This is a genomic window from Ignavibacterium sp. (assembly GCA_032027145.1).
Classification (GTDB): Bacteria; Bacteroidota; Ignavibacteria; order Ignavibacteriales; family Ignavibacteriaceae; genus IGN3.
Genome location: JAVSMP010000001.1, coordinates 1,903,159 through 1,960,829 on the forward strand (window position 1 = coordinate 1,903,159; position 57,671 = coordinate 1,960,829).

General features: G+C 33.6%; 60 protein-coding genes, 1 tRNA gene, 1 other RNA gene and 1 pseudogene (1 of these 63 running past the window's edge). 55 read left to right on the forward strand and 8 right to left on the reverse strand.

Going from position 1 to position 57,671, the window contains the following annotated elements; translation table 11 throughout:
* Positions 1-249 precede the first annotated feature (249 nt).
* From ROY99_07885 to ROY99_08015, 27 genes and pseudogenes are all read left to right on the forward strand, one after another.
* The gene (locus ROY99_07885) at positions 250-1,083 is read left to right on the forward strand and encodes an SDR family oxidoreductase (protein MDT3696301.1); all 834 of its coding nucleotides are present in this window, start codon (positions 250-252) and stop codon (positions 1,081-1,083) included.
* A gap of 23 nt (positions 1,084-1,106) precedes the next feature.
* Positions 1,107-1,427: a thioredoxin gene (trxA, locus tag ROY99_07890; protein ID MDT3696302.1), complete on the forward strand. Its 321-nt coding sequence runs from the start codon at positions 1,107-1,109 to the stop codon at positions 1,425-1,427.
* Positions 1,428-1,463: 36 nt separating this feature from the next.
* On the forward strand, positions 1,464-3,047 hold the full coding sequence (serA, locus tag ROY99_07895) for a phosphoglycerate dehydrogenase (protein ID MDT3696303.1): 1,584 nt from the start codon (positions 1,464-1,466) through the stop codon (positions 3,045-3,047).
* Between the two features lie 196 nt (positions 3,048-3,243).
* Entirely contained in the window at positions 3,244-5,055 is a 1,812-nt protein-coding gene (locus ROY99_07900) for a T9SS type A sorting domain-containing protein (GenBank protein ID MDT3696304.1), read from the forward strand.
* 124 nt (positions 5,056-5,179) lie between these two features.
* Complete coding sequence (locus tag ROY99_07905; protein ID MDT3696305.1) at positions 5,180-8,074, forward strand: carboxypeptidase-like regulatory domain-containing protein; 2,895 nt, start codon at positions 5,180-5,182, stop codon at positions 8,072-8,074.
* Between the two features lie 36 nt (positions 8,075-8,110).
* Positions 8,111-11,689 carry a hypothetical protein gene (locus tag ROY99_07910; GenBank protein MDT3696306.1) on the forward strand — a complete coding sequence of 1,193 codons (3,579 nt, stop codon included), beginning with the start codon at positions 8,111-8,113 and terminating at the stop codon, positions 11,687-11,689.
* A gap of 60 nt (positions 11,690-11,749) precedes the next feature.
* Positions 11,750-12,766 (forward strand): PorV/PorQ family protein, encoded by a 1,017-nt coding sequence (locus tag ROY99_07915; GenBank protein MDT3696307.1) that lies wholly within the window; start codon positions 11,750-11,752, stop codon positions 12,764-12,766.
* Positions 12,767-12,841: 75 nt separating this feature from the next.
* Positions 12,842-14,209: a GWxTD domain-containing protein gene (locus ROY99_07920; GenBank protein ID MDT3696308.1), complete on the forward strand. Its 1,368-nt coding sequence runs from the start codon at positions 12,842-12,844 to the stop codon at positions 14,207-14,209.
* A gap of 103 nt (positions 14,210-14,312) precedes the next feature.
* Entirely contained in the window at positions 14,313-15,182 is an 870-nt protein-coding gene (locus tag ROY99_07925) for a lysophospholipid acyltransferase family protein (protein ID MDT3696309.1), read from the forward strand.
* Positions 15,183-16,217 (forward strand): glycosyltransferase family 9 protein, encoded by a 1,035-nt coding sequence (locus tag ROY99_07930; protein ID MDT3696310.1) that lies wholly within the window; start codon positions 15,183-15,185, stop codon positions 16,215-16,217.
* Positions 16,204-16,839, forward strand: coding sequence for an L-threonylcarbamoyladenylate synthase (locus tag ROY99_07935; GenBank protein MDT3696311.1), 636 nt, complete (start codon positions 16,204-16,206; stop codon positions 16,837-16,839). The genes ROY99_07930 and ROY99_07935 overlap by 14 nt, the downstream gene beginning before the upstream one ends.
* Before the next feature lie 14 nt (positions 16,840-16,853).
* The gene (locus ROY99_07940; GenBank protein MDT3696312.1) at positions 16,854-17,669 is read left to right on the forward strand and encodes a M23 family metallopeptidase; all 816 of its coding nucleotides are present in this window, start codon (positions 16,854-16,856) and stop codon (positions 17,667-17,669) included.
* Positions 17,670-17,678: 9 nt separating this feature from the next.
* Entirely contained in the window at positions 17,679-18,056 is a 378-nt protein-coding gene (locus tag ROY99_07945; GenBank protein MDT3696313.1) for a polymer-forming cytoskeletal protein, read from the forward strand.
* Positions 18,057-18,058: 2 nt separating this feature from the next.
* A complete protein-coding gene (locus ROY99_07950) occupies positions 18,059-18,313 on the forward strand; it encodes an AtpZ/AtpI family protein (protein MDT3696314.1) in 255 nt (84 codons plus the stop codon).
* A gap of 378 nt (positions 18,314-18,691) precedes the next feature.
* A complete protein-coding gene (gene atpB, locus ROY99_07955; GenBank protein MDT3696315.1) occupies positions 18,692-19,534 on the forward strand; it encodes a F0F1 ATP synthase subunit A in 843 nt (280 codons plus the stop codon).
* Between the two features lie 41 nt (positions 19,535-19,575).
* Positions 19,576-19,794 (forward strand): ATP synthase F0 subunit C, encoded by a 219-nt coding sequence (locus ROY99_07960; protein MDT3696316.1) that lies wholly within the window; start codon positions 19,576-19,578, stop codon positions 19,792-19,794.
* Between the two features lie 57 nt (positions 19,795-19,851).
* A complete protein-coding gene (gene atpF, locus ROY99_07965) occupies positions 19,852-20,406 on the forward strand; it encodes a F0F1 ATP synthase subunit B (GenBank protein MDT3696317.1) in 555 nt (184 codons plus the stop codon).
* 2 nt (positions 20,407-20,408) lie between these two features.
* Positions 20,409-20,963 carry an ATP synthase F1 subunit delta gene (gene atpH / locus ROY99_07970; GenBank protein MDT3696318.1) on the forward strand — a complete coding sequence of 185 codons (555 nt, stop codon included), beginning with the start codon at positions 20,409-20,411 and terminating at the stop codon, positions 20,961-20,963.
* 29 nt (positions 20,964-20,992) lie between these two features.
* A complete protein-coding gene (gene atpA, locus ROY99_07975) occupies positions 20,993-22,534 on the forward strand; it encodes a F0F1 ATP synthase subunit alpha (protein ID MDT3696319.1) in 1,542 nt (513 codons plus the stop codon).
* Between the two features lie 15 nt (positions 22,535-22,549).
* A complete protein-coding gene (gene atpG / locus ROY99_07980; protein MDT3696320.1) occupies positions 22,550-23,428 on the forward strand; it encodes an ATP synthase F1 subunit gamma in 879 nt (292 codons plus the stop codon).
* Positions 23,429-23,457: 29 nt separating this feature from the next.
* On the forward strand, positions 23,458-24,780 hold the full coding sequence (ffh, locus tag ROY99_07985) for a signal recognition particle protein (protein MDT3696321.1): 1,323 nt from the start codon (positions 23,458-23,460) through the stop codon (positions 24,778-24,780).
* A 32-nt stretch (positions 24,781-24,812) separates the two neighbouring features.
* A pseudogene (rpsP, locus tag ROY99_07990) lies at positions 24,813-25,058 on the forward strand (30S ribosomal protein S16).
* A gap of 289 nt (positions 25,059-25,347) precedes the next feature.
* Positions 25,348-25,581 (forward strand): KH domain-containing protein, encoded by a 234-nt coding sequence (locus ROY99_07995; protein ID MDT3696322.1) that lies wholly within the window; start codon positions 25,348-25,350, stop codon positions 25,579-25,581.
* Between the two features lie 15 nt (positions 25,582-25,596).
* Positions 25,597-26,109, forward strand: coding sequence for a ribosome maturation factor RimM (gene rimM / locus ROY99_08000; GenBank protein ID MDT3696323.1), 513 nt, complete (start codon positions 25,597-25,599; stop codon positions 26,107-26,109).
* The gene (trmD, locus tag ROY99_08005; GenBank protein MDT3696324.1) at positions 26,099-26,785 is read left to right on the forward strand and encodes a tRNA (guanosine(37)-N1)-methyltransferase TrmD; all 687 of its coding nucleotides are present in this window, start codon (positions 26,099-26,101) and stop codon (positions 26,783-26,785) included. Before rimM ends, trmD begins: the two co-directional genes overlap by 11 nt.
* Entirely contained in the window at positions 26,782-27,126 is a 345-nt protein-coding gene (gene rplS, locus ROY99_08010; protein MDT3696325.1) for a 50S ribosomal protein L19, read from the forward strand. The genes trmD and rplS overlap by 4 nt, the downstream gene beginning before the upstream one ends.
* Positions 27,127-27,170: 44 nt before the next feature.
* Positions 27,171-27,926, forward strand: a complete 756-nt coding sequence (locus ROY99_08015) for a hypothetical protein (GenBank protein ID MDT3696326.1) — start codon at positions 27,171-27,173, stop codon at positions 27,924-27,926.
* Between the two features lies 1 nt (position 27,927).
* Here ROY99_08015 and ROY99_08020 read toward each other — a convergent pair whose 3' ends face one another.
* From ROY99_08020 to ROY99_08045, 6 genes are all read right to left on the reverse strand, one after another.
* Positions 27,928-29,067 (reverse strand): T9SS type A sorting domain-containing protein, encoded by a 1,140-nt coding sequence (locus ROY99_08020; GenBank protein MDT3696327.1) that lies wholly within the window; start codon positions 29,065-29,067, stop codon positions 27,928-27,930.
* Between the two features lie 258 nt (positions 29,068-29,325).
* A complete protein-coding gene (locus tag ROY99_08025; GenBank protein ID MDT3696328.1) occupies positions 29,326-30,528 on the reverse strand; it encodes a 3-phosphoglycerate dehydrogenase in 1,203 nt (400 codons plus the stop codon).
* Positions 30,529-30,644: 116 nt separating this feature from the next.
* Entirely contained in the window at positions 30,645-30,986 is a 342-nt protein-coding gene (locus tag ROY99_08030) for a hypothetical protein (protein ID MDT3696329.1), read from the reverse strand.
* Between the two features lie 83 nt (positions 30,987-31,069).
* Entirely contained in the window at positions 31,070-32,728 is a 1,659-nt protein-coding gene (hutU, locus tag ROY99_08035; GenBank protein ID MDT3696330.1) for a urocanate hydratase, read from the reverse strand.
* 4 nt (positions 32,729-32,732) lie between these two features.
* Complete coding sequence (locus ROY99_08040) at positions 32,733-33,068, reverse strand: hypothetical protein (GenBank protein ID MDT3696331.1); 336 nt, start codon at positions 33,066-33,068, stop codon at positions 32,733-32,735.
* A 1-nt stretch (position 33,069) separates the two neighbouring features.
* Complete coding sequence (locus ROY99_08045) at positions 33,070-34,167, reverse strand: adenosine deaminase (protein MDT3696332.1); 1,098 nt, start codon at positions 34,165-34,167, stop codon at positions 33,070-33,072.
* A gap of 172 nt (positions 34,168-34,339) precedes the next feature.
* Here ROY99_08045 and ROY99_08050 point away from each other — a divergent pair, with 172 nt between their 5' ends.
* The gene (locus ROY99_08050) at positions 34,340-35,482 is read left to right on the forward strand and encodes a tetratricopeptide repeat protein (protein MDT3696333.1); all 1,143 of its coding nucleotides are present in this window, start codon (positions 34,340-34,342) and stop codon (positions 35,480-35,482) included.
* 6 nt (positions 35,483-35,488) lie between these two features.
* The gene (locus tag ROY99_08055; protein ID MDT3696334.1) at positions 35,489-35,815 is read left to right on the forward strand and encodes a DUF3467 domain-containing protein; all 327 of its coding nucleotides are present in this window, start codon (positions 35,489-35,491) and stop codon (positions 35,813-35,815) included.
* Between the two features lie 85 nt (positions 35,816-35,900).
* Here the strand turns inward: ROY99_08055 and ROY99_08060 are convergent, their stop codons facing one another.
* The gene (locus ROY99_08060; GenBank protein MDT3696335.1) at positions 35,901-36,983 is read right to left on the reverse strand and encodes an LptF/LptG family permease; all 1,083 of its coding nucleotides are present in this window, start codon (positions 36,981-36,983) and stop codon (positions 35,901-35,903) included.
* Complete coding sequence (locus ROY99_08065) at positions 36,967-38,352, reverse strand: LptF/LptG family permease (GenBank protein ID MDT3696336.1); 1,386 nt, start codon at positions 38,350-38,352, stop codon at positions 36,967-36,969. Before ROY99_08065 ends, ROY99_08060 begins: the two co-directional genes overlap by 17 nt.
* 315 nt (positions 38,353-38,667) lie before the next feature.
* Between ROY99_08065 and ROY99_08070 the strand changes: the two genes are divergently transcribed.
* The 26 genes from ROY99_08070 to ROY99_08195 all read left to right on the forward strand — a co-directional run.
* A complete protein-coding gene (locus ROY99_08070) occupies positions 38,668-40,032 on the forward strand; it encodes a dipeptidase (protein MDT3696337.1) in 1,365 nt (454 codons plus the stop codon).
* 123 nt (positions 40,033-40,155) lie between these two features.
* A complete protein-coding gene (locus ROY99_08075; GenBank protein ID MDT3696338.1) occupies positions 40,156-41,031 on the forward strand; it encodes a hypothetical protein in 876 nt (291 codons plus the stop codon).
* A gap of 74 nt (positions 41,032-41,105) precedes the next feature.
* On the forward strand, positions 41,106-42,206 hold the full coding sequence (locus tag ROY99_08080) for a glycine cleavage T C-terminal barrel domain-containing protein (protein ID MDT3696339.1): 1,101 nt from the start codon (positions 41,106-41,108) through the stop codon (positions 42,204-42,206).
* A 3-nt stretch (positions 42,207-42,209) separates the two neighbouring features.
* Positions 42,210-42,758 carry a cob(I)yrinic acid a,c-diamide adenosyltransferase gene (locus ROY99_08085; protein ID MDT3696340.1) on the forward strand — a complete coding sequence of 183 codons (549 nt, stop codon included), beginning with the start codon at positions 42,210-42,212 and terminating at the stop codon, positions 42,756-42,758.
* Between the two features lie 43 nt (positions 42,759-42,801).
* Positions 42,802-43,162, forward strand: a transfer-messenger RNA (tmRNA) gene (gene ssrA, locus ROY99_08090).
* Positions 43,163-43,295: 133 nt separating this feature from the next.
* Positions 43,296-43,664 carry a DUF2752 domain-containing protein gene (locus tag ROY99_08095; GenBank protein ID MDT3696341.1) on the forward strand — a complete coding sequence of 123 codons (369 nt, stop codon included), beginning with the start codon at positions 43,296-43,298 and terminating at the stop codon, positions 43,662-43,664.
* A complete protein-coding gene (locus ROY99_08100) occupies positions 43,657-44,013 on the forward strand; it encodes a TM2 domain-containing protein (GenBank protein MDT3696342.1) in 357 nt (118 codons plus the stop codon). The genes ROY99_08095 and ROY99_08100 overlap by 8 nt, the downstream gene beginning before the upstream one ends.
* Positions 44,014-44,142: 129 nt before the next feature.
* Positions 44,143-45,009, forward strand: coding sequence for a diaminopimelate epimerase (gene dapF, locus ROY99_08105; GenBank protein MDT3696343.1), 867 nt, complete (start codon positions 44,143-44,145; stop codon positions 45,007-45,009).
* 14 nt (positions 45,010-45,023) lie between these two features.
* Positions 45,024-45,329, forward strand: a complete 306-nt coding sequence (locus ROY99_08110; GenBank protein MDT3696344.1) for a hypothetical protein — start codon at positions 45,024-45,026, stop codon at positions 45,327-45,329.
* Positions 45,330-45,551: 222 nt separating this feature from the next.
* Positions 45,552-46,151 (forward strand): tetratricopeptide repeat protein, encoded by a 600-nt coding sequence (locus ROY99_08115; protein ID MDT3696345.1) that lies wholly within the window; start codon positions 45,552-45,554, stop codon positions 46,149-46,151.
* Between the two features lie 182 nt (positions 46,152-46,333).
* Positions 46,334-47,380 carry a CehA/McbA family metallohydrolase gene (locus tag ROY99_08120; GenBank protein ID MDT3696346.1) on the forward strand — a complete coding sequence of 349 codons (1,047 nt, stop codon included), beginning with the start codon at positions 46,334-46,336 and terminating at the stop codon, positions 47,378-47,380.
* Between the two features lie 121 nt (positions 47,381-47,501).
* Positions 47,502-47,762 carry a glutaredoxin domain-containing protein gene (locus tag ROY99_08125; protein MDT3696347.1) on the forward strand — a complete coding sequence of 87 codons (261 nt, stop codon included), beginning with the start codon at positions 47,502-47,504 and terminating at the stop codon, positions 47,760-47,762.
* 1 nt (position 47,763) lies between these two features.
* A complete protein-coding gene (locus tag ROY99_08130) occupies positions 47,764-48,036 on the forward strand; it encodes a co-chaperone GroES (protein ID MDT3696348.1) in 273 nt (90 codons plus the stop codon).
* A 14-nt stretch (positions 48,037-48,050) separates the two neighbouring features.
* Positions 48,051-48,395, forward strand: a complete 345-nt coding sequence (locus tag ROY99_08135; GenBank protein MDT3696349.1) for a thioredoxin — start codon at positions 48,051-48,053, stop codon at positions 48,393-48,395.
* 156 nt (positions 48,396-48,551) lie between these two features.
* Positions 48,552-49,505 carry a thioredoxin-disulfide reductase gene (gene trxB / locus ROY99_08140; GenBank protein ID MDT3696350.1) on the forward strand — a complete coding sequence of 318 codons (954 nt, stop codon included), beginning with the start codon at positions 48,552-48,554 and terminating at the stop codon, positions 49,503-49,505.
* A 13-nt stretch (positions 49,506-49,518) separates the two neighbouring features.
* Positions 49,519-50,145, forward strand: a complete 627-nt coding sequence (locus ROY99_08145) for a class I SAM-dependent methyltransferase (GenBank protein MDT3696351.1) — start codon at positions 49,519-49,521, stop codon at positions 50,143-50,145.
* Positions 50,146-50,207: 62 nt separating this feature from the next.
* Positions 50,208-50,750, forward strand: a complete 543-nt coding sequence (locus tag ROY99_08150) for a class I SAM-dependent methyltransferase (protein ID MDT3696352.1) — start codon at positions 50,208-50,210, stop codon at positions 50,748-50,750.
* A 117-nt stretch (positions 50,751-50,867) separates the two neighbouring features.
* Positions 50,868-50,941: transfer RNA gene (locus ROY99_08155), tRNA-Arg, on the forward strand.
* 219 nt (positions 50,942-51,160) lie between these two features.
* On the forward strand, positions 51,161-51,847 hold the full coding sequence (locus tag ROY99_08160; protein ID MDT3696353.1) for a tetratricopeptide repeat protein: 687 nt from the start codon (positions 51,161-51,163) through the stop codon (positions 51,845-51,847).
* Positions 51,848-51,984: 137 nt separating this feature from the next.
* A complete protein-coding gene (gene efp / locus ROY99_08165; GenBank protein ID MDT3696354.1) occupies positions 51,985-52,548 on the forward strand; it encodes an elongation factor P in 564 nt (187 codons plus the stop codon).
* Between the two features lie 14 nt (positions 52,549-52,562).
* Positions 52,563-53,027 carry an acetyl-CoA carboxylase biotin carboxyl carrier protein gene (accB, locus tag ROY99_08170; GenBank protein ID MDT3696355.1) on the forward strand — a complete coding sequence of 155 codons (465 nt, stop codon included), beginning with the start codon at positions 52,563-52,565 and terminating at the stop codon, positions 53,025-53,027.
* Between the two features lie 19 nt (positions 53,028-53,046).
* A complete protein-coding gene (gene accC, locus ROY99_08175) occupies positions 53,047-54,387 on the forward strand; it encodes an acetyl-CoA carboxylase biotin carboxylase subunit (protein ID MDT3696356.1) in 1,341 nt (446 codons plus the stop codon).
* Between the two features lie 32 nt (positions 54,388-54,419).
* Entirely contained in the window at positions 54,420-54,800 is a 381-nt protein-coding gene (gene gcvH / locus ROY99_08180) for a glycine cleavage system protein GcvH (protein ID MDT3696357.1), read from the forward strand.
* A 69-nt stretch (positions 54,801-54,869) separates the two neighbouring features.
* Positions 54,870-56,411, forward strand: a complete 1,542-nt coding sequence (gene guaA / locus ROY99_08185; GenBank protein MDT3696358.1) for a glutamine-hydrolyzing GMP synthase — start codon at positions 54,870-54,872, stop codon at positions 56,409-56,411.
* Positions 56,412-57,134 (forward strand): CDC27 family protein, encoded by a 723-nt coding sequence (locus ROY99_08190; protein ID MDT3696359.1) that lies wholly within the window; start codon positions 56,412-56,414, stop codon positions 57,132-57,134.
* Between the two features lie 131 nt (positions 57,135-57,265).
* On the forward strand, positions 57,266-57,671 hold the beginning of the coding sequence (locus ROY99_08195; GenBank protein MDT3696360.1) for an ABC transporter substrate-binding protein. The gene runs 1,319 nt beyond the window's last position; only the first 406 of its 1,725 coding nucleotides appear in the window; it begins with the start codon at positions 57,266-57,268; its stop codon lies off the right edge, out of view.

Here is a 57,671-nt window from a genome sequence, read left to right on the forward strand (position 1 = left end):
TCATTCCAATGCTACAAAGGAAGGTCTTATTCAATACTTATAAACCAACGTGGATTTTCTGTCAGATTATTTTCCTAAACAGTTTTATTGTTAACAAGTCTCCTATTTTGTAAGTGAAAGATTAAAGATAATTCTCTTTATTTTAGGCATAAATGATTGAATTCCGATTTTCGTAAATGTTGTTTAGCTATATTCGATTTTGTATTATTGCCCTCACTATAATATAAAACTCATAGGAAGAATGATTAGATGAAAAAAAGTGACAAACAGGAACTTTATGCTTTAATACTTGGCGCATCTTCGGGCTTTGGAGAAGCAACAGCTATTAAATTAGCTAAAGATGGATTTAACATTCTTGGAGTTCATCTTGACCGGCAGGCAACTATGCACAATGTGGAAAGAATTATTAAAGAGATTGAATCTGCCGGAGTTGAGGCAAAGTTCTTTAATGCTAATGCCGCTGATGAAGTAAAGCGAAATGGAATTATTAATGAAATACAATCTTTACTTAACGGAAAACCATTAATAAAAGTTATTATGCATTCACTTGCATTTGGTACATTAAAACCATTCATTCCAGGTGATAATGAACAAGCTATTACAAAAGCTCAGTTGGAAATGACTCTTGATGTTATGGCGCACTCGCTTGTTTACTGGGTACAGGATGTAGTTTCAAAAAATTTACTGGCAAAGGGTGCTAGAATATTTGCAATGACAAGTTCCGGCGGGCATTCAATAATTCCGTTTTATGGTGCGGTATCGGCTGCAAAGGCTGCTCTTGAATCTCATATAAGACAATTAGCAGTGGAGCTTGGTGAAAAATATGGTGCTTCTGCTAACTCGATTATGGCTGGTGTTACAGATACACCGGCTCTGAGAAAAATACCAGGCAATGCTGAGCTTTTAAATATTGCGGAAAGAAAAAATCCGCATGGCAGATTAACAACTCCTGAAGATATTGCAAAAGTTATTTCACTTCTTTGCAAAGATGGCGGTGAATGGATATCAGGCGGATTAATACATGCTGATGGCGGAGAAGATATAGTTAATTATGTTGGGCAAAGGAAATCCAATCAAATTTAAAAATTACTTTATTAGGAAAAATTATGAAACCAATGGAATTTACAGATCAGAATTTTAATTCAGAAGTTTTACAATCCGATAAACCTGTGCTTGTTGATTTTTGGGCTGTATGGTGCGGACCCTGCAAACTGATTGCTCCCTTTGTAGAAGAACTTGCAGGTGAGTTTGAAGGAAAAGCAAAAGTTGGTAAACTTGATGTTGATAACAATCAGGAAACAGCAATTAAATACGGCGTTAGAAGCATACCGACAGTTTTGATATTTAAAGCTGGAAAAGTAGCAGATACAATTATTGGTGCTGTACCAAAAGTTCAACTTAAACAAAAATTGGAAGCAGTATTATAATATTTAACCTTAACTTTTTTTAAGAAACTCTCCCTGATGAAAAAAATTCTTATTTCAGATCAGGTTAACGAGAAAAGTGTAGCTTTGCTCGAATCAGCAGGATTTGAAGTTACATATAATACAAAATTAACCAGAGATGAATTATTAAAAATTATTCCGGATTTTAATGCACTAATAGTAAGAAGTGCTACCAAAGTTGATTCTGAGTTAATATCAGCAATGATCAATATGGAAGTAATTGGAAGAGCAGGAACCGGAGTAGATAATATAGATATAAATGCAGCCTCCCGAAAGGGAATCCTTGTTATGAACACTCCTGATGGAAATACAATATCTACAGCCGAGCATACCTTTGCAATGATATTATCACTGTGCAGAAATATCCCTCAAGCTGTAAGATCATTAGCTGAAGGAAATTGGGATAGAAAGAAATACAGCGGCACTGAGCTGCGCGGAAAAATATTAGCAGTGATCGGATTAGGCAAAATTGGTAAAGAAGTTGCAAAAAGAGCAAAAGCTTTTGGAATGAATGTTATTGGATTTGATCCGTTGATTTCCAGCGATAAAGCTAACGAATTAGGAGTTGAGATTTTTCCTCTTGATCAAATTTGGTCAAAGGCTGATTTTATTACTGTTCATGTTCCGATTAATGATTCAACAAAAAACCTGATTTCTAAAACTTCGTTTGAAAAATGTAAAAAAGGTGTAAAGATAATTAACTGTGCCCGCGGCGGAATTGTAAATGAACAGGATATTGTAGAAGCTATAGATAAAGGAATTGTTTCAGGAGCAGCATTTGATGTTTATAGCAAAGAACCACCTGAGTTTTCAAATGTTATTTTTAATCATCCTAAAATTATTTGCACACCGCATCTCGGCGCATCAACTGATGAAGCACAGGAGTTAGTAGCCATTCAAATTTCAGAACAGATTAGAGATTATTTTCAGAATAATAAAATAACAGCCGCAGTTAATATACGGGGCTTTGCAGAAAATATGGATAAGGATTCTCTTTCGTTCATCCATTTATGTGAGTCACTTGGTATTTTTACTTCTCAGCTTTTAACCGATCAGTTAAAAAGCATAGATATTAATTTATCCGGTAAATCACTTCATAAATATGATGCGGAATTATCAACAGCTTTCCAAAAAGGATTTTTAACAAACAGAGTAGATCAAATAGTTACATTTGTTAACGCACAATTACTTTTTGATGAAATGAATATTCCTGTTAATATTAAAAAAAGTGATGACAGCAGTATTTATAAAAATCTTGTTACTGCTGAGATCCATACTGATAAAGAGGTTAGAGTATTTGCTGCTACTTTATTTGGAGTTGACGAAATAAGAATTGTCAGAATTGATAACTATGATGTTGAATTGAACCCGACAGGTTTTATGTTATTATACATAAATGAAGATAGACCAGGTATGCTTGCTTCAGTAGGGAAAATTTTAGCTGATGCAAATATCAATATTGCAGGGCTTTCTCTTGGCAGAATTGAAAAAGGAAAACAGGCACTTACATTTATAAATATCGACAGCAGGATTCCGGAAAATATTATTCAAATTATAAAATCATTGGATGGCATTTTTGAGGTTTATCAAATATTCATTTGAATTTTTTGAAGATAGTTTGACTTGACAATAATTATAAATTGTGTTATCTCTTACAAAAAATAAAAAACCTTAATTTCTTGACAAAAATTGCAAATTACAGTAATTTTAGCCAGTGTTTAATGAGAACTAATATTTTTAGATATTTTAATTAATTTAATTCAACTAACCAATAACACACAAATTAAAGGAGATCATTATGATCAAACGACTTTCAGTTTTGTTTTTTGCTTTAGCTTTTATTTTTACAGCTAATGCACAAGTTGGACAAGAAAAAAGAATGGTGCTTGACCCAAATTATGATGCACCAGTTTCTCATTCAATGAAATTACAAAAGATTAATTCATTTGGCGAATTATTTATGCAATCAGATTATGATTATGCTGGTAATAATGCTATTCCTAAAATGCTTGATCTTGCTGATATTGATGGCACCGATAATTTAGATCCATTTTTTGTTGGAATGAGAAGAGATAATTCTGTTACACCTGCGGTAGCCAGATATATACCTTTTGGTTATAGTGCATTTGGTGCCCCAATTGATGTTTTTAGCGCATTTGACCCAACTAAATCATTAGGATGGGGAACAACACAATTATGCGTTGGCGGTCCTTTAGATGGCAAAGCTCTTGTTATGGCGCATTCAGGGGGAACATCCTGGCATACAATTATTGATCTTGTAAACCTAGAGCCAGTTCAACCTTTCCCAACTGTTACATTTGGAGGTAACTTCCCTGATTTCTATTATCAGGAAAATGGAACAATCTGGGCAATGGATACAAATGCAGATATTTTCGTATCAACTGATCAGGGTGGAAGTTTTACTTTAGTATCTTCAGTAGGTGAGGGTGATACTACATTTGCTCCATCTGATGGTCCTTCTGAAAATCCTCTTTATGGTGCTGCTGGTGGTAAATATATGGCTACAGTAGGCGGCTGGAAAACTTTCTATCAGGGTGAAGACGGTTTATACTTATATTACACAACTGATTTTGGAAGTAATTGGACTGGAAAAGTTTTAGGTTTAGATGGTTATTTCAGTGTTGCGAATAATGTTAATTTAGCACCTTTCTTTGAAAACTTTGGTCAATTGAATGCTAATATTGATGAAAGTGGTGTTGTTCACGTTGCTATTAATGGTTATGGTGCAGGAGTTAATGCTAACAGAGATACTATTAACGCTTTCCCACTCTTATACTGGAATAGTCGTGAAGAAGATTGGTTAGAAGTTTCTGTTCCTGCAGTTGCATTTGAACCAAGCAGTATAATGGTTGATAACAGACCAGGTAATGGAATAGGTCAGGCTTATCCAAACGTAAGTGTTACCGAAGATGGTCAGATTGTATTTGTTATATGGGCTGCTCCTGAATATACCGGAGCTGTTGGTTCAAGCCCAATAAATATTTATCCTGGTGATGGTGGACAGTACACTTGGCCAATTTTTTATACAGACTTACAATGGGTAGTTTCAACTGACGGCGGAGTAAGCTGGTCAACACCTGCAGTGCTTGGTGATGCCAATGTATCCGAAACTTATCCAAGTGTTGCAAGAAGACTTGAAGTGCTTTCAAATGGCGATGTAGTAGCACACTTTTTATACTTTATTGATGCTATTCCTGGTCAATCAGTATTTAATCCTCCATCAAGCGGTAATAACCCGCAAAACGGTAATGCTGCTGGTGATTGGATGTACCATAGTATAGTGGTTGCTCAATTGACAGATGTTAATGAGAACCCAACAATAGTAAACAACTTTAATTTAGAGCAGAACTATCCAAATCCGTTTAACCCAAGCACAACAATAAAATATTCTGTTGCTGAAAGAAGCAATGTAAATATTAAAGTTTATGATATGCTTGGTAAAGAAGTTGCAAACTTAGTTAATACAGTTAAAGAAGCTGGCTCATACGAAGTGAACTTTAACGCTTCTAACTTAGCATCCGGTATGTATGTTTATTCAATTACTGCTGGTAATTTTACTTCTTCTAAAAAAATGATGTTAATGAAGTAATATGGTTCTTTAATTTAAAAGCGGGTGGCTTCTTGTGATTTAATTACAAACCATCCGCTTTTTTTATTTGAAATAAATCGATGAGATGAAAATATCTAATCTCAAAAAAAATAGTGGAGAAGAGATGAAAAATTCGATTACAAAATTTTTTAGCATTGTGTTCGTTTCATTACTTTTTATCCCTTTTTTACAAGCACAGACCGGTGTAGGTAAATTAAGTGGAAAGGTAATTGATGCGGTTACTAAGGAGCCTTTAATCGGCGCAAATATAATTCTTATCGGAACTCAAACAGGTGCTGCTACTGATATCAACGGAGATTATTTTGTGTTAAATATTACTCCGGGTACCTATGATGTTAAAGCCAGTTATGTTGGTTATGCAGCTAAAACTATTGAGGGAGTAAGAGTTGTTGCAGGAATAACTTATGAATTAAATATTGAACTTTCTACTGATTTTACTTTGGATGATATTGTTGTTGTTGATAGGAAGTTCTTTGAAGAGAAATCAACAAATACTGTAAAGGTTATAGACTCAGATCAGATATCAAAGCTGCCGGTACGAGGAGTTACAAATATTGCCTCTTTGCAATCTGGTGTTGTTGTTTTGGAAGGCAGCGGCGGGCAATCTGGTAATGCTGCATTAAACGTACGAGGCGGCAGAAGCAATGAAGTACTATACATAATTGATGGTGTTCCGCAGAATAACCTTTATAGCGGCTCTTCAGCAGCACAAGTAAGTAATGTGGCTATTGAACAAATTTCTTTTCAGGTTGGCGGTTATGAAGCAAAATATGGGCAGGCACAATCTGGTATTGTGAATGTTACTACCAAGTCAGGACAATCTACATATACAGTATTAGCTGATTTGCTTACTTCATCTTTTACTGATAAATATGGATATAATTTGTATGCCGGTACCATTAGCGGACCGATTATCCCGGGAATATCTGAACATACAATATTTTTATCAGCTGAAAGAGGCTGGTATCAGAACGCAAATCCATCAGCTATTGGACTTTCATTTCCGTCTATAGGTAAAACATACGATGGATATCAGAATAATCCAGCAGGTGTGTGGAGATTATCAGGTAAGACAAATCACAGAATGGGTGATTTTTCATTAAATCTAAGCGGTTTGTATAATAGCAGAATCGCAAAGATAATAGATTACCGCAATCAAAAGAATAATTCGCAATTTAATCCTGAATTTGCAGAGCAAAATATTTCGTTAAATTCAAGATTATCACAAACAATTAGCAACACTACTTTCTGGAATTTGAATTTTGGTTATAAAGTTTATAATTACAAAAGATATCTTCCTGTATTGGAAGATAATCTTGAGATGTATGGCAATGCAGATTATTGGGAAAAGACTTTTGGTGTTTATTTAGCTGGTGATGGATTGAATCCTGCTAAACTCGGTCCTGACGGATTACCACTTCTAAATGCAGCTGGAAACAGAATTCAAATGTCGCTTGATGAAAATTCAGTTTTCAGACCTTATGGTTATTCCGGAAGCGGACTGTTTCAGAAAAGAGAAGATGGTGCATTCTTTATAGATGCTGATATTACAACACAAATTGATAATCATCTGATAGAGTTTGGCGCTGGATACTCTCAGCATACTGTAAGAGGATATGGTGTTTTTGCAGGTCAATACGCATCTCAGCCAAACACACTTACAGAAACTGAAAAATGGGAAGCATTGCAGCCTTTTGTGTATGGTTATGATGTTTCTGGAAAAAACAAAACTTCCACTGACGAGCCAAATCAGTTTTTAAGACCATATAAACCAGATATAGCTTATGCTTATTTACAAGACAGATTTGAACTTAAAGATATTGTATTGAATATTGGTTTAAGGATGGACTATTTTAATTTGAAATCTTATGTGTTAAAAAATCCTGCCTTACCATATGCTGGCGGAACTGATCCGGAAAACTTTGATGCAGGTGATTTTCAGATAAGAGATGCAGAAGTTGAATTATCTCCAAGAATTGGAATTGGATTCCCTGTTACAAGTGGAACTGTTTTCCATGCACAATATGGCAGATTTATTCAGCTTCCAATATTAAACGATGTTTACTTTGGACCTTACAGCTATAACGATTATCTAATTATGGCGCCACAGAGTGGATTTAATGGTGCTTTAAAGGCTGAAGAAACTATTCAGTATGAAGTTGGATTCAGACAATTGTTAAGCGATAACTCAGCATTAAATATTACTGCATTCTATAAGAATATTCGCGGATTAGTTAACGTACAAAATCACAAGTTCAGAAGAGTTGCTGGTGGCGAGCTTATAGATGCAATCTATCCTGAAAATTCTGATTTTGGAACTACAAAAGGATTAGCTCTTTCATTAGATGTAACTCACTTAAGTTATTTTAGTGTATCAGCGCAATATACTTTCCAGATTGCTGAGGGAACAGGTTCCTCAACATCATCAAACCAAACCGCAGTTTTCAGAAATCTTGATAATGCAGCTCCAAAGGTTATTGCACCATTAAATTTTGATCAAAGACATACAGGAATTATTAACATTGACTTTTATGTACCAAAAGGTGAATTAGGCTGGCTTGAAATGTTTAATGCTAATATGTTACTTTCATATAATAGCGGCAGACCTTACACTCCGATGGATCAATGGAATATATTAGGTGACAATACCATTTTCGCTAAAACTATCGGCTATGTTAACTCAGCCTATGGTCCTTCTTCATTTAGGATTGATTTGAAGTTAGAGAAAAGCTTTGCTATTGGAGATATTATTTTATCCCCATATCTATGGATAGAAAACCTGCTTGATGCTGATAACATTACGAATGTTTATAGATCTACTGGCAGCCCAAGTAATTCTGGTTTCTTAAATACTTCAACTGGACAGTTGGTTGCTCAAAATAATGGTGAGGGATATGTTATGGATTATAAATCCTTAGAAAATAACCCTGCTAACTATGGTATTCCAAGATTGATTAAACTAGGCTTAAAGTTGAATTTCTCGAATATCAGTTTTTAAAATTTTGTAATATTTAAAGATATGAGGTCAATTAAAATGAAAATAACCAAGAGTAAATACCCAAAATCTCTGATAATTATTTTATTATTGATACTAATCCCTGTTTCAATGGGATTTTTGGGTGATGATAAAAATGGAACTAAACCTATGCATTCTCAAACCTTATCAAAAGTTGCAGCAACAAATGATGAAGGTGGAAAAAAAGGAGATGCATACAGGCTGAATATCAATAATTTCAATTTACCTATGAACCGGAAAGGAATTCTTGCTGCAGTTAATATTGAAGATCCAAACCCGATTATTAGTGGCGCGGGTGGAAAATTTGGCGGACACGTTTTCCTTTTTTCAGGCGGCTTTATGTTAAGCGGATATGCAAATGGTACTCTTTTTGCAAATGCGGTTGCTTCTGCAAGTTTAATTGAAGATTATATACCTGGATTAGCTGGTTCAACTGGCGATAGCAGAGCTCAATTATATGTAGTTAAAACCAGTGACCCTGCATTTGGTATTGCCTGGCAGGATTGGATAGATGCAGTTGATTTAGGAGCAGATTTTTATGATGGTGATGGTGATGGTGTTTATAATCCTGTTGATAAAAACGGTAATGGTGAATGGGACCTTGACGAAGATAAACCGGATATACTTGGTGATGAAACTGTATGGTGTGTGTATTGGGATGGTGTTGCTGCAGCACAAAGACGGTTTAATAATGTTCCACCATACGGTATTGAAGTAAGACAAACTGTTTTTGCTTACGCTTCAGGCGGAGCAATAGGTAATTTGATATTCGTAAGATATCGATTTAAATATGTTGGATTAAATGATCCTAACGAGCCTGCTCAGCTTGATAGCGTGATTTTTGGAGTGTGGTCGGATGTTGATTTAGGAGAAGCTACTGATGATTTAGTGGGCTCCGATGTTGGAAGAAATGCTGGTTATACTTACAATGAAGGTCCAGATGATGAATATGGCTCTCAGCCTCCTTGTTTTCTGATAGACTTTTTTTCAGGCCCGGTTGATTTTATTCCAGGAGTTACTTTTAATGATGTTAATGGAAACGGAGTTTATGACGATGGTATTGATACAGCTTTAGATACTGCCTATAGTTATCGCGGACAAACTATTGGTGTTCATACAATTCCAGGCGCAATGAATCTGCCAATGTCTTCATTTGTTCAATACATAAACGGCGACCAATTACTTAGAGATCCGGATAATAGAGAACAGGCAAGGAACTATATGCTTGGAAAGAGAATCGATGGTTTAGATGTTGACCCTTGTACTTTTACTTATGGAAAAATGACAGGAGGAGTTGACTGTAATACCGTTGATCCTAAATTTTGGTTTTCTGGTGATCCCGTTGCTAATAATGGTACTGGTTCTGGGTGGATAAGCCTAAAGGGTACCGATTGCCGTCAAATGACAAATACAGGTCCTTTTACACTGAGGAAAAATGAAGAGAAAGAAATCGTTGTTGCTTATGTGGTTGCTCAAGGTACCGATGCTTTGAATTCAGTAACAGTAGCAAAAGCTATTGATGATGGTGCACAAACTATCTTTAACCTTAATTTCCTTGCACCTTCAGCTCCACCAGCACCCGAAGTTATTACAGAAAGCAATGAGGATTTTATTGATTTAAGTTGGTCAACTTTCGATCAGTTGAAATATAAAAGCAAATCCTCAACCTGGGATGTAAAATTTGGTGGTTTTAATATTTATGCACTACAGACATTTAATACATCAGATCAGATCAACAATCAACCTAATAGTAAATTGATTGGTAGATATCAGGTAAAAGATTTTGTAAATAATCTATATGCTAAAGACGGAGCTACCGGGGCAATTGAAATACTATATGAAGCTGCTCCATCATCAAATCTTTTGGATACAAATATTTATAAAGATCCTGAGTTAGGAAGAATCAGATTTAGAATTACTAAAGATCCTTTTACAAACGGTAATCTTATAAAAGGTAAACCATATTATTTCCTTGTTACTTCTTATGGAGTTAATTATGACTCTACAGCCTTAATAAATAAAGATGGTGGGGCTTATGGAAGTTATGGTAATTATTATTTATCAGATCAAACTTTTGTTCAGGCAGTTGAAAATCCTAAAGCTCTTAATTTGGTTAAATCTATTATTATGGGTGAAGATATTTACAGACCTCCAGTTGAGCTTCAGGAAATCAGTGGCAATAATGGACCGGCAAAAGGCAAAATGCAGCTTGATATTGTTGAGAAGCATAATCTTACCGGTGATACATATAATGTTAGTTTTTTCCAGGATAAATCAACCGAAAAGTTTTCTTCATTCTGGAAGCTAACTAATAAAACTACTAATTCAGTTCTTTTAGATTCAGCAAAATTCTATTTGTACAATAATAACGGAGTTAATTTTCAGACTACAGACGGATTTATAGTTAAGCTACAGGAAAAAGTTCCTAAACTTGGCAAATTAACTGCCTCGACTTCAACTACTTGGTATAGTTCAGATACCACAAAGACTTATTTTAATTATTTAGCAAATAATATCCTTGACGGACAGAAACTTGCAAAAATGCCCGGCTCACTATCAAATTTAAATACTAAGATTGTATCAGCATTTGATCTTAGAAATGTTGAATTAAGATTTGGTGAGCAAGGGAAAGCATACAGGTACTTAGTTGGTTTTGTTGGATCTAATCCGCCAACAAGAAGAGGCAGCTATGTTTATGCTGAAGGCGTAACAAGTAATAATCCATCTGTTCCTGCTAATCTTATTCCTCAAATTGGAAAAATTGGTCAGGGATTTGTTGATGTACCATTTACTGCATGGGTTAAAGATGATGCTTATGGTGAAAGTAAGCAACTTGCAGTAGGATTTTTGGAACGAGTTCAAAATGATGGTGGTAATCCTGATGGTATTTGGGATCCAGGTATCAATATTGAATCTAGTGCTGAATTTATTTTTATTTTTAATTCTCCATACGACCCGAATGGTAATCAGCAGGAGTATAAAGGTAATTTTCCAGCCTCAAGTGAAGTTTGGGCTGATTTGAAAGGCTATACTATTCCGACGGATGCAAATGCAACTCAAACTCAAAGAGATATTGCACTGTCACCCTACTTCAATACTTTATATGTTGTTAGTATTCAAAAGAAAGATAGCGTTTCAAATTATTCAGCCGGAGATAAGTTTACAATTCCAGTAACAACTTATCCATATTCATCACTTGATGAATTTGAATTTACAACTGCTGTTGATGGGGCATTGACTGAAGATCAGGAAAGATCACTTTTTGACAAGGTTAATGTTTTCCCAAATCCAATGTATGGTTATAATCCTTATACAGCTTACAATGGTTTAGCAGCTGATGATCCATTTGTAACTTTTACAAATTTACCAAATGAGGAAGTAACAATTAAAATTTATTCCTTGTCTGGTCAATTATTAAATACTCTGGTCAAAGACCCTGCATCTACCTCTCCATTTTTATCCTGGAACTTACAGAATGAAGCTGGATTGAGAGTTGCATCAGGTTTATATCTGGCAATTGTTTCTTCACCTAAATACGGCGATAAAGTACTGAAGTTCTCGATTATTATGCCGCAAAAACAATTACCAAGATTTTAAGCATTCGTTTTTAGAAATGTAATCAATGAATGCATTTATTTAACATATTGGAGTTTTAAAATGAAAAATAATTTAATTCTATTATTTATCGTTCTCTTCAGTATATCATTATACTCAGGAGACAAGTCAAGAAAGGGTACCAACGGTGCAGACCAGTTACTTGTACCAGTAGGTGCCCGTAGTATAGCAACCAGCGGGGCATTTGTTGCTAATGTAGTGGGATTGGAAGCTATATATTATAATCCTGCCGGATTAGATATTAACCAGAGAACAGAGGCAATGTTTAGTTTTATGAATTATGTTGCAGATATCAATTTATCATATTTTGCTATTGGTACACAACTTGGAGATTTGGGCTCAATCGCAGTAAGCTTTAAGTCTTTTGATTTTGGAGATATTCCTGTTACTACCAATGAATTTCCTGATGGTACAGGCTACACATATTCTCCAAGCTTTATGACTATAGGTTTAACTTATTCTAAAGTTTTAACCGACAGAGTTTCAATCGGAACAAACTTAAAGCTGATTAGCGAAAGTATTGGTAATACAAATGCAAATGGTTTTGCTATCGATGCCGGTGTTCAATATAAATTTACTGATCAGCTCTCAATCGGAGCAGCTATTCATAATATTGGTCCAAATATGGTCTATGGCGGTCAGGATTTACGAGTTCAAACAGGTGTTCCAAATTCTGTTATTGGCGCTCCCAATGGTACCTATGAAGTAGTTGCTGAAGAATTCCAGATACCTAGTTATTTTCAGTTGAGTTTGGCTTATAGAGAATCCTTTGACGAACAGAATATGTTGAATTTTGCCAGTTCTTTTACTGCAAATAACTCATTAGAAGATGCCTTCAATTTTGGGTTAGAGTACGGTTACATGAACACTTTTTTCCTTAGAGGCGGCTACCAGTTACTTACTGAAAATACTAAAAAATCAATATACGGATTTACAGCTGGTGCTGGTATAAATTATGACTTTTCCGATATTGGTGTTTCATTTGACTATGCTTACAGGGATGTAAAGGAGTTCCCAACTTCTAATCATATTTTCACTGTAAAATTGTCTTTTCAATAACAGAAACATAGTGTAAATTTAAAGCGTCTATTAGTAACAATAGACGCTTTTTTATTTAATATAGAAAAAAACTGAATGAAGAAAATTTTTATCGCTTTTGCACTTTTAACATCTTTAAGTTTATCTCAGTCTAACTTTGATTTTGAATTTGATTATGCTCAATTCGGATATGACTCAAGCTCTAATTTTTTAGAGCTTTATTATTCGTTTAATCAGGCATCATTAAATATCAGCAGTGAAAACTCTCACACAAATCTTCAGGGGCTATTAAAAATTTTTATTAAGAATACTGAGACAGAAGATACATTGGTCTTTAATCAATGGAAGGTTCAACATGAAATTGACACCAGTCTTGAATCAAACCAGATGCTTGTTGGTACATTAGGTTTTATTGTTCCTAAAGGTAATTACCAATGTCAGATAACAGGAAGTGATTTAACTGATATTTCAAAATCAAGAGTTATTTCTGAAGAGATCAAGATTATTCCTTTTCTACATAAAGATTTAAGTATCAGTGATATACAACTTGCTTCTAAAATGATTCAGGGGAGTGAGAATAAAACATCAATATTTTATAAAAATTCTTATGAAGTTATCCCTATTCCAAATTTAGTCTTTGGCAAATTACAACCTGTATTATTCTTTTATATTGAGATTTATAACCTCCAGTCTGAGTTATTAAAAAGTCCGCAAATTAAAATGAACCAGATGTTGTATAACAGCCGCGGAAAACTTGTTAAAGAAAAGCATAAATATTTTTTAAGAAATTCTGACAGCCGGGTAGAAGTCGGATCACAGATTTTAACAACATATCCCACTGATGCTTATACTTTAGTTATCTCATTGATAGACAGTGCGGCAAATATCGGAGTATCAACAGCTAAAAAGTTTTTTGTGTATAATCCTGATATTACGGTTGAAGACTCATTTGAAATTTCAACTACTTCTGTTTTGAGTTCAGCATTTGGTTCTATGTCTGAAGAGGAACTTGATGATCTGTTTGATAAGTCCAGATATATCGCAAGTAAAAATGATCTGGAAAAATATGTTAAGTTAAGTAATATTGACGGTAAAAGAGAATTTATGTATGAATTTTGGAAAGCAAAAGATGATAACTCATCTCTGCCGCAAAATGAATATTTTAGACAGTATTTACAGCGTGTTGCCCTTAGTAACGAAAGGTTTACTTCTATGGGTAAACCTGGATGGAAAACCGACAGAGGAAGAATTTATTTGCTTTATGGTGAACCGACAGAAATTGAAAGATATCCGAATCAGTTAGAATCAAGACCTTACGAAATTTGGCATTATACTGAAATAGAAGGCGGTATATATTTTATCTTCGGTGACCTGACAGGTTTTTCTGATTATACATTGATTAACTCTACTAAACGTGGAGAGTTAAGAGATGATAACTGGTTAAGGCGGATTACAATCAGATAAAATAATTTAATTATTCTCCGGCTTTTGCTATTGGGTTTTATTAGATATTCTCACCAACATATCTTTTCATTTATTATTTTTAAGCTAGTAAGAAAATAGAATAATGAAAAATAGGATTGAGTACATATTATTTTTGGCTTTAAGTTATCTGTGCTGCATAATTGGATTAAAGAGATCGCATAAAACTGCAAAGATAATGGCTTACCTGTTTTTCTATCTAATCCCGATCAGAAAAGATGTAGTAATTGATAATCTTACCAAAGCTTTCCCTGAAAAATCGGAAAAAGAAATCAGAAAAATAGCTTTTGGTACTTTTCATAGTTTTTTTATTACACTTGTTGAGATTTTATATTTACCCTGGACAACAGAAAAACTATTGAATGATATAGTTGAGTTTTACAATCTGGATGTTTTTGAAAAGAAATATCTTGAAAATAATGGATTGATAGTTCTTTCAGCACATTTTGGTAATTGGGAATATTGTGCATTAGCAGGAGGATTAAAAACACATAGAAAATTCTCTGTTATTGTAAAGCCCCAGCGAAATCAGCTAGTTAATGACTGGATGAATAAAGTAAGGACTAAATGGAATAATGAAGTTGTTACACTTGGAGTTTCTATAAGAAATGTATATGCAGTGCTGATGAAGAAAGAGATTGTTGCAATGGTAGCTGATCAAAGAGGTCCTGAAGAAAGTATTAAACTTGATTTTTTTGGAAGAAAGACTTCTGTTTATACCGGACCTGCAGTTCTTTCATTAAAAATGAATACACCTTTAATTATCGGGATTGCTGTAAGACAGCCTGATTTCCGATATAAAATAGCTCTTGAAGAAATTAGCAGAGATAATTTGCCAGAAAACTACGAAGAAAAAATTATTGAACTTTCTAGACGAATGTTAGAATATCTTGAGAACTACATAAGAAGATATCCTGAACAATGGTTTTGGATGCACAGGCGTTGGAAACATTAAATGACAGAAAAACAGAAAATATTATTTATTCAAACAGCATTCCCCGGTGATGCAATTCTAACACTGCCGGCATTGCAGATACTTAAACAATCTAATCCCGATTGTTTGATTGATGTGTTGTGCATCCCAAATACAAAAGAAATATTTGAATCCTCTGAATCAGTTGACAATGTAATTGTATTGGATAAAAAAGGGAAACATAAGTCAATTTTTAAAACATTAAAATTCTCAGATGAATTGTCTAAAAACAATTATTGTAGAGTTTACTCGGCACATAGATCTTTTAGGACAGCTTTGATTGTGTTGAACTTACGGGTTAAGGATTCATTTGGATTCGATAATTCCTCCTTGATGCATGTTTATAAAAACCTTGTGCCGTATCATTTAAGTAAACATGAAGTTCAAAGAAATCTTGATCTTATAGGTTATAAGTATGATAATGTAAACTGGAAAATAAAACCAATAGTTAAAACCACTGCAGAGAAAAAGGAAAAAGTAAGAGAATTTATTTTAAGTAACGAACTTAGTAGTGGATTTATTGCCGTTGCGCCGGCAAGTATCTGGAATACAAAAATGTATCCTGCTGAATCATATATTAAGATAATTAATTATTTGATTGACAAAGAAAACAAAGTCGTGCTTATCGGGAGTAAAGATGAGCATGAATACCTTCAAACGATTTCTGATAAATGCAGTAAAAATGTTGTAAACGCCGCTGGAAAATTTTCTATTGTTGAGAGCATTGAGTTAATTAAAAGTGCAAAACTTCTAATCAGTAATGACAGCGCTCCAACACATATGGGTATGGCGGCAGGGATAAAAACTTTAACAATTTATTGCTCTACAATCCCTGGATTTGGGTTTTATCCGTATTCAGAAAATTCTGATTATCTTAGTTATGACGATTTAAAATGTAAACCCTGTGGCATACACGGTTATAAAAAATGCCCGATTAAAACATTTGATTGTGGAAAAAAGCTAAAACCAGATTTGATTATTAAGAAAATTGAGGAGATGTTGATTGGAAGACATTAAGGTGCCGGAGTTAATTAAAATTGATGAAAATTTGGACTCAGCCGTATTATATGCGAGTGAACTTTATTTAAGCGGATCAATATTTATATACCCAACTGATACTATATATGGTTTTGGCGGAAATCCCTTTAATGAAGAAACAATTGCAAGAATCAGTAAGGTTAAAGGTAAAAAAAATTGGCGCAGGTACATCTTTTTAATATCCGATATTGAGATACTGAAAAATTATGCTGAAATAAGTTCCGAACGTTATCTTGATTTTCTATTATCAATTTGGCCAAACCCTGTTTCTGTTATATTGAAGTTTAACCGCAAATATCAGGAAATTTTTAAATCTGAAACCGGTGCTTTTAGAATTCCTAATAACAGATTCTGTAGCAAACTGCTTTCGGAATTGAAGATGCCGCTAATATCTACCAGTGTAAACAGAACCGGTGCAGAACCTATGATTGATCCGACAATGATTATTCAGGAGTTTGCAAATGAAGTGGACGCGATATTTTATTCTGATAATAAATCATTTTTTGAAGCCTCAACATTAATTGATCTTACGACTGATGACCCCAAATTGGTTAGAGAAGGTAGAATAAAATTTGTAGATTTAATTAAAAGATTAAGTTAATTGCTTATGGAATTATGAAATCTCTGAAAAAAATAAAAAAATTTTCATTACTTATTGTTCCCGAAGAAACTTCTAACGCACCTAAATCATTCAAGATTAGTTCTTCAAAACTTATCGCAGCAGTTATTATTTATACATTTGTTGTATTCTTGCTTGGATTTTATGTTATCAGCTACACGCCATTAAACGAAATACTTCTGCCTTATTCGTTAAGACTAACAGATTCTGATAAAAAGAAAGTTGATATATTAAATAATAAAGTCATTTTGCTGGCAAAAGAAATAGAAGCACTTAAATCAGTAAACAGCAGATTAAAATTTGCAATAATGCTTGGTGATTCTTCTTTATTTAAAGATGAAATCAAACATAAAGATTCTGTAAAAACAATACCTAAACAGGGTGATTTATTTGCAGTTGTTTCAAAGATAATTTCTGATTTATTCTACAGGCAGGAAAAAGATATTTATTTTATAAGACCAGTAACAGGAATTGTTTCAAACAAATTTAATCCTGAAGCAGGTCATTACGGATTTGACTTCGCTCTAAAGGAAAATACTCCTGTTTATGCTTCATCAGGCGGTTATATTGTTTTTGCTGATTATTCACCAATGTATGGTTATACAATAATTATAAATCATCCTGAAGATTATGTTACAAAGTATATGCATTGTGCTTTGCTCGTAAAAAAAGAAGGAGAGATTGTTAAACAAGGAGAATTAATCGCTTTGAGCGGAAACTCAGGTACTCAGTCTTCAGGACCGCATCTGCATTTCGAAATTTGGAAGGATGGTAAAGCAATTAATCCGGAAAGGGTTTTAATTAATTTTTAGGAGTGATATTTGAAAACTAAATCAATCGGGAGTTCTATGGAAGAAGTAACAATTATTAGCAGTGGAGTTGTTATCGATGGTAAAGTTACCAGTAATGGAAATGTGAGGGTGGATGGATCTGTTAAAGGTGACATCACTGCTCAAGGTAACCTGACTGTGGGTGAACACGGGACAATTCAAGGGCAATTAACCGGAGAAACTGTATCAATTGGTGGTAAAGTTGAAGGTACAGTAAATGCCAAAGAAAAATTAGTTCTTGAAACTAAAGCAGTGCTTAAAGGGGATTTAATTACTAAAATACTTGTTGTTGAGGCTGGAGCTGTTTTTGAAGGCAGAAGTTCTATGAGTTCTAACTCAACTTTCAAACCCGTTAATAAAGGAGATTAGAAATGCAAAAACCGGATGAAAATTCCGGCTTTGCAAAATCCATTAGGGAAGCTGGACCTTATCTGGGTCTTGGATTACAACTTGCCATAACAGTTGTAGCTATGGTTCTTTTTGGCAGTTGGCTGGATGGTAAATTTGATAAAGGATATCTTTTTACATTACTCGGTGGAATACTTGGAATATCCATTGGCATCTACAACCTGATCAAAACAGTAAATGATTTAGAAAAAAGGCGTAATGATGCTAAAAAAAAATAGAATTCTGGTTTTATTGCTAAGTTTACCAATTATTTCATTTGTATTGATTGTAATTCTTTATTTCTTAAATCATTTAAATGACCAACTGTTTTTGAGCATTTTATGGGGTTTTTCAATCTCTACTCTTAATTTATTGTTAGGGCTGTTAAATATTAGAATTGGATTACATAAAAGCGATAAAACTTTTTTAATTGTCGTTTTTGGCGGTTTGGTTTTTAGGTTATTTCTTATGTTAGGACTAATCATAATAGCACTAAAAATCTTGTTTGTTAGCCTCAATTCTTTTATCTTTACAACCTTTATTTACTATTTCTACTATCTGATGGTAGAAATTTTTGTATTAACACTTAATAAGAATTTTATAATCAAAACCAGGAAATGATAGATTCGACAACTGCAGTAATATCAGTTGACAGCGTAAAAACTGTTCACTCAGAATCAGGTAGTGATTGGATTTTACATCACGTTATGGATGGAAATTATCTGGATTTCTCTCCAATGGGTAAAATCTATCTGCCTCATTTGCAATTGTTTGGATTGGATATTTCTATTACCCGGCATGTTCTTTTTATGTGGTTAGGCGCAATTCTATTATTTATTGTTATGACGAGAATTGCTAAAGCTTATAAAGCCTCTGTAATTCCAAAAGGATTTACCAACTTTTGGGAGGTATTTATTCTTTTTGTTAGAGATGAAATTGCAAGACCAACAATCGGAAAAGGTTTCGAAAAATTCCTGCCTTATTTATTAACTGTTTTCTTTTTTATACTATTTGGAAATTTCTTAGGGCTGATTCCATTCTCTGCTACATTTACAAGTAATATATCTGTAACTGCTACAATGGCAATTTTTACATTTCTTGTGTTTATATTTGGTGGAGTAAGAAGTAACGGGTTATTTGGTTATTTCAAGGGATTGATTCCGCACGGAGTTCCGATTTTCCTTTTGCCCATTATGGCAGTTGTTGAGTTGTTAGGATTATTTACAAAACCATTTGCATTAGCTATTCGTCTTTTTGCTAATATGACAGCTGGGCATATTGTTATTTACGCTTTAATAAGTTTAATATTTGTAATGCAAAGTATCGGCTGGGCTGGGCTGGCAGTTCCATTAGCTTTATTTATTTACATGCTTGAAATTTTAGTTGCCTTAATACAGGCTTATATATTTACAATGCTATCTTCCTTATTTATAGGGATGGCAGTTCATCAGGATCATTAAACATAAACTATAAACAAAAAATATAATTAAGGAGAATATAAATGGACTTTGCATATTTGGCTGCCGGATTTGGTGCCGCTATTACAATTCTTGGTGGTGCATTTGGTATTGGTAAACTTGCTGCTGCAGCTATGGATGCAAGCGGAAGACAGCCGGAAGCTGCTGGTGCAATTAGAACATCTATGATCATTGCTGCGGCATTGATTGAAGGTATTTCTTTATTCGCATTAGTTATCTGCTTTATCTTAGCTGGTAAATAATAATTAAATGGAGTGATATTTCACTCCAGTTATTTTAACCAAATAATAAATATAAATATGATTGCAAATATATTATTTGCTGTTATTGCCTTGATTGTATCTGAAGGTGAAAGTGCTGAAGGTGGACTGCTTTCTGTTAATGGCGGATTAGCATTTTGGACTGTAGTTACTTTTCTACTTCTTGTTTTACTGCTTTCCAAATTTGCCTGGAAGCCTATTCTTTCTGCATTAAAACAAAGAGAAGATGCTATCAAAGATTCATTAGAGCAAGCAGATAAAGCTAAAGAAGAAGCAAAGAAAATTCTTGCTGAAAATCAGAATAATCTGGCAAAAGCAGAGGAAGAATCAAAAAAGATTATCGAACAGAGCAGACAATTTGCCGAGAATCTGAAAGAACAGATGTTGAAGGAAAGTAAAGAACAGGCTCAAAAACTTATCGCTGATGCTGCTGAAGAGATTGAAAGAAAGAAAAATGCTGCATTTGATGAATTGAAAAATCAAATTGCAGATATTTCGATTAAAGCTGCTGAAAAGCTCTTGAAAGAGAACCTTGATGCAGAAAAAAATAAAAAATTGGTTGATAAATACATCAGCGATATATCTAAGAACTAAGTATGGCTTCATCTAAAGTTGCAATAAGATATTCCAAGTCCTTCATTGATACTTCAATCGAAAAAAATATTCTCGATAAAGTTGCTAAGGATTTTGAGTTTGTTGCCAGTACATTCGAGAGCAGTGCTGATTTATTAAGAGCAATTAAAAGTCCTGTTATAAAAAGTGAAACAAAGAAGAATATCCTTACTGAAGTTTTTAGTAACAGGATTAGTAAAGATTCATTAGATTTTATTTCTTTTGTAATTACTAAGGGCAGAGAAGAGATATTAGTTGATATTCTGAAAGCTTTTGAATCATTAAAAGATAAGCATGTTGGGGTTGTAAAAGTTGATGTTACAACTGCCTTTGATTTATCAGATGATCAAAAGCAACAGCTACAGCAAAAGTTTGGATCCTATTTAAAGGTAAAAGCAATATTAACATATAAGGTTGATAAGAATTTAATCGGTGGATTTGTTGCCAGAGTTGGTGATACAGTTTATAATGCATCAATTGTTCATCAACTGGGATTGCTAAAAAAAGAATTTTTACAAGGTAGTACTACATTAAATTAAACTAAGGAATTTTATAAAGGAAATTGCAAATGGCAGAAGTTAGACCTGATGAAGTATCTGCAATATTAAGAAAACAACTTTCAGGATTCGAAAGTGAAGTTGATATTTATGATGTTGGAACCGTTTTACAGGTTGGTGATGGCATTGCCCGTGTCTATGGGCTTTCACAAGTTATGGCTAGTGAATTAGTTGAATTCCCAAATGATGTTTTCGGAATGGTATTAAACCTTGAAGAAGACAGCGTTGGCTGCGTATTATTTGGTGATACAACTCTTGTTAAAGAAGGTGATACAGTAAAAAGAACAAAAAGAGTTGCTTCCATGCCTGTCGGTGATGCAATGCTTGGACGGGTTATTACTCCACTTGGAATTCCGATTGATGGTAAAGGAACAATTAACACTTCAAAGTTTTTACCGATTGAAAGAAAAGCACTCGGTGTTATTCAAAGGCAGCCTGTTAAGGAACCATTACAAACGGGTATTGCTGCGGTTGATTCTATGATCCCTATTGGAAGAGGACAAAGAGAATTAATCATCGGTGATAGACAAACAGGTAAAACTGCAGTTGCTATTGATGCAATTATTAATCAGAAATATACTCATACCCAAGAAGCAAAATCACTTGGCATTGAACCAGTTTATTGTGTATATGTAGCGGTCGGACAAAAGGAATCAACAGTGGCACAAGTTGTTGCTAAGCTGGAAGAAAATGGTGCAATGGCTTACACAACAGTTATTTCTGCAGCCGCTTCAGAACCAGCTCCTTTACAGTTTATTGCACCTTATTCAGGCGCAACTTTAGGCGAGTATTTCAGAGATAATGGTAAACACTCACTTTGCATTTATGATGATCTTTCAAAACAAGCGCAAGCATACAGAGAACTTTCTTTATTGTTGAGAAGACCGCCCGGACGTGAAGCATATCCCGGCGATGTTTTCTATCTTCACTCAAGACTGCTTGAAAGAGCTTCAAAGTTAAGTAATGAAGAAGGCGGCGGAAGCTTAACTGCATTGCCGATTATTGAAACTCAGCAAGGTGACGTATCAGCATATATTCCTACAAATGTAATTTCTATTACTGATGGTCAGATTTATTTGGAATCTAATTTATTTAATGCTGGTATCAGACCCGCAATAAATGTTGGTATTTCTGTTTCGCGTGTTGGCGGTAATGCACAAATAAAAGCAATGAAAAAAGTTGCCGGAAGTTTGAAATTAGACCTCGCACAGTACAGGGAGTTGGAAGCATTTGCAAAATTTGGTTCTGATCTTGATAAAGCCACACAAAAAACATTAGCTAAAGGTGCAAGATTAGTTGAATTGTTAAAACAAGGACAATACTCTCCTGTACCGGTTGAGAAGCAGGTGGTTGCACTTTATTTTGGTACAAAAGGATTTATGGACGATATACCTGTTAAAGATGTTAAACGGTTTGAAAAAGAAGTTCTGGAATTTATTGATGTAAAGTATAAATCAATTTTTGAATCTATAAAAAAGGATAAAGATATCAGTAAAGATACTGATGAGTTATTACAGAAAGCAGGGAAAGAATTTCTTTCTGTATTCAAATAGAAGCATCAAAGATAAATGGCTACTTTAAGAGATATAAAGCTTAGAATAATAGGTGTTAAAAGCACTCAGAAGATTACTAAAGCAATGAAGATGGTTGCTGCTGCAAAATTACGCCGTGCAACAGAATCTATATTAAATGCACGACCCTATTCTAAGAAAATATCAACACTGCTCTCGCATTTGGTTACTGAGGAAGACAGAAGTTTAAATCCTTTATTTTTTCAAAGAGAAGTTAAAAATGTTGCTATTGTAGTTGTTACTGCCGATCGTGGACTTTGTGGAGCTTTTAATACCAATATCATTAAAGAAGCCATCAGATATATTGAAGAAGAAGTTAACAACTCTAACAAAAATTATTCACTTTATTGTCTTGGCAAAAAAGGTTCTGATTATTTCAGTAAAAGGAATTATAATATTGGTCATACATTCCCGGGTATATTCTCACAGCTTAATTACGCTGTTGCACAAAATTTAGTCAACGAGCTGATTGCTAAGTATTCAGATGGTACAATAGATAAAGTAATTTTGATTTTTAATGAGTTTAAATCAATAATTCAACAAAAAATAGTTGTTGAACAGTTTCTGCCAATTGAAGCCCCAGAGAAAGAAAAATCGGATAAATATGAAACTGAAAACTATATCTTGGAACCAGACCAAAAGTCAATATTCAATTATTTGATGCCCAAACATCTTAAAGCTCAGATGTGGAGAGTGTTGTTGGAATCAAACGCTTCTGAATTTGCGGCAAGAATGACAGCAATGGATAACGCAACAACCAATGCTAAAGAATTAATCAGAACTTTAAGTCTTACTTATAATAGTAAACGTCAAGCTGCTATTACCACAGAAATTCTTGAGATTGTATCCGGTGCCAATGCACTGAAAGAAAGTTAATTTACCTTATACTTTGAATCGTTGAAGTTATGTTTGAAGAATTGTCTATAAAATTAGAATCGGCATTAAAAAAAGTTACCGGACAAGGTAAGCTAACCGAAGCTAATATTTCTGATACTTTGCGTGACATCAGAAGAATTCTTCTTGATGCGGATGTTAATTTTAAAGTAGCAAAAGAATTTATTGAAAATGTAAAAGTAAAAGCTCTGGGTAAAGAAGTTCTTGCTTCTATTTCTCCTGGGCAGCTTATTACTAAAATTATTTATGACGAGCTAACTGAATTACTTGGTGGTGGAAACAAAGAGTTACAATTAAATCCGGCTGGAATTACTACCTTGATGGTGGTGGGTCTTCAAGGTTCCGGTAAAACTACTTTTTGCGGAAAGCTTGCTAAAAGATTAAATGAACATAAAAGAAAAGTTCTGTTGGTTGCTGCCGATATCTACAGACCAGCAGCAATAGAACAATTAAAGCTTTTGGGTAAGCAGATAGATGTTGAAGTATTTTCACTTGAAGAAAAAGACGCAAAGAAAGTTGCCGTTGATTCGGTTAAGTTTGCAAAAGAGAAAAATATAAACACTGTTATCATTGATACTGCCGGCAGATTACACATTGATGAACAAATGATGCAGGAAGTATCAGATATAAAAAATCTCGTCAACCCAACTGAAACTTTGTTTGTCGTTGATTCAATGGCAGGACAAGATGCTGTTAATTCAGCTAAAGCTTTCAATGAAACTGTAAATTTTGATGGGATTGTCCTTACAAAACTTGATGGAGATTCGCGGGGCGGTGCTGCTCTGTCAATTAGGTCGGTAGTTGGTAAACCTATTAAGTTTATAAGTAACGGCGAAAAATTAGATAATCTGGAGGCATTTTTTCCGGAAAGATTAGCATCCCGGATATTGGGAAAAGGGGATGTGGTCTCTTTGGTAGAAAAAGCTCAGGCATCGTTTGAGGAATTTGAAGCAGAGAAACTTGAAGAAAAACTTCGTAAAAATAAATTTGATTTTGATGATTTTCTTAAGCAAATTAAAGTCATCAAGAAAATGGGTTCTTTATCTTCTTTAATCGGAATGATTCCCGGAGTCGGATCAAAGATAAAAAATTCTCAAATAGATGATAAAGCTTTGGTTAAAGTTGAAGCGATTATAAACTCGATGACAAAAGAAGAAAGAACCACTCCAAAGGTTTTAAATGGCAATAGGCGCAAAAGAATTGCCAGGGGAAGCGGAACATCAATTCAGGATGTTAACCGGTTAATAAAGCAGTTTAGTGAAATGCAGAGAATGATGAGTACTTTAAGTAAAAAGGGTATCCCCAGTTCGATGCGTAATTTTAAATTTAATTGATAACAGATATATAATATCCGGAGGTTACTAATTTGGCTGTTAAGTTAAGATTAAGAAGAATGGGAAAGAAAAAACAACCCATTTATAAAATTGTTGTTGCAGATGCACGATCACCCAGAGACGGAAAGTTTCTTGAAGCTGTTGGGATTTATAATCCGCTTACAAATCCCCACACAATAAATGTCAAGGAAGATAGAGTAAACTATTGGTTAAATGTTGGGGCTCAACCTACAGATACAGTTAAAAGTCTGCTCAGTCAAAAGGGAATAATTCTGAAAAGAGATATTACCCGAAGAAAATTGTCTGAAGAAAAAGCTCAGGCTGAAATTGAAAACTGGCAGAAACTTAAAGAAGCATCAGCGCAAAAGAAAACTGTTAAGAAAAAGAAAAAGGCAGAAAATCAGGAAGCTAAAACTGAAGAGCAGCCTGCAAGCTGATTATTATTATAGACTGAATAAAAGTACAGCAGAAGTTATGGGTGTTGCTTCTGAGTTAGAAATCAATATTATTTATTGAGGCTGTACATAATAACTTATTCACCCAGGTTCATTATAGGAGGCTTCTATTATGAAAGAGTTCGTTGAGTATATTGCAAAACAGCTTGTTGATAGCCCTGATGGTGTTATCGTGGAAGAGAAACTGGCTGAAGAAAAGAAAATTGTCCTTTCTCTTAAAGTCAATGCAGATGATATCGGTAAGGTAATCGGCAAACAAGGTAAAACTGCACAAGCTATGAGAACCCTTTTAACTGCGGTTGCCGCTAAGGAAGGCAAAAGAGCAATATTAGAGATTGAAGATTAATCATTCAGCTTAGAATTGAATGAATTTATTTTAATTGCTGAAATTAGTTCTGCCGGTAAAGATGGCTATGTAAAAGTCCATTCAAAAGCCGGGTTTGACAAATTGTTTGATAAAGTTTCAGAGGTGTATTTAGATTTCTGGAATCAGAAAAAGATTTTTGAAATTGAAGATGTTTCTGCTGGTAAAATATCACTTTATATTAAGTTTAAAAGCTTTGAAGATCAAAGAGATATTTCACTTTTAATTGGCAGAGGTATTTATCTGCAGGCTGATAAACTTAAAGAACTGAATAATGAAACCGGGCTTCTGCCGGATATTATTGGTTATAAAGTTTATCAGAAAGGGTTTTTATCGGGAAGTGTAATTGATGTTTTTCAAGCACCTGCAAACGATGTTATTGTGCTAAGAGATAAAAACGGAAAAGAAATTCTTTTACCGTATGTTCTTTCAGTTTTTGAAAAAATAGATATAGAAAATAAAATTTTAATCCTGAATTCTGATTATGGAGCTGGTATTGATGAGGATTGATATTATTTCGGCAGTGCCTGAACTATTACAGAGTCCGTTAAATACAAGTATCATTAAAAGAGCTCAGGATAAAAAAAAGGTTGATCTTTTTATCCATAATCTGCGTGATTATGCTTTTAATAAGCATAAGCAGATTGATGATAAGCCTTTTGGCGGTGGTGCAGGTATGGTCTTGAAGCCTGAGCCATTTTTTGAATGTATTGATAAGTTGAAATCAGAAATAAAGTATGATCATATAATTTTTACTACTCCTAAAGGTAAATTATTTGATCAGAAATATGCAAACAGATTATCACTATCAAAAAATTTACTGATAATTGCCGGGCACTATAAAGAAATTGATGATAGAGTGCGCGAGTATTTTGCAACTGATGAAATATCAATTGGTAATTATGTGCTTACCGGCGGAGAGCTTCCGGCACTTATAATTACTGATGCAATAATTAGATTGATACCAGGTGTTCTTAATGATAGTGAAGCAGCATTGGACGATTCATTTCAGGATGGTGAAATAATTGAAGCACCATACTATACCCGACCAGCTGATTATCGCGGAATGAAGGTTCCTGAAGTTTTGTTATCAGGCAACGAAAAAGAAATTAAAAAATGGAAAGAAGAACAATCTAAAATCTTAACAGAAAAGTGGAGAAATTATAATAAACGGAGAACGATATGATAGATATAAATAAAATATTACCGGAACAATTAAAGACTGATATACCGGAGTTTAATCCGGGCGATCATATTCGCGTTCAGGTTAGAGTTATCGAAGGAGATAAGGAAAGGTTTCAATCTTTTGAAGGCGATGTTATAAGTATTCGCGGTTCAGGATTAAGTAAAACTTTTACTGTCAGAAAAATGTCAGGTGGTATTGGTGTCGAAAGAATATTCCCCTTTAACTCACCCAAAATTGCCAAAGTAGAAGTGCTTAAACAGGGCGATGTTAGAAGAGCAAAACTTTACTACTTAAGAAATCTCTCAGGTAAGGCTGCAAGAATTAAAAGTAAAAAAGTGTAATTGTAATATTTATCAGCCGCTTTTTAAAGGCGGCTTTTTTATTTATGAAAACCAGTTTATTGCTGCCTTCAAATGTTTATGCCCGTTTGTTTATTTCTGCATTAGAGCTAGATAAAAATTATAATATTAAATTTTATCCTGCTGCATTAATTACACGTAATATATTAACTGATAATTCATCTTTGGGATTGATTCCTTCTCTTGACCTTATAACACATAAAGACCTGTTTATCTCATCGCAGATTGGGATCTCATTTAATGCTTTACTTTCAAATGCTTATATCCATTTTAAGAAAGGACAGCACACAATTCAGAATATTTACCTGGCAGGTGATATTACTTCCAATGAAATTATACTTTCAAAAATTCTCTTTAAAGAACTTTATAATGTTGATATAATACCCGAGATACTGAACGAAAATCAATTTAATGATAATCATATTTTAATTGCCGGAGATGAAAATTTTGAAAAAGAGTTGTTTATTACCGGACTTAGCTTTGCTGAGGAAATGATCGAATTACTTGAAGCCCCGTATGTCAATTTTTTAATTGCATCATCTAATGAGAATTTGATTAAAGAGTTTAATAATAAATTTGTTGATAAATTAAAAACATTTAAATCTAATAACCCTGATCTACTGGATAAGTTTAATGATATTGCAAAAGAATTTATCAGAGTAAATCTTCACCATATTGTCTTTGATTTTGAACAGCAGGATATTGAAGGAATCAAATTGTTAATACAGCTACCATATCTCCACGGCATAGTGAAAGATATGGTAGATATAAAATTTATCTGAATTATTTTAAAAGGATCATTTTTCTTGTTTGTGTAAACGCACCCGCCTTTAACTGATAATAATATACTCCACTTGGTAATGTAGAATTTGTTGTGTAAAGTATAGAGTGATTACCGGCTTCGTAATATCCATCAATTATCGTTTCAATTTCTTTTCCTAATACATTAAAAAGTTTTATTGACAGCCAACCTGCTGCTGCTGTCTGCCAGTTTATAGTTGTATTCGGATTAAATGGATTAGGATAGTTTTGACTTAAAGAATAATTGTATAAAACCGGATCATCAGACATGCTTGTTGCTGAATTCCATCCAGCAAGCCTTGACCAGAGCCACCAGGCTGCATAAGCTTTTAAATTTCCGTTTAGTGGTTTGCTATGAGCTGCTGAACAATTATACCAGTGAACATTTAGAGTATGAGAGTTCTGCCAGTCTGTTGCCCAGTTTTTATCAAGACTTCCGTTTCCATCACTGTCATAATCGCAATTATCATTTGCATTTTTATTTAAATAATAATTTCCATCGGGGTCATAAGATTCAATGTCTGCAAAATCATAAAGAATTTTATTGTTGTTAATACAATAATTTCTTATTTGTTCGTTCCTTTGATTAAGATTTCCGTTAACACCGCTTCCATCAAGATGCCCGGTCATATAAACAAACTTAACATTTGGATAATCTGTTTCTAAGCCATTCATAAGATTAAGATAAGTATTGATATCAGCCTGAGTTGCACTACTTACTTGTCCGCACCAGCTCCATATAACAACATTCACATCACTGTTGGATGGATTATTTAAATAATCTCTGGTTGCCGAAGCCCAGGCTGTTCTGTTTGGGTTACCAAGATCAGAAGCACCGCTGAAAGCATAATCATCAATATCTAATGCTCCGTTTGAACCGCCTTCATTAAAAGCATATTGATTTCCTTTCCAATTCTTTAGTCCTTCCATTCCTGTGATTAACTGACTTCCGTGAGATGTATGTCCATAAGCAATATGAAGTTTTGCTTTTGCAGAGTCAATCCAGTTAGTTGGAATGATTGAAAGCTTTGCAGAGTTGTGATTTGCAATTATTGCATTTTGTGAAAATGTATAACTGACAAAAATAATTGATAGTACTATTGTGTATAAATATTTTTTCATTTTTACCTCAAAAGAATTTTTAATAATTAAGACAAATCATATACCAGCAGTGATTTTTTTTATTTAAAGTATTTAAGTTCAAAATTGTTTATGAATCTGTTAAAAATAGGTATTAAAAGATTGCGGGTTATCAAGTATAAAGGTTGGTTAAGTATTATTTTCAAAACTTGAGAAATAATTGTTTAGTCAATATTGGCGGGTAATAAATACTAATGAATAGTAAATAAAAAAGGCGACTTGAAGTCGCCTATTATTAAATTAGATTTCAACCTGACTAACACTTATCAGATCCGGATTTTCATTCATTTTTTTAAGCATACTATCAGTTGCGGCATCCTTTAATTTCATAGTGCAGCTGGCAGCAATTGCACCATCAAAGATCACGTTTTCAATTTCTTCAACATTAATATTTCCAGCTTTCAGAAGTTCAAGCACACCTGCTAAAACACCCGGTTTATCAAAATGCTTAACGACAAGCTGATATTTTGCCGGTGATTTTTTAATTCTGTTAACCCAGTTTCTGATTACTCCTGAATTAATAAAATCGTTTATAATTCTAACAGTTTCATCTGCAACTGCATCCTGTGCTTGTTCTGTAGAAGCTCCGATATGATGAGTTAGATATACCTTTTTCAGTCCCTGTAGCGGAGTAGTAAAGTCTCCATCTTTTCCTTCGGGTTCGTTATTAAATACATCAAGACCAAGAAAGATTTTTTCTTCTTTTGCAGCTTCAATTAAAGCATCTTCATCAACTACACCAGCTCTTGAAGTATTTATAAAGTAAGCACCTTTTTTCAATTTACTGATCAGGTTCTTGTTTATTAATTTTTTAGTATCCGCAGTTTGTGCAAGATGAACCGATACTATATCAGCTCTTGAGAAAAGATCTTCAAGTGATTGACATTTTTCAACTCCTAACAGCTCAGCTTTCTCATTTGTCAGAGAACGGGACCAGGCAATTATATTAATCCCAAAAGATTTTACCCGATTAATTACTTCGATACCTATCTGACCAGTGCCAACAACACCAAGTGTTTTTCCAAACAGACCATCTGCTTTTGAATATTCGGCTTTATTCCATTTCCCATTACGGAAGTCGCTAACATTATCGGCAATTCTTCTATCAATTGCGATCATTAATCCCACTGCAAGCTCTGCTACTGCAATTGAATTCATCCCGGGACAGTTGGCAACATAAACACCTTTTTTATTTGCTGCAGCAATATTGATGTTATTTACTCCGGAACCTGCACGGATTATCAGATTTAATTTATTGGAGTTGTTAATAGCCTCCTCATTAACTACTGTTGAGCGAACGATGATGATATCAACATCCTTACCAGCCTCCGGAATATCTTTTTCGCCAAGTTTTGGATTGTAGATTACTTCCAAATCAAGGTCTTTCATTTGCTGAATGTATTTTTCAGGAAATTTATCTGCTACCAGTACTTTAAGTTTCATTATAGTTTCTCCTTTTATTCTATTTTTTTAACAGCTGAGATTATTCTCAGCTCTTTTTATTATTCGATTAAAATTCAAGTATTAAATGCGTTATCAGGTTAATATTAATTATTGTTCTATGGTTTACCTGGAAACGACTCAACAAATTTTATTTTAATATCCGGAAACGAATCTACAATCTTTATTTTAACATCCGGAAATGATTCTACAATTTGCCACTCACCGCAATCATCAGGAAATGAATTTACAATTTTTACTTTAAGGTCAGGAAATGAATCAACTATCTGAACTTTTATATCGGGAAAACTCTCCACAAATTTAATTTTCCCGTGCAGCGGATAGCCATTATAAGTACAAGATTCAAAATCAATTTTATTTTTATCCTGAGCTATTAATGTTGAATTAAATAAAACAATTGATAGAGTGATAAATAAAATATTTTTTAAAACAATTTTCATTTCATTTTGTCATCCCGCAAAAGGGGGAGTCCATAACTTTACAACAGATTGCTTCTCCCGAAGATTCGGGACCGCAATGACATTTATTTTAACATAGGAATTTTAACATTCCATTTCTTTGCGTTATCAACAGCCTGCTTATAACCAGCATCAGCGTGTCTCATAATGCCCATACCAGGATCATAAGTAAGAACTCTTTCTAATCTTTCTTCAGCTTCCTTTGAACCGTCAGCAACTACTACCATCCCGGCGTGAATAGATTTACCGATACCGACACCGCCGCCGTGATGAACAGAAACCCAGCTTGCACCGCCGATAGCGTTGATTAAAGCATTTAATATCGGCCAGTCTGCAATTGCATCACTGCCGTCAATCATTCCTTCGGTTTCACGGTTTGGCGATGCAACAGAACCGCAATCAAGATGATCTCTTCCGATTACAATTGGTGCTTTTACTTTTCCATCGGCAACGAGTTTATTGAATATCCTTCCCATCTTTGCACGTTCACCATAGCCAAGCCAGCAAATACGAGCAGGTAATCCTTGAAAGTGAACTTTCTTCTGTGCCATATCAATCCAGTTTAATAAAAGTTTATTATCCGGAAAAGTTTCTCTTATTGCCTGATCGGTTACATAAATATCATTTGGATCTCCGCTTAATGCTGCCCATCTGAATGGACCTTTGCCATCACAGAAAAGCGGACGAATAAATTCTGGAACAAAACCCGGAATTTCGAAAGCATTTGTTAAACCGTTTTCCTTTGCTTCGCCGCGGATATTGTTTCCATAATCAAAAGTTATTGAGCCGCGTTTTTGGAACTCCAACATTGCTTCAACATGTTTTACAACAGTTTTACGGGATAGGGCAATATACTTTTCAGGATTTGATTTTCTTAGCTGAAGTGCCTCTTCAAAAGTCATTCCCATAGGCACATAGCCGTTTAACATATCATGTGCGGATGTTTGATCAGTAACAATGTCAGGAGTTATTCCGCGTTTTAATATTTCGTGATGAACTTCGCCTGCATTACCGATTAAACCAACAGAAACTGCATCTCCTTTTTCTTTAGCATCAAGAACAATCTTTAATGCTTCATCAAGATTATCTGTTATAACATCGCAGTAGCCTGTATCAATTCTCTTTTGAATTCTTGAACGGTCAACATCAACTCCAAGGAATGCTGCACCGTTAAATGTAGCTGCAAGCGGCTGAGCTCCGCCCATTCCACCGAGTCCTGCGGTTAAAACAAATTTACCTTTTAAAGAGCCGCCGAAATATTTTTTAGCTGCTTCTGCAAAAGTTTCGTAAGTACCCTGAAGAATACCCTGCGTACCGATATAAATCCAGCTTCCGGCGGTCATTTGTCCATACATAGTTAAACCAAGCTGTTCAAGTCTTCTGAACTCATCCCAGTTAGCCCAATCAGGCACAAGCATCGAGTTGGAGATAATTACTCTGGGCGCATTTGAATAGGTTCTGAAAATTCCGACAGGCTTGCCGGATTGGATTAGTAATGTTTCGTCATTCTCCAGGTTTTTCAAACTTTCGATTATTGCTTCATAAGCATCCCAATTTCTTGCGGCTTTTCCTTTTCCGCCATATACGATTAATTCAGCAGGATTTTCTGCAACATCAGGATGAAGATTATTCATTAACATTCGCATTGCGGCTTCCTGAATCCAGCCTTTGCAGGTAATTTTTGTGCCTATGGGTGCAATTATAGTTTTTTCTTTTGTTGACATTATTTTAATCCTTAAAGTGCTTTTCTAACAGGTTATCATATTGATTATAAAGAGATTTGTAAAGCCATTTTTTAAGAAACCAGCTTTTCTTCATATTCTTTTTCATAAAATCTGAATTCTGTTTTAACTGATTAGTCAATCTTGTTTTTTCATCTTTTGTAAACTTTATTACATCATCACTTTGATTTAGTTTTTCTATAATTGAATTAAATGCTTTTTCTTCGGCGAAAAATTTACTATCACCGGCTACTTGTTTAAGAACCTGTTTACTGAAATTAATGATCAGTTTTTTTTCGTTCTTATCAAATTCAAAATTATAGTTAGTGAACAGTTTTTTCATTTTACCTTTTCAGTTTGTTAAATGATAATATTTTTTCTCTTATTTTCTGATAACCCGGTTTAATTACATTATAAATGTAATGCAGTCTTTCTTTATATGGAATAAATGCTGATTTCATTGAGTTAATTGTGATCTTTTCAAAATCATCAAAACCTAATCCAAAGTATTCGATAGCAGTTAAAAATTCTTTTGTCATAGTTGTATTGCTCATTAATCTGTCATCTGTATTAAGTGTAACACGAAATTTTTCTTTATACAGCATTCCAAAAGGATGGTTTTCTAATTTATCAACTGCTCCGGTGTGCAGGTTAGAAAGCAGACACAATTCAAGCGGAATTCTTTTATCTAAAATATATTGAGCAAGTTCACCAAACTTTACTACATTTTTATTTGAATCGAAAACTATATCTTCAATAAGTCTTGTTGCATGACCAATCCTATGCGCGCCGCACCATTGAATTGCCTGCCAGATAGAATCTTTACCAAATGCTTCTCCTGCGTGAATTGTAATGTTAAAATTTGCTCTTTGAATATATTGGAAAGCTTCAATATGTTTTTTAGGCGGATATCCGCCTTCTTCACCAGCAAGATCAAAACCAACAACGCCATCATTCCTGAAATTAACAGCAAGTTCAGCAATATCAAGAGTGTCTTTCATATTTCTCATTCCGCATAAGATAAGCCCGAAACCAACACCAAAATCTTTTTTTCCTTTTTCCAAACCAGCAAGAACAGCATTAACAGAATCTTCGTAATATAATCCTTTTTGTCTGTGAAATACTGGAGCGAATCTTGTTTCAACATATACGACGCCATCTTTGTGCATATCTTCAATCATTTCATACGCAGTTCGTTCCAATCCTTCTTTTGTCTGCATAACAGCAGTTGTGTGTTCGAATCCTTGTAAGTATTCAACCAGATTTCCTTTATTTGCCCCGCGATAGAACCATTCAGCAAGCTGTTCTGGATTAGTAGTGGGCAGTTTTGTGTACTTAAGATCTCTGGCAAGTTCAATAATTGTTTGAGGTCTCAATCCACCGTCAAGATGATCGTGCAGCAGAACTTTTGGAATTGTTTTGATGATTTCTTCAGTTGTCAAAGTAAACCTTTTTTTTACATCAAAAAATATCCTATTAAGGCTCTAAAATCAATTTAATACAAAATTTAACAGCTATTTTTTAGCTATATATTTTAAAAATTGTTTGTATCTTTGAATCATAAAACTCGACTTTTGAGGAATTAAATAAGTTTAAGACAAAATCGGAGATGAAATGAAAAACTCAAAACTAATTGTAGCTGCATTTTTAATGTTCAGTTTGGTTTTTGTTGGCTATCAGTGCGGATCAACAGAAATTACAAGTGCCAGATTATATATACAGCAGAAAAACTGGGATAAAGCTATAGATGTACTTCAAAAAGAAATCACTAAGAATCCTAAAAGTGATGAAGGCTTCTATCTGATGGGCTATGTTTATGGTGAAAAAGGCAGTTTCAGCGATATGGTTCAGAACTATGATAAATCTTTAGCACTTAGTAAAAATTTTGAAAAGAATATCATTGATTCCAGAAAATATTTTTGGGCACAGTCTTTTAATAAAGGTGTAGGTTTATATCAAAGAGGAGTTAAAACCACAAACAGCGATAGTGCTCAGGTTTTCTTTGATAAATCAATTGCTGAATTTCATTCAGCCATTTTAATTGAACCAGACTCGGGTGATACTTATAAAAATCTTGCTTTTGTGTATTTGAGTAAAGGTGATAATGATGCTGCGGTTGATCCGTTAAAGAAATTAATCGAAAAAGAAAAAGCTCTCGATGGATATAAATTTCTCGGTGAAATATATTACGTAAACGGAACCAATTTGAAAAATCAGGGCGAAGATGCGAAAGCTAAAGAAGAATTCAATAAAGCAATTTCAGTTTTGGAAGAAGGATTGAAACAATATCCAAACCACTCGGATCTGCTGCTTACTTTATCTAATGCCTATATTGGTGCAGACAGAACTAATGAAGCTATTGAACCATTTAAGAAGGGAGTTGAGTCAGATCCTCAAAATAAATACTATCGTTATAATTATGGAGTATTATTGTTAGGCATTGAAGATTTTGCTGGTGCTGAAGAACAATTTAAGAAAGCAGTTGAAATTGATCCTGAATATGATAATGCTATTTATAACCTTGGGGTTACTTACCTTAAGTGGGGAACATATCTTAATAAAAAAGCTGATGAAGAGGGCAAAGTATCAGATGAATATAAAGCTAAATATCAGTTAGCTTTACCTTATTTAGAAAAAGCTGTTCAAATGAAAGAAGCTACTGCACAAACCTGGGAACTTTTAGGAAGAGTTTACTCGGTTCTTGGAATGCAGGAAGAAGCAGCCAACGCTTTCAAAAAGGCTGATGAAATGAGATAAAAAATTATGGATCAAACTAAACAACCACAAGGTCAACAATTAAATATTGAGCTTGGTGAAAAAGAAGCTGAGGGAATTTATTCCAATTTAGCAATCATCTCGCATTCGTCTGCGGAGTTTATTATTGATTTTACCAGAATTGTTCCGGGCATTCCCAAAGCCAAAGTACATAGCAGAATTATTACCACACCGCAGCATGCAAAGATGTTGATGAAAGCTTTGATAGATAATATAGAAAAGTATGAATCAAAGTTTGGTGAGATTAAAATTGATACCGGACAAAATCCAATATATGGTTTTGTTCCACCTAAAAGCGGGGAGAAGGTAAATTGAGTTTACCAGTAAACATTAAAGCCGGTTTAAACACCGGCTTTTTTTGTGAAGATTTATTTCAGTTAAATTGATTACTGACAGCTCATTATTTTCTTGCTCTCCAAAGATTAAGTGCCGCTGCAGCAAGAAAAATAAAATTTGCAAACCAAGCTGTCAGTACTGGGTTTAATGCACCATTCTTCCCGAATGCCTGACTAATCTTCATAAACACTAAATATAGAAATGTAACTAATATGTTCAATCCAACTTGTGAAGCAACACCACCTTTTCTCTTATTAGCAGAAATCGGTAATCCAAACAGCACCACAATAACACTTGTCATAGCAAAAGCAATTCTTGAGTGATATTCAATCAATGTTGATGTAGGATCATTTCCAGCAGCTTGCTGTGACCTTTTCAATTCGTTGAGCTCTGTTAAATTCATTTCTGAAGGTCTTGTTTGTTTTTTGAGAATGTCAGACGGAGAAAAATTCAGATTTTCAATTTCCATACTTGTGAAATACTCAGCTTTTTGCTGTCGTCTAAAAAACTCTCTTTTGATCCCGTTAAAAGCAGTCCAGGTATGTTTAAGCGAATCATACTGCAAGGAAACTGCATCAATCCTTGATGTCATTTGTTTAAGATTATTTGGATCATAATCCTGAATGCTGACTCTGTTTGCCCGGTTTGAATTTACATCAAAAAAAGAAATACTGACAATTCTTTTTTTAGAATCCTGAAAGAAAATATTACTTCCGGCAAAATATAAATTCTTTTTTAAGTATTCCTGTTCAATACTCAGTTTAGTCTTATTTGCCATAGGAACAACAAACCCACTGAAATAAATCGAAAACAAACTGATAAAAAAAGTAGTGATTAAAAACGGCAGCATAAATCTGAACAGACTTACTCCACAGGCTTTAATAGCGGTAAGTTCACTAAGATTAGCAGCTTTACCAGCTGTAAAAAGCGCGGCAAACAAAACTGCTACCGGAGTCATCAGTCTGATTATTTCAGGTGAAAAAACAATATAATAGTGCAATGCAATTAAAGCAGGTACTTTCTGATCAATAAAGTCATCAAGGTTTTCCATTACATCAATAACAATAAAGATTATGGTAAATCCCAGTAAACCGAAAGCAATTGTTTGAATAAACTGTTTAACAAGATATTTATCTAGTATTTTCATTCTCAGTATAAATATCTTTTTGTCTGAAGCGTTTTGGTATTATTAATTTGAGGAAAGTAAAAGTAAGTGTCTTTGTTTCTTTGTTTGTTACGATGATAAGGATAATACCTGAGACTCCAAGTAAAATATTTGCAGCCCACATTCCTATAAATGGTGAAAAGAAACCGCGCTCCGAAAGTTTTTCACCGCCGATTAAAAATGCCCAATAAATAAGAAAGAAAAAAAGACTAATTCCTGCAGCAACTCCAAAGCCTCCTTTTCTAACCATCACACCAAGCGGCGCACCAATTAAAACAAAAATAATACAAGCAACAGGTAAGGCATATTTTTTATAAATCTCAACTTCATATTTTTCTATTTCTCTTTGGGTCCATTCCATCCTGCTAAAACTGGAAAGTAAAGTATTTTTATTTGTTCTTACTTTTTCAATTGACCGGTATAAAGTCAGCTCTTTATTTCTGCCGATGGTGCTCTCAATATTATTTACAACAGATTTTGAAGTATCTATGAAAAAAAGTTTCCTTGAATCTTTTATATACGAATTGTAATTATTTGCTAAAATAACTTTTAAACTATCTGTTATATACTGCATATCCTGTACACTTAATTCTCTTTCTCCTCTGGAAGCAGGTCCTGATTGCTGCAATGAAAACTGATCTCCCTTCATTGTAATCATATGTTTCTCAAATTCGAGTATTCTGTATAAAGTAGTATTCTGAACATCTGATTCGTGGATTTCACCGTGGTAAAGATCCATTATCAGTTTAGAAAGATCCTTAGAGAAAAATATTTTTCCACTGTCTGCCGTAACAACATTTATTTTTGCACCATTTGAGTGATCGTAAATAGTTATATGATAAAGCCAGTTTGTATTTTGGTTGATTGATCTTACAAGTATTGCATAGTTATCAACTTCCTGAGAGAAAAAACCAGGCTCAAGTGATAAAGTTGGTTTTGTACGCGAGATATCACTCATTAAAATTTTAGCCTGATGATTAGCATCCGGCAGTACATCATTATTGAACTGGAAAAGAAGAACTGCCACTGCTACACTTGCAAGCAGAGGAGAAATCATCATTTTGTAAAGACTAACGCCGGATGATTTCATAATTGTTATTTCATTGTTCTGACTCAGACTACCAAAAGCCATTAATGTTGCAACCAGAGAAGCCATCGGAACAACTAATACTACCATCCAGGATAAGTTATAAACGATAAGCTTTACAATAACCCAGCTATCCAATCCTTTCCCAACAAGTCGGTCAGCAAACCTCATAAGAAACTGCAGTAGGAAAATGCATATAAGAGTTACCAGTGAAAAAACAAAAGGTAAAAAATGTGCTTTTAATATGTATCTAAATAAAATCATCAATCAAAGATACTTAAGCAAAAAAAGTTTAACAAGACTGCAGTTTTACTGTAATAATTGCTCTCAAATTATTATTTTTTCAAAGTCAGTTTTCAATTTTTTGTGGTGCTGTTAAAGTTTTTAGGAGCCAATCCGATTTAGATAGTTAGAAAGAAATCATTTTTATAAATATGGTGTTACAAATACTATAATACAAAGTATTTGCTACACTGATATCATATTGGCATCATTGAGTTTAGAAATAGGTAGTAATGTTATTACTGTTCACATTTAAATTATTAATATAAATTCTCAGGAAAGAGAGGAGATATTCAATTGAAAGAAGTAATTGATTATATAGAAAATAATAGGGACAAATATGTAGATGAACTTAAAGATTTTTTAAAAATTCCGAGTATCAGTACACTGCCTGAAAACAATAGTGATATGCAGACTGCTGCAAAATTCGTTGCTGATAAGCTGCAAGCAGCTGGTTTAAGCAGGGTGGAGATATTTCAGACAGAAGGGCATCCTTTGGTTTATGGCGAATGGCTCGGTGCTCCGGGAAAACCAACAGTACTGATTTACGGACATTATGATGTTCAGCCAGTTGATCCTATTGAACTATGGACATCGCCCCCATTTGAACCAACAATTGTTGGGGATAATATTTTTGCAAGAGGTGCTACTGATGATAAAGGTCAGGTTTATATGCACATTAAAAGTGTCGAAGCTTTCTTTAAAACACACGGTAATCCGCCGCTTAACATTAAGTTTTTAATTGAAGGTGAAGAAGAAATTGGCAGCACAAATCTTTCAAAATTTCTTAATGAAAATTCAAATCTCTTAAAATGCGATGCAGTTTTGATTTCGGATACAGCACTTTTTGCACCCGGTGTTCCTACAATTACTTATGGCTTGCGCGGTTTGTGTTATATGGAAGTTGAGGTTACTGGTCCATCAAGAGATTTGCATTCCGGAACCTTTGGAGGCGGAGTTCCTAATCCAATTAATGTTTTAACTAAAATGATTTCACAGCTTATTGATAATGATGGTAAGATTAAAATCACTGGTTTTTACGATGATGTACTGAAGCTGTCAAAACAAGAAAGAGAAAATTTTAAGGCATTAAAGTTTTCTGAAAAAAAATGGGCAGCAGCAATAGGTTTAAAAAATCTTACAGGTGAAAAAGGATATACAACTCTTGAAAGAATTTGGGCGCGTCCAACATTGGATTGCAATGGAATATGGGGTGGTTTTACAGGGCAGGGAGCCAAAACTGTAATCCCATCAAAAGCCACAGCTAAAATCAGTATGAGATTAGTTCCGCATCAGGACCCTAAGAAAATTGCCAAACTTTTTGAAAAACATATTAAGAAAATTGCACCCAAAGAAGTAAAAATTAAAGTAACTTCGTTGCACGGAGGTTATCCTGTTATTACACCATTGGATGATAAAGCTACTATTGCAGGAGCTAAAGCAATGCAGCTTGCTTTTGGCAAAAAAACTGTGTTTATGAGAGAAGGCGGGTCAATTCCTATTGTAGTAGAATTTGCAAATACATTAAAAGCATCACCTGTGCTAATGGGTTTAGGATTGAATACTGAAAACCTGCATTCACCAAATGAACATTTTAATCTAAACCATTTTCAACTTGGAATAAAAAGTTCAGCTTATTTCTTTAAGGAATATGCTCAATAATTGTTTTATTCTAAGATAATTCTAAAAATAAAATAATAGAGAAGCCCTGAAATCAGTTTTTAATAAAAATTTCGGGGCTTGTTTTTTTTAGAAAAGGGCATAGATGTTGTTATCATCTGAGTGATGCTAAAACATATTAAACTATCATCGTTAATTTATCCGATTATTCTTCTGATACTTTTACTTTTGTTAAGCTGTGAAAGCAAACAAGCAAAACAGGAAAAAGTTAATTATCAGGAACAAGCTGCCTATGATTTAAGCAAGGATGCAGATATCCAACGCTATAATCTTGATGTGATGAAACAAAAAGCAAAAGAGCGATCTCCCTGCGATACCATAGCTGTTGTTGAATTCATTCTTAATAACTATCCTTCAGGCACCTACCTATTAAATTTTGACAGAACACTTACTTACAATATTCCAAAACCAGCTTTAATTTATTATACAAACACTGATGGTAATAAATATGTTTATGCGGCAATAGCATCCTCAAGACCCGGCGAGAGACTGATTGAGCCAAGCAATATTATCGGTTATGAGCAAAGTTTTATAGATCTTGATAGTACAAATCTTGGTACACCCTTTTTGTATCTCGTCCTATTTGAATGCAGTAATCAGAATCTTGTTAAAATCTGGGAAGCTCCGATTCCTTCGCATGGTGGATTCAATGGTATAAAACTTAAAACCTGGAAAGATAAAAATATCTACTTCATTGAAAATAATTTTCATTATGCTCAAGGGGTTGGGCATATAAATTATAATTATTTTATCATCAATAACATTAAAAATTTTCCTCATTTATTAATGACTTATTCGGGCACAAGTTTCAAACGCACTTTGGCTAACATTAATAATGATAATTATCCTGATTATTATGAACATATCTTTTATAATCTTTCGGACAAGGTTTATTCAAAGGATTCAGTTGGATTTATCTGGGACGAGAAAGATACTGTTTACATCAATACCCGTAATAAAAAACAAACTCGCCGTTATTAGAAATTTTCTTATCTTTGTACAACACTTTTTCTAGTTTCTTAATCCGCAAAATCAAATAGAATTATGGAGATTGAATGTTCGAAATGGATAATTTAAGTCAAGATATGATTGATTTTTTTTCTTCTTTTGGAGCTGATATTCAGACTTTAGATCAGATGGAAGTTATTAAGAGTTTTACTACTGTCGAGAACGAAATCTTTAGTTTGAATAATGGAACCGGTTTAAGGTATATGAATACATCTGGGATTGTTGAACTTAAAGGGGTTGATTCTCTGAATTTTCTCAATAGAATCTCGACAAATTCTATGACTAATTTAAGTAAAGAAGAAATTCGGTCAACAATCTTTACATCAGAAAAAGGTTTGATAATTGGTGTTTCAACAGTACTAAACTTTGAGAGCTATCTTTTACTTGTTACAAGTATATTCAGTAAACCCAAGGTGTTAAGCTGGATAAATAAATACATTATCGGGGATGATATTAAAGTTAGTGATGCAAGCCATAGATTTAATATTTTTGAAGTTATGGGACCACAATCAGAATCTTTTCTTTCTATGTTTGTGGGAGATTCTATTAACTCAATACCTGTAAATTCGTTTAAAGTTGTAAATGCTGAAGGTGTTTTGTTCTTTTTAGCCAGATTTACTGATTTAAAAGGATTTTCGAAATTTTGGATACTTGCTGAACATGAAAACAGCAAAAAATTAATTAATTATTTGGTAGAAAATAAAGGACCTTTTGATTTTAATCTAATTGGTGAAGATGCTTATAATGTCTATAAGATTGAAAATGGTATTCCATCTGAACCAAATGAAATTAATTATATGATGAATCCTTACGAAGTAAAATTATTTGAATTGATAGATTTTAAGAAAGGCAGCTATATAGGACAGGAAGTTATTACAAGGTTAAACAATAATGATTTGAATCAAAAAAATCTTATAAGAATGTGTTTCTCAGAACCAATTGAAGCAGATGAGAAATTTGTTTTATTTGATGCTGAGAAAAATGAAATAGGGAATATTACATCAATTGCTTTTTCACCAAAGCTTAAGAAAAGTATTGCATTAGGGTTTGTAAAAAATCCATTTGCTGTTCAGGGAACAAAAGTATTAGCAAAAAACGAAACTAAATCTTTCGAAGTAGTTGTTAACGAACTTCCTCAGAGACAGTAACTAATGAAAATTTATACTAAAACAGGCGATAATGGTCAAACTGGTTTGTTTGGAGGTGAGAGAGTTCCAAAGTTCTCTAAAAGAATTAAAGCTTATGGTACTGTTGATGAATTAAATTCTTTTATTGGCTATGCTATTACAGTTGTTAACAGTGAAGATGTAAAAACAATATTAATGGATTTACAACCAAAACTTTTTATTGTGGGTGCTGATCTTGCAACACCGCAGACTGAAAAAAATAAGAAATTAAAGATTACTCGCACACCTGATAGTTTTACTAGTGAGATTGAAATCCTTATTGATAAATTTGAATCGCAGCTTGAAGTATTAAAAAAGTTCATACTTCCTGGCGGCTCAAAAGGTGCGGCTCTATTACATGTTTGCAGAACAATTACCCGTAGAGCCGAAAGAGAAATTGTGGAATTAAGTAATTCAGAAGAAATTGGCAACAATATTATTATATTTATGAACAGATTATCTGATCTGTTTTTCGTTCTTTCACGTTTTGAGAATAAGTACTCAAACATTCCTGATACAAAATGGATACCCTGAGTTTTGTATTTTAATAATTGAATAATTACAGTAAACAAAAAAGGGGGGTGAATTTTGGTTTCGACGGGATTAAAGAGACTTAGAATTGCATACCGTGTTCCCCAAAGACACGTTAAAGAATTGGGAAAAAATAATAACTGGCGAAAATAATTACGCCTTAGCTGCTTAATTAATAATTAACAGCCGTTCACCTTATCCTCTTGTATCGGGCTAAGACTGAACGCCGTTTAGATACAATAGCCGATTCTGTTGCTTGTGCAGATGAAGCGAATTTTTAGCAGGCAGGTTTAAAGTGATCTCAGTCTGGCGAGTAACTTTAAGCTAAAATAAAAGACAGACTATGTATGTAGAAGTTCTTTGGATCTTAGTTTCGGACGCGGGTTCGACTCCCGCCACCTCCACTGAAATTGTTTATTTTTTGTTTGATTATTAGTCTTAAAATTTAAGCTGATCACCGATAAAAATATACCAATCATCATCGGACAATTGTATTAATTTTCTATAATAGTTAAGTTTAATTCAGAAATTCAAACTTAAATGCAAAATAATACTAAAGAACATTCTCTTATACTTTTTTTTCATAAATCAATTAATTCATTAAAGTTAATTGGTATTGAAGTCATTGTATGGATATCTGCTTTACTTTATCTGGCATTTTTTAACGATCCCTTCAACCAGCACTTTACGATTTGTCCATTAGCAAATTTAGGATTTGAGCATTGCCCAGGGTGTGGACTTGGTAACTCAATATCACTGCTTTTTCACGGATATTTTTTGGAATCATTTTATACACATTTACTTGGCTTACCAGCAATTTTAATCATTTTATACAGAATATTTTCACTGATTCATTTTAATTACAAATCTACTAAATCAACAACAAAATCAAGGAGCAGTTATGCCTAATATTTTTCAGTTATTACCAACTCTGGAAGGGGAAGAAATGCAGTATGTTCAAAGTCTTATCAATGATATGACTGATACTCAAGCTCAGCAGTTTGCTATGGCGTATAGTGCAAGAAGAAAAGATCCAACTACAATTTTAATTTTAGCATTAATCGGATTTGTAGGAGTTGCCGGCATACATAGATTTATGCTTAATCAGGTTGGCATGGGTATTCTGTATTTTTTAACCGGTGGATTGTGTGCGATAGGTACAATCGTAGATCTTATCAATCACAGAAAACTCTGCTTTGAATATAATTCTATTGTTGCACAACAGGTCTCTTTGATGGTTAAGCAGACAGTTAAATAACACTTCGTAATTATCCTGCGGGAATTTTTTTCCGCAGGTAAATTTTTATTTACTCTCCCAAAAATTTTAAGATTTTTAATAAATATTTTTATTGAAAAGCTTACTGCATTAAATTAAATTTGCAGATAAATGTCTAAGATTTATTTTACAAAGATGACCGGTGCAGGTAACGATTTTATCTTTATTGATAGAAAAAAGAATCCTGATGTTGTTTTGAAAAAAGAAGATATCCGCAAACTTTGTAATAGAAGATTTGGTATTGGGGCTGATGGGTTAATTATTATTGATGATGCTGCTGGTTATGATTTCAGAATGAGTTATTTTAACTCTGATGGTTTAGCCGGAAGTTTATGTGCGAATGGGGCAAGATGTTCTATTAGATTTGCTCATTTTTCTAAACGCCTGAAAAATAATTATGCTTCTTTTGTAGTTGATGATATTGAGTATTCGGGTGAAGTAATAGATGATCAGATAATTAAATTTAACCTGAATACGCCAAAGAATATTCTATTAAATAAAGAGCTGAGAACATCTGATAAAGTAATTAATTTTTCCTTCGTGGATACCGGTTCACACCACGTTGTTATAAAGATGGATGATATTTTTGATGGGCAATCTAAAAAGAAAATATCATTTAATGATATTAGTGATATCCCGGTGTTTCAATTAGGGCAGGAGATTAGATTTCACGATCAGTTTAAACCCGATGGTACAAATGTTAATTTCATTCAGATAAAAGAAAATGTAATTTATATCCGGACTTATGAACGAGGTGTTGAAGATGAAACACTTGCTTGCGGAACAGGCTCGGTCGCTTCTGCGATAATTTTACATTTGGCTGAAAAATTTAATCCGCCAATAACTCTAAAAACTTTTGGCGGAGATAATTTGATTGTTAACTTTAATATTGTTAATCAAAAAGTTGAAGATATTTCAATAACCGGACCAGCTAAAATTGTTTTTGAAGGGTTGGTAAATAGAAATTTATTTTTTTAATAATTGGAGAAAAAATGTCAAAAGTTCTGTTCACTATTCAATATGAAATCTTACCTGAAAAACGAGATGAGTATTTAAAAGTTATAAGAGAATTAAAAAATTTGCTTAAAGCTGAAGGACTTGAATCGTACCTTGTCTATGAAGTCAAGGGGAAGTCGGCTGCTTTTCAGGAGCTTTATACTTTTACATCAATGGAAGCCTATGAAGCTTTTGATGACTTAAATGATGAGCGAATTAATATTTTGATTGATAAAATAACCGGTATGGCTGTGGACAAATCAACTAAATATAACACACTTGTTCAACTACCAGAAGAATAATATTCGGGTCTTGAAAGAGACCCATCTTTTTTGCTTTTCTCTTTTCAGAATAATTAATTATAAATTTATTAAAAGATGAAACAATTGTTATCGTTTTATAAACAGCTTTTACTGTTATATTACGCTTGTAATAATTAAAACGAAGTGTTATTTAATACCATTAAAAAAATCTGTTTCAGTAAATAATTGCACTTTGCTGCAGTAGTATCTTTGGAGTAATTAATGAAATTCAAACCAATATATCTTTATGCTATAGTAATCTTAATTGCAGTTGTTACAGTAATAATGCTTACTCAGTTTTCAGATGAGGGTAAGTTATCTGATAATATTGCAAATAAAAAAATGCCGGATGATAATATTCATAAAAGACTTGGTCATGGCATGATGCAAAATCCTGCCGGCGGATTGGTTACTGAAGAAATTAAAAAAAAATTAGCTTCAATGAAAAAAGATGTTGATGAGAATCCCAACGACACTCTGAAAGTAAGAGAATATGCAGATATGCTTTTAACTGCACATCAGCCTGATGATGCGCTTGAGTATTATAAAAGAATAATTGCAAAAGATAAATCCAGAAAAGATATTTACTTTACTATGACTTATATTTACTACCATCAGAAGAATTTCCAGCAAGCTGAGCTGATAACCAGAGAGATGTATAATTTATTCCCTGATGACCCAATGGTTTGTTATAATCTTGGAGCTTCCGAAATCAGAAAAGGGAATAAAGAAAAAGCTAAAGAAATATGGAATAAACTGATAAGAGAACATCCAACAGATACAATAGCTGTACTGGCAAAAAAATCTTTGGAAAAACTTTAGAGTTTTATTTTTATCAGAATGTTTTGAGTTATAAATGAATTATTAAAAATCGTCTTTCCATTTCTTAAGAATTTTAACCAATACTATTTTTGTATAACTTCATTTTTATTAACGAGTATTTTAACTTCCTTTCGTTAGTATAATTTTATCTATATTTTTGTTTTGAATAATAGAATATACAAATGTTTGAATATATAGGCGCTTTACATATGCACTCGACTTTTTCGGATGGAACAGGAGAGGTGTCAGATATTGCAAAGTTTGCTGATGAAATCGGTTTGGATTTTATCATACTTACTGATCATAATACATTAAGGGCTTTACAGGAAGGATACGAAAAGTGGTATGGGAATACTTTGCTGCTTGTCGGCTGTGAAATCAATGATAAAGAAAATAAAAACCACTACCTTGCATTTGGAATTAATGAAGCTTTCTCAACTCGAACACCTGCAAAAAAATATGTAGCTAAAGTAAAGGAACTTGGCGGTATTGGTTTTTTGGCTCATCCGCATGAAAAACGTCAACACAAAGAGCATCCTGCATACCCTTGGACTGAATGGGATACAGAAGATTTTACTGGAATTGAAATCTGGAATCATATGTCTGAATGGGTCGAAAATCTTACTGAGGAAAATAAATACAGATCTTTTCTTCATCCTTTAAGAACTATTGTTGCTCCGCCAAAAGAAACTTTGAAACTTTGGGACGAATTAAACATAAAAAGAAAAGTAGTTGGTATTGGCGGAGTAGATGCGCATGCACACAAGTACAATCTTGTTGGGTTTCTTGAAGTAGAAATTTTTCCATATAAGGTTTTATTCAGGTCAATACGTACACACATTCTTATTGATGAACCGATTAAAAAGGGCAAAAGCAGTAAAGATGTTGAATCAGCAAAAATAAAAATCTATAATGCTTTAAGAGATGGTAAGTGCTTTGTTGCTAATGACTACGTTGCAGAATCAAAAGGTTTTAGGTTTTATGCAGAAAAGAATGGTAAGAAATATCAAATGGGTGAAACAATTCCGGATTCCAAAGATATTATTCTTAAAGTATTACTTCCTGCAGAAGATGCAGAAATAAAACTGCTCAGAAACGGGCAACTAATTGAAACTGAAAAGGGAATAGGTGCAGAATTTATTGTTAGTAAAAAAGGTGCATACAGAGTGGAAGTATTTAAAGATAACAGAGCCTGGATTTACTCAAATCATATAAGAATAAATATTTAATCTGCAATTTTATTTTCATAGTCTTTGATATTAGACAAACCTTTTTAATCCTCATTTTAAGACTGAATCTTTTTTTGATTCTCTGAATCACATCCTCACAAAAAATAATTATTGTTTTTAAATGGCAGCACCACAACACAAAGTTATAGTATTTTCAACTCCTACCTGCACATTCTGTAATCAGGTAAAAAGATATTTTCGCGAAAAGAATATAAGGTTTACAGATGTTGATGTTTCCAGAGATCAATCTGCCGCAAGAGATATGATGCGCAGAACAGGGCAGATGGGAGTGCCGGTTATCCTGATTGATAATAAACCAGTAATCGGTTTCGACAGAAATAAAATTAATCAGATGTTAAACATTAAAAACCAAAGGGAATAAAATGAAAATTAAACCATTAGATGATCGTATTTTACTTGAACCACTGCCAACAGAAGAAAAAACTTCATCAGGATTAATAATTCCAGACACTGCGAAAGAAAAGCCTCGTGTTGGTTTGGTTATCTCCATCGGAACAGATGAAGACCTTAAAGAAAAGATCAAAGAAGGCGATAAAGTTCTATTTGCTAAATACGGTGGTGATGAGATTGAAATGAACGGTAAAGAATACAGAATTTTACAAAGATCAGATATTCTTGCAGTAATTGAAGATTAAAAAAAGGATATAAAATGTTAAATACAAATCTTACTCATATTACATCTGAATCTGAGCATTCAGAATTATTAAGCAACAATGAAAATGTGATGATATGCTGCGGCAGAATGGGCCCGATGTGCATACCTGTTTACGAAGTTATGGAAGAGCTGGAAGAAGAATATAAGAATATAAAATTTGCTGATATGGAATTTGATTCACCTGATGCAAAGGTAATAAGAAATTTACCTGAAACCAGGGGTTTTCAGGGATTGCCGTTTACAATTTATTATAAGAATGGAAAAGTTGTAAAAGCAACAAGCAGTATTCAGTCTAAAGATCAGATTACAGATATTCTGGATGAACATTTTGGAAAGTAACAAAGCGCTCTCAGTAAGCTGCTTTGTTACTAGTCTGTTGTCAATAAACTGCTTGGCTGCAGATTATTTAATTTCTTCAATTGGATGAATAGATAATTTATTTTAATAATATCTTCATAAAGTTTTGTTGCGTAATAAAAGAGAAAGAGATCTATTATGGAAAATCATTTTGATGCAATAATAATCGGTGCTGGTGCCGCTGGTTTAACTGCAGGGATTTATCTTTCAAGAGCAAAGATGAATACTTTGATTTTGAATGAAGGAGCTGTCGGCGGACAGATGGTTCTTACACACGAGATAGCAAACTATCCGGGTGTTGAAAATGTAAGCGGATATACTCTTGCAAGAACGATGAAAACACAAGCACAAAAATTCGGATGTATGATTAAATCAAATATTAAGATTACTTCTCTTGAACTTAATAGTAGATTAAAAAGAGTAGTTGTTAACAATAAAGATGTTTATACTTCTAATGCGGTTATTATTGCAACAGGTGGTAAATCAAGAATGATTGGTGCAATAGGTGAAGAAGATTTTAAAGGTAAAGGGATTTCTTATTGTGCTACCTGCGATGGTGATTTTTTTCAAGATAAAGAAATAATAGTTGTCGGAGGCGGAAACTCTGCTTTGGAAGAAGCAGTTTCATTAACCAAATATGCATCTAAAGTTACTATTGTCCATCAATTTGATCACTTTCAGGCTTTGGATCATTATGTTGAAGAAGCAAAAAGAAATGATAAGATCAATTTTATAATAGAATCAAAGATTGTTGAATTTGTTGGAAATGAAAAACTTGAGAGAGTAAAGATCCAAAATCAAAGAACTAATGAAACAAGTGAATTAAAAATTGATGGAGTATTTGTATTTATCGGATATGTTCCAAATACGGAATTATTACAAGGGAAAATTGAACTTAATACTTGGAATGAAATAATTGTTGATAATAATATGAAGACTAATATTCAAGGTGTGTATGCCGCTGGTGATTCAATTCAAAAAAAATACAGACAAGTAACTACTGCAGTTGCCGATGGAACAATTGCCGCACTGAGTGCCTCCGAGTATATCAATAATATTAAAAAAGAAATGGCTGAATATGAACTTGCTTAGTCAGAAGTTATAAATGAATCAAACTAAAAATCACTGGTATGATGGTTGGTTCTACGATAAGTTTATCGCTCCTAACCAGGATAGAATGTTTGGCGAAATTAAAAAGAATATTCAGCCAAATTCTACAGTGATTGATGTTGGCTGCGGAACTGGAAGGTTTTCTTTTTTAGCAGCTGATAAAGCAGCTAAAGTTGTTGGGATAGATTTATCTGAAAAAAATATAAACACTGCAAAACGAACACTTGAGAAAAATCCTAACTCAAAAATCTCTTTTATTCACTCCAGCTTGTCGGAATTAGCAAAAACAAATCAGCATTTTGATTATGCTGTTATGACTTATGTTATTCACGAGGTTAATCCAGAAGAAAGAATTAATTTACTTAAAGAAATGTCTTCCATTGCTGATAAAATAATTATTGGTGATTATCTTGTGCCTGTAAAGAAGGGATTTTGGAGTGTATTAAATGAACTGGTAGAGTGCTTTGCAGGCAGAGAACACTACAGAAATTTTAAAGACTTCGCTGCAAATAACGGTCTTATCAACTTAGCAAACAAAGCAGAATTGAATATAATTTTTGAACTGAAGCATACTCCTTCAACAAGTCAGGTGCTTGTTCTGGAGCACCCCAAAACTATTTAATATTATTAAAGTTAGAACATAAATTTAAAATCAATAAGTTTATTTGAGATAAAGGAAAAGAAATGAATAATAGAGTTTATAATAATGGAATTGAAAGATTAAGGTCACCCGAAAGAATTGAGCGCTTAGAAGTAGAAAGAGTTGTGGAGCTTTGTCTAGATCATAAAAAAATAAATTCTGTTTTAGATATAGGAACAGGCAGCGGTTTATTTGCTGAGGGATTTTATAAACTTAACAAAAAAGTTACTGGGATTGATATTAATCCCGAAATGTTAACTGCCGCAAAAGTTCATTTACCTGATGTAGAATTTAGAATTGCACATGCAGAAGAACTTCCTTTTGATGATAACACTTTTGACTTAGTTTTTATGGGAGTGATTTTTCACGAGGTTGATGATTATATCAAAGCTTTGCAGGAATCTAAAAGAGTTGCTGTCCGGCAGGTTTCTATTTTAGAATATAAATATATCGTTGAAGAATCCGGACCACCGATTGAGCATAGATTAAAAGAAGAATTTCTCAAACAGCTTTCTGAAGAAGCAGGGTTTTCACAAATTCAAATTATACCATTGAAGAATCTTGTACTATATCATTTTATTAAGTAAGGGTTAAAACACAACAAACCTTTACACTTTTCATTTTCTTAACCCATTTAACAAAAATATTTGAAGCTTTAATTGTGTTTTCTGATTAAATTAGAAATGTGAAAAAAACAAATAAATGCGCCCGTAGTTCAACTGGATAGAATGTTGGATTCCGGTTCCAAAGGTTGCAGGTTCAAATCCTGCCGGGCGTACATTTTAATAATTAAGAATCAGAGATTTATAATAAATGCGGTTTTTCATTCGTGTGCAGAAAAGGGTATTTTGATTATATAAAAGACTCTTGCTTTTATGTGAATGACATTAATTATGAGATTCAATTTTTAATAAACTACTAATAATAACCCCTTGGAACATTAGGGTATTTAGTGTTAAATTTGCGCCAGTTTTTATAATCAGAACAGGAAAAAGGAATGCTAACCAAACAAAAAAAGCTTTCAAGAAAACAAATCAAAGAAGATAAACTTGTTGAGTATTATTATAAGTCAATAGCTTTCTTTGAAGAAAATAAAAACAGGATAATGATGTATGTAGGTGCAGTTGCTGTTGTTATTATTGCTGTGATATTATTCTTGAATTATCGTAGTGATCAGAATGAAGAAGCCGGATATCATTTATCAAAAGTTATGGATATGTATGATTCGGGAGATTATCTTGGTGCAATAGAAGGCAGAAAAGATACAAAGCTGCTTGGCTTAAAAGATATTGTAGCCGAATACGGCAGTACAGAAAATGGTGAAACAGCCAAGATTTATCTTGCAAACTGTTATTCTAATCTTGGTAAAACAGATGATGCATTTAAGTACTATGATGATTATAGTGGTGATATTGATATCTTTATTTCAGCTTCTCTTGCTGGGCAAGCTTCTTATTACGCTTTGAAAGATGAGTATAAAAAAGCTGCTGATTTATATCTGAATGCATCAAGAGTAATTAAAAAAGATGTACGTAATGCAGATTATATTTATCAGGCAGCAGTTAATTATTTTGAAGCCGGAGATCAAGAGCAGGCAAAAACATTGTTTGAGACGATAAAAGATGAATACAAAACCTCAATGGTTGCCTCACAGGTGGATAGATACCTCTCTCAGCTAAATTAGCTTGTTTTTACATATTTATTATTAAAACCGTGGATTTTTTCACGGTTTTTTATTAAAAATCAACAAAAAGTAATTCTTGACATTAGAAACATCTATCTCTATTTTTTCAATCAATTTTCACAAATTATTAAAGGCTTATGGCTGATACTTCTGATTTCAGGAATGGACTAATTATTCGCTTTAAAAATGATCCATTTTTAATAGTTGAGTTTCAACATGTTAAACCAGGTAAAGGGGGTGCTTTTGTAAGAAGTACATTAAAAAATCTTAAATCTGGTAAAGTTTTGGATAATACATTTAGAAGCGGCGAATCTATAGAAATTATTAGAGTCGAAAGGAAAAAATTCCAATATCTTTACAGCGAAGTTGATTTTCTTGTACTAATGGACAATGAAACTTACGAACAGATTAATGTTCCTGTCGCTTTATTTGGAGATTCTGTTGATTACTTAAAAGGCAGTGAAGAAATTGAAATCCTTTTTGATGGTGATGAAATAATAACTGTTGAACCTCCGATATTTGCTTATCTCAAAGTTGTTGAAACTGAACCGGGGTTCCGTGGTAATACTGCAACTAATACTTTTAAACCTGCAAAGATGGAAACAGGAGCAACTGTTAGTGTTCCGTTATTTATTGATACTGATGATGTAATTAAAATAGATATACGTACCGGCGAGTATGTTGAAAGAGTTAAATCCTAAATAAAGGAAACAAAATGGATCTAAATCTTATAAAAAAACTAATCAAGATTCTGGAAGCAAGTCAGGTTACAGACCTTGAAGTAGAAGAAAACGGTATTCGAGTTAAACTTGCTAAAAAGGTGCGTGTAACACAAGCCGTTGCAATACCTGCGGCTTCTTCTACATCTCAGGTTAGTCAGCAGAATATTACACCGGTAGTAAAATCCGAAGAGAAAAAATCTGCTGAAGTAACATCAAACCTTCATGAAATTAAGTCTCCTATTGTAGGAACATTTTATAGAGCGCCTGCTCCAGATGCAGATGCTTATGTTCAGGTTGGTGATGTTGTATCATCAGGCACAGTTCTATGTATCGTTGAAGCTATGAAACTGATGAATGAGATTGAAAGTGATGTTAGCGGTAAGATAGTTAAAATCCTTGTTGATAACGGAAAACCGGTTGAATATAATCAACCATTATTCTTAATTGAGAAAAGCTAATCATTAAATACGAGAAGCTGTGTTTAATAAAATCCTAATTGCCAATCGTGGTGAAATTGCTTTACGAATTATCCGTACTTGTAAGGAACTTGGGATAAAAACCGTTGCAGTTTATTCAGAAGCAGATCGTGATTCATTACATGTTACTTTTGCTGATGAGGCTGTTTGTATAGGACCAGCACTTGGTAGGGACAGTTACCTTAAAATCCCTTCTGTAATTTCTGCTGCACAAATTACTGGTGCTGATGCAATTCATCCCGGTTACGGATTTCTTGCAGAGAATGCAGACTTTTCCGAAATATGCGCAGAATCAAAAATTACTTTTATTGGACCAACTCCAGAAATGATCAGGGCAATGGGTGACAAATCTTTTGCTAAAGATACTATGAAAAAAAATGATGTTCCGGTTGTTCCTGGAAGTGATGGAGTTGTTGGTGAGCTTGATGAGGCGATTAAGATTGCCCGTGAAATTGGTTTCCCGGTAATCATTAAAGCTTCTGCAGGTGGCGGCGGAAAGGGTATGAGAATCGTTTGGGAAGAGAAAGAATTTGAAAAGGCTTTTCAAACTGCCAGAACCGAAGCCGAAGCTGCTTTCAGTAATCCGGATGTATATATTGAAAAGTATATTGAAAATCCCAGACATGTGGAAATTCAGATATTGGGCGATAGATATGGTAACGTTTATCATTACGGCGAAAGAGATTGTTCTATACAAAGAAGACATCAAAAACTGATTGAAGAATCTCCATCACCCGCACTTGAAGAACAGCTTAGACAAAAAATGGGTGAAGCAGCTATCAGAGGAGCAAAAACTGTTAATTATCTTGGCGCAGGTACAATTGAGTTTCTACTTGATAAACATAAGAATTTCTATTTTATGGAAATGAATACTAGGATTCAGGTTGAGCATCCTGTTACTGAATCTGTTTGTAATGTTGATCTGATTAGACAGCAGATACTTGTTGCAGCAGGCAATAAGATTGATACTGCTCCGATACCGCCGTATGGTCACAGTATAGAGTTCAGAATAAATGCTGAAGATCCTGAAAATAATTTCAGACCTTCTCCCGGCAAGATAACATCGCTTAATTTACCGGGCGGATTCGGCGTTAGAGTTGATTCTCATATTTATCAATCCTATACTATACCGCCATATTATGATTCCTTAGTAGCAAAATTAATTGTTTGGGGAAAAAACAGAGAAAGAGCACTTGCAAGAGGGAAAAGAGCTTTGGAAGAATTTGTGATCGAAGGTATTAAAACTACTATACCTTTCCATCTTAAAGTTCTTGATGATCCAAGATTTATCAATGGAAATTTTGATACCGGATTTTTAGATAAATTTAATACAGATAAATAACATATTACTCAGAAAAATTTAAAGGCTATAAAATGAATATTCCAAATAATCTTAAATACACAAAAGAACATGAATGGATCCTTATTGAAGGAAAAACAGGAACAATTGGTGTTACCGATTTTGCACAGGGCGAATTAGGTGACGTGGTTTTTGTTGATATTGATCCAGCACTTGCTGAAGTAAAGAAAGGGGATTCAATCGGAACGATAGAAGCGGTTAAAACTGTCAGCGATATCTACGCTCCATATTCAGGTAAAGTTATTCAGATTAATGAAGCTCTTAAAGATTCACCTGAAGATGTTAATTCTGATCCTTATGGAAAAGGCTGGATGATCAAGGTTGAGATAAGCGATTCTTCTGAATTAAATGAATTGTTGGATGCAGCAGCCTATCAAGCTTTAATTGGTCAATAATCTCAATCGTTAAAAAATTTAGAAACAAAATTCGGGCAACCGGATTTTGTTTTATTTTTAAATAAGCCTATGCAGTTAAAAGAAAAAATTCTGATAATAGATTTTGGTTCACAATTTACCCAACTGATTACCAGACGTGTCAGAGAAGCTAACGTATACTCTGAGATCCACTCACACAAAATTTCTTTTAAGGAAGTATTAGAATTCAATCCATCAGGAATCATTCTTTCTGGCGGTCCAATGAGCGTTTATGATCAGGATGCGCCGGATATTGATGCTGAAATTCTTAAAATTAAAATTCCAATTCTTGGAATATGCTACGGGCTTCAGATAATAACCAAAGAGTTTGGGGGTAAAGTTGAACCAGCCAAAGATAGAGAATACGGACGGGCACAATTAAATATCATTAAAACCTCTCCATTGTTTAACGGCATTAGTCAATCTACACAAGTTTGGATGAGCCATGGCGATTATATATCAGAATTGCCAGATGGATTTAATACTATTGCAAAATCTGATCACGCTCCGATTGCTGCAATATCAAATGAAGATAACAGAATATACGGAGTTCAGTTTCACCCGGAGGTTGTCCATACAATCGAAGGTAAAAAAATTATTAATAATTTTCTATACAATATTTGCAATTGTAAAGGTGAATGGAATCCTCACAATTTTATTGATAGTACTATTCAGGAAATAAATACGCAGGTAAATAAATCTAAAGCAATCTGTGCTTTAAGCGGTGGTGTTGATTCTACTGTTGCTGCTGTTTTAGTTAAAAAAGCAATCGGTGAAAATCTTATCTGCCTTCATATTGATACAGGATTGATGAGAAAAAATGAAAGTCAGAAAATCCGTGAAGTGTTTGATAAAAAATTAGCTTTGAATCACATTCATATTGATGCATCAGATCTTTTTATCAGCAGATTAAAAAATATTTCTGACCCTGAACAAAAAAGAAAAATTATTGGCAACACTTTTATTGAAGTTTTTGAACTGGAAGCAAAAAAAATAAACGGGGTTGATTTTCTTGTACAGGGAACACTTTATCCTGATGTAATCGAATCAGTTTCAGTTAAAGGATCGTCTGTTACCATTAAGTCACATCACAATGTTGGCGGTTTGCCTGAAAAAATGAATTTGAAATTAATTGAACCATTCAGAACATTGTTTAAAGATGAAGTAAGAAATGTTGGACGTGAGCTTAATATACCTGAGGAATTTATTCAAAGACATCCTTTCCCTGGGCCCGGATTGGCAGTAAGAGTCCTTGGACCTGTTGATAAAGAAAAACTTGAAATGCTTAGGGAAGCTGATGATATTTTTATAAAGTCAATTATAGATGCAGAGATTTATAACGAGATTTGGCAGGCATTTTCTGTTCTGCTGCCGGTTCAATCAGTAGGGGTAATGGGTGATGCGAGGACTTATGAATACGTTCTTGCTTTACGTGCTGTTACATCTGTCGATGGAATGACAGCCGATTGGTATAATTTTAAACATGATTTTCTCTCTAATGTTTCTAATAAAATTATCAATAAAGTTCGAGGTATCAACAGAGTTGTTTATGATATAAGTTCGAAACCACCTGCAACTATTGAGTGGGAATAAATGAAAGATGAAAAAATAAAGTATAAGTTGAAGCTTGCTTCTACGTATGTTTCTGAAGGGAAAAATCTGCATGCTATCCAAATTTATCAACGACTTATTAATCTGACAGATTCTGATGAGATATACTACTTATTAACTGAACTTTATGAGAGTATGGGATTTACTGATTCAGCAATTGGTCTGTTAGAACAATTACATTCCAAGTTTCCAGAGAATATCAATATTTCACTTTACTACGGACAGTTTTTATTAAGGAATTCAAAATGGTATGAAGCTATTCAGATTCTTGATAACATAAAACAAAACAACTCTTTTGTTTTATATCTTATTGCTTATTCCTACCTGATGATAAATGAATTTGAGATAAGCAAAGATTACTTTACAGATTATATTAAGAGCAATGATAATGACGAATTAAAGCTTAAGGCTCATCTTTATCTTGCAATCATTGAATATGAACTTAAAAACTATGACAAGGCTTTAGATTTTGTAAATAAAGCACAATTTGTTTATTCAGATTTTTGGGAGTTAAATCTAATATCTGCAAAAATTTATTACAGCCTTAAAATGTATAATCACGCACTTACATCAATTGAGAAAGCATTAAGGACAAACGCTAATGATGTAAGTGTTCAGGAATATGCCGGCAAGATTTTTTATGCATTGGAGGATTTTGAAAAATCTGAAATGCATTTTTCAAAAGCAATTGAGCTTAGCTCTTAGAAGTATATTTAATATTATTTTTAGTTAGTTAAAGTTTTATCAGGTCGAAAAGTTTTTTATTTTATATTGAACTTTACAATAGATTGTAAAAAGTTTATACTTTTAAAGAATTAAAATTAGATACGTTAAAAATGAGAACAGCTTTTTTATTATTATTCTTGTTTACACTCTCAGTACACTCACAAAATATTTCAGTTGATAATAACCGGGATTTTGAAAAAGCTCTTCAATTTTACAAATCTCACAAGTATTCTGATGCTCTTTCGTTATTTAAGTTGATTGAATCCAGAAAAGAAAATAACTCAAAGCTTACAGCTTCTTCGTTGTTTATTTGCAAAATACTTCAGGAGCAGAAGAAATACTCTGAATCTGAATCTGCCTTAAAAAGTTTCTTAGAAAAGTATCCGACAAGCAGATATCTTGAAGAAGCTAATACTTTACTTATTAATAATTATATACAACAGCAAAAATATCTTTCCGCATTCAACAATTTGATTAATCTGCTTAATGAAAGTAACTCCGTAGTTTACAAAAATG

What these genes read in the sequence shown, in the direction of transcription:
- ROY99_08055 (MDT3696334.1), top strand. Translation starts at nt 35,489, where the DNA reads ATGGATCAAACTAAACAACCACAAGGTCAACAATTAAATATTGAGCTT.
- ROY99_08095 (MDT3696341.1), top strand. Translation starts at nt 43,296, where the DNA reads ATGCAAAATAATACTAAAGAACATTCTCTTATACTTTTTTTTCATAAA.
- trmD (MDT3696324.1), top strand. Translation starts at nt 26,099, where the DNA reads ATGAGGATTGATATTATTTCGGCAGTGCCTGAACTATTACAGAGTCCG.
- ROY99_07995 (MDT3696322.1), top strand. Translation starts at nt 25,348, where the DNA reads ATGAAAGAGTTCGTTGAGTATATTGCAAAACAGCTTGTTGATAGCCCT.
- trxA (MDT3696302.1), top strand. Translation starts at nt 1,107, where the DNA reads ATGAAACCAATGGAATTTACAGATCAGAATTTTAATTCAGAAGTTTTA.
- ROY99_07960 (MDT3696316.1), top strand. Translation starts at nt 19,576, where the DNA reads ATGGACTTTGCATATTTGGCTGCCGGATTTGGTGCCGCTATTACAATT.
- gcvH (MDT3696357.1), top strand. Translation starts at nt 54,420, where the DNA reads ATGAATATTCCAAATAATCTTAAATACACAAAAGAACATGAATGGATC.
- ffh (MDT3696321.1), top strand. Translation starts at nt 23,458, where the DNA reads ATGTTTGAAGAATTGTCTATAAAATTAGAATCGGCATTAAAAAAAGTT.
- hutU (MDT3696330.1), bottom strand. Translation starts at nt 32,728, where the DNA reads ATGTCAACAAAAGAAAAAACTATAATTGCACCCATAGGCACAAAAATT.
- atpA (MDT3696319.1), top strand. Translation starts at nt 20,993, where the DNA reads ATGGCAGAAGTTAGACCTGATGAAGTATCTGCAATATTAAGAAAACAA.
- ROY99_07910 (MDT3696306.1), top strand. Translation starts at nt 8,111, where the DNA reads ATGAAAATAACCAAGAGTAAATACCCAAAATCTCTGATAATTATTTTA.
- ROY99_08015 (MDT3696326.1), top strand. Translation starts at nt 27,171, where the DNA reads ATGAAAACCAGTTTATTGCTGCCTTCAAATGTTTATGCCCGTTTGTTT.
- ROY99_07905 (MDT3696305.1), top strand. Translation starts at nt 5,180, where the DNA reads ATGAAAAATTCGATTACAAAATTTTTTAGCATTGTGTTCGTTTCATTA.
- ROY99_08160 (MDT3696353.1), top strand. Translation starts at nt 51,161, where the DNA reads ATGCTAACCAAACAAAAAAAGCTTTCAAGAAAACAAATCAAAGAAGAT.
- ROY99_08065 (MDT3696336.1), bottom strand. Translation starts at nt 38,352, where the DNA reads ATGATTTTATTTAGATACATATTAAAAGCACATTTTTTACCTTTTGTT.
- ROY99_08030 (MDT3696329.1), bottom strand. Translation starts at nt 30,986, where the DNA reads ATGAAAATTGTTTTAAAAAATATTTTATTTATCACTCTATCAATTGTT.
- ROY99_08125 (MDT3696347.1), top strand. Translation starts at nt 47,502, where the DNA reads ATGGCAGCACCACAACACAAAGTTATAGTATTTTCAACTCCTACCTGC.
- atpF (MDT3696317.1), top strand. Translation starts at nt 19,852, where the DNA reads ATGATTGCAAATATATTATTTGCTGTTATTGCCTTGATTGTATCTGAA.
- guaA (MDT3696358.1), top strand. Translation starts at nt 54,870, where the DNA reads ATGCAGTTAAAAGAAAAAATTCTGATAATAGATTTTGGTTCACAATTT.
- ROY99_07950 (MDT3696314.1), top strand. Translation starts at nt 18,059, where the DNA reads ATGCAAAAACCGGATGAAAATTCCGGCTTTGCAAAATCCATTAGGGAA.
- ROY99_08080 (MDT3696339.1), top strand. Translation starts at nt 41,106, where the DNA reads ATGTTCGAAATGGATAATTTAAGTCAAGATATGATTGATTTTTTTTCT.
- ROY99_08150 (MDT3696352.1), top strand. Translation starts at nt 50,208, where the DNA reads ATGAATAATAGAGTTTATAATAATGGAATTGAAAGATTAAGGTCACCC.
- ROY99_08020 (MDT3696327.1), bottom strand. Translation starts at nt 29,067, where the DNA reads ATGAAAAAATATTTATACACAATAGTACTATCAATTATTTTTGTCAGT.
- ROY99_07930 (MDT3696310.1), top strand. Translation starts at nt 15,183, where the DNA reads ATGACAGAAAAACAGAAAATATTATTTATTCAAACAGCATTCCCCGGT.
- ROY99_07925 (MDT3696309.1), top strand. Translation starts at nt 14,313, where the DNA reads ATGAAAAATAGGATTGAGTACATATTATTTTTGGCTTTAAGTTATCTG.
- serA (MDT3696303.1), top strand. Translation starts at nt 1,464, where the DNA reads ATGAAAAAAATTCTTATTTCAGATCAGGTTAACGAGAAAAGTGTAGCT.
- ROY99_08040 (MDT3696331.1), bottom strand. Translation starts at nt 33,068, where the DNA reads ATGAAAAAACTGTTCACTAACTATAATTTTGAATTTGATAAGAACGAA.
- atpH (MDT3696318.1), top strand. Translation starts at nt 20,409, where the DNA reads ATGGCTTCATCTAAAGTTGCAATAAGATATTCCAAGTCCTTCATTGAT.
- ROY99_08025 (MDT3696328.1), bottom strand. Translation starts at nt 30,528, where the DNA reads ATGAAACTTAAAGTACTGGTAGCAGATAAATTTCCTGAAAAATACATT.
- atpB (MDT3696315.1), top strand. Translation starts at nt 18,692, where the DNA reads ATGATAGATTCGACAACTGCAGTAATATCAGTTGACAGCGTAAAAACT.
- ROY99_08110 (MDT3696344.1), top strand. Translation starts at nt 45,024, where the DNA reads ATGTCAAAAGTTCTGTTCACTATTCAATATGAAATCTTACCTGAAAAA.
- rplS (MDT3696325.1), top strand. Translation starts at nt 26,782, where the DNA reads ATGATAGATATAAATAAAATATTACCGGAACAATTAAAGACTGATATA.
- ROY99_08190 (MDT3696359.1), top strand. Translation starts at nt 56,412, where the DNA reads ATGAAAGATGAAAAAATAAAGTATAAGTTGAAGCTTGCTTCTACGTAT.
- ROY99_08050 (MDT3696333.1), top strand. Translation starts at nt 34,340, where the DNA reads ATGAAAAACTCAAAACTAATTGTAGCTGCATTTTTAATGTTCAGTTTG.
- ROY99_07920 (MDT3696308.1), top strand. Translation starts at nt 12,842, where the DNA reads ATGAAGAAAATTTTTATCGCTTTTGCACTTTTAACATCTTTAAGTTTA.
- ROY99_07900 (MDT3696304.1), top strand. Translation starts at nt 3,244, where the DNA reads ATGATCAAACGACTTTCAGTTTTGTTTTTTGCTTTAGCTTTTATTTTT.
- ROY99_08075 (MDT3696338.1), top strand. Translation starts at nt 40,156, where the DNA reads ATGCTAAAACATATTAAACTATCATCGTTAATTTATCCGATTATTCTT.
- ROY99_08135 (MDT3696349.1), top strand. Translation starts at nt 48,051, where the DNA reads ATGTTAAATACAAATCTTACTCATATTACATCTGAATCTGAGCATTCA.
- ROY99_07915 (MDT3696307.1), top strand. Translation starts at nt 11,750, where the DNA reads ATGAAAAATAATTTAATTCTATTATTTATCGTTCTCTTCAGTATATCA.
- ROY99_08130 (MDT3696348.1), top strand. Translation starts at nt 47,764, where the DNA reads ATGAAAATTAAACCATTAGATGATCGTATTTTACTTGAACCACTGCCA.
- atpG (MDT3696320.1), top strand. Translation starts at nt 22,550, where the DNA reads ATGGCTACTTTAAGAGATATAAAGCTTAGAATAATAGGTGTTAAAAGC.
- ROY99_08115 (MDT3696345.1), top strand. Translation starts at nt 45,552, where the DNA reads ATGAAATTCAAACCAATATATCTTTATGCTATAGTAATCTTAATTGCA.
- accB (MDT3696355.1), top strand. Translation starts at nt 52,563, where the DNA reads ATGGATCTAAATCTTATAAAAAAACTAATCAAGATTCTGGAAGCAAGT.
- ROY99_07885 (MDT3696301.1), top strand. Translation starts at nt 250, where the DNA reads ATGAAAAAAAGTGACAAACAGGAACTTTATGCTTTAATACTTGGCGCA.
- ROY99_08085 (MDT3696340.1), top strand. Translation starts at nt 42,210, where the DNA reads ATGAAAATTTATACTAAAACAGGCGATAATGGTCAAACTGGTTTGTTT.
- trxB (MDT3696350.1), top strand. Translation starts at nt 48,552, where the DNA reads ATGGAAAATCATTTTGATGCAATAATAATCGGTGCTGGTGCCGCTGGT.
- ROY99_08120 (MDT3696346.1), top strand. Translation starts at nt 46,334, where the DNA reads ATGTTTGAATATATAGGCGCTTTACATATGCACTCGACTTTTTCGGAT.
- efp (MDT3696354.1), top strand. Translation starts at nt 51,985, where the DNA reads ATGGCTGATACTTCTGATTTCAGGAATGGACTAATTATTCGCTTTAAA.
- ROY99_08100 (MDT3696342.1), top strand. Translation starts at nt 43,657, where the DNA reads ATGCCTAATATTTTTCAGTTATTACCAACTCTGGAAGGGGAAGAAATG.
- ROY99_08060 (MDT3696335.1), bottom strand. Translation starts at nt 36,983, where the DNA reads ATGAAAATACTAGATAAATATCTTGTTAAACAGTTTATTCAAACAATT.
- ROY99_08145 (MDT3696351.1), top strand. Translation starts at nt 49,519, where the DNA reads ATGAATCAAACTAAAAATCACTGGTATGATGGTTGGTTCTACGATAAG.
- ROY99_07940 (MDT3696312.1), top strand. Translation starts at nt 16,854, where the DNA reads ATGAAATCTCTGAAAAAAATAAAAAAATTTTCATTACTTATTGTTCCC.
- dapF (MDT3696343.1), top strand. Translation starts at nt 44,143, where the DNA reads ATGTCTAAGATTTATTTTACAAAGATGACCGGTGCAGGTAACGATTTT.